Here is a 57168-nt window from a genome sequence, read left to right on the forward strand (position 1 = left end):
ACTTATTAATTCTTACTTATTAATTCTTACTTATTAATTCTTACTTATTAATTCTTACTTATTAATTCTTACTTATTAATTCTTACTTATTAAATAATAAATATTATTTAAACTTCTTGAACCTTGCAGCAGCAATCCGAAGAAAAGAGCGAAGCGCCTTGACCAATTCTTTTTCTATGATACTAAACTCTATCATGTGTCTGTTAAAATCGGCAAGAAACTGCATGTTTATCATATTGTTTGCCTTCAGGTAATTGACATACCTGGCTACCTGATTGATATTGTTACCGACCCTGCTGATCTCTGGGCCGAGCCTATCCAACACCGCGATTAACTCTTTAGGATTAGCAATAAAATCGTCAGGCTGCGCCAGCGCCTTCTTCCGCAGGTAAACAGACAATGATTCATGCCCTGCAGCCGTCATCTCAGCCTCCAGTCGCCTGTATTCGCTATCGGAAAAGGTCAGCTTTACTTGCCTGGCTCTCTTTAATTCAGGCGATAGTTTTGGACGCCCTCCCTTTGCTTTCTTAATATCTTCCATACATTCTTTGCTCAATAAAAGACACGAGTTGCGAGTGGATTTCCCCCTTGCTGATAGCTACGCTGAAAGCAAGGCAAGAGGTTTTGAGGGACTCAAAACACATCTTGCAATACAAAGCCCACCACACACCAAAAGAAAGAATTCTAGGCAAATAATACAAGGAGAAGGGGCTAGGAAGGGATAGGATTCCAAAGATGGAGCATTGGTTAAGCTGGAAAGAAGCAGGGGTGCATGGATGATAACTACTCACTACAAGAAAAAGCACCAGGTGCTAAATTCAGCGGCAAAACACTTATTAACTATTGTATGTTATTTAAAATTTAATAAGCAATAATAATTATTATTTACGGCTATTAATATTTGTCATTTTAAGGCAAGCAGCTTAATAGCCAAGTTAATGGTTTGAGACGAAAAGCAGAAAGAGTCAGAGAAGGGTAGACAGGTCAATAGGGGAGAGGTAAGGTTCCAGAAGCCTTCGGCTCTTAAAAGCCCGCACGTGGCAAATACTACTATCGCTATTACATGAACTTATCCAAACCTCTGCAAAAAAATCACCCATGTAGTATAGGCATACCTTGTACTCTCCATCAAGGCGGTTTGAAAGAAACTGCCCCTCATCCCATACCGCCTGTGCCCTGTCATTAAGTGAAAGAATACTATTGAACTCATATAGATTCATAGGAGAACAAGCTAGAAGTTGATTAAAAGAATAGAAGGCAATGTAAAGCTTAGCATCTTGTGCTTTGTGAAGCTATCATTTAGTTATCCTTCAGCAGGTACCGATTTCTTGATCGTTTCGTGAAGTAAGGCAAAGAGCTTGATCGCATCTACATCCAGTAGTACCGCCAGGTCCAGCACCTCACTTACGCGGAAGGAACGGGGATCGTCAATCTTGTTTCGCAGTCGCTGGTTGTTTACACCTAGTGCTTTGGCCACGGGAGTATATGGCACGATATCAAACAGCTCAGAAAGGGAAGTCAGCTGCTCATTCTCGAGCATACGCTTACCTAACTCAAACTTAGGGCTCTTATCTTCAATTTGCATTGTCCTATAACTAACGAATACTAGTGGTTTATTTTAAGATAAAACATCTAAGGATAGATGCCTACAAATATATACGTAACATATACAATTTGATACTAAAAGTATTTGATAAGTTTATCGTCTATTCTTCTTGTACTTGTTCCTCAAGAGCAATAAAGACAACAGTAGTAGGAGGGAGGAAGATTTGATGTTTTTGCAAGCTACAAGTGCTTTCAGAAAGTAGCTGCAGTGTCCGTCAAGTCATTGATAAGATCGGAGCATTGGGGCACAGAAAAACAAGCATATTTAGATAGAGTAAAGGTACAGATTCTCTAAGCTGCTTTATGTTCAATAAAGATGAAAGAGTGCTATGCCATGTAGCTTACATCTGACGCCATGGTAGGGTAACTGAAAAGAAAGCTTTTCAGGTCTCTTGCCTTCATCCCTGCTTTCATAGCCAAAGCAAAAATATTGATCGTCTCCTCCGCGAGCGGACCCACCAAGTGCGCACCAAGTATGCTTCCGTCACTCTTACTAACCAGCACCTTATAGGCATAGGCAGGGGCGCGGTGCCTCCTCCCGTTAAACCACTTCCTGGCGTCCAGGGAGTTTACGCTGTAATCCAGCCCCTGTTCCTCCGCCTGCTTTTCAGTAAACCCCACCGATGCCAGTGACGGAATGGTGAAGACCACCGTGGGAATCTCCGGGTAGTTTACTTTTTTGCTGTTGCCCTTGATGATGTTCGCTGCCAGAAAGTGCCCCTCGTAGACAGCCACTGGCGTTAAGGGCAAGCCTTCTGTGTCGGCCACGTCTCCAGCCGCGTACACGCGGGGATTAGAGGTGCTTTGCAAGTACTCGTTCACCTCAATGCCCTTCCTGCCGTGCACTACATTACCCTTCTCCAGGTTCAGCTGGCCCACCTCCGGCACACGGCCAATGGTGCTTACCACCAGCCCTGTTTCAAGCGTTCCCCTGCCTGCCTCGCCTTCCAAACTGACTTCATACTCGCTGCCCTGCTGCGTGATGCGCTTTGCCTGGCAGTTAAGCCTTATGTCAATGCCTGCCTCTCTGGACACACGCACCAGCTCGTCCACCATGTCCTGCTCAAAGTGCTTCAGGGGGCGGGGGCCGTGCTCTATGATGGTGACGCTGGCCCCGGCGCGTGCGGCAAGGTGGGCAAACTCAAAAGAGATGTAGCCGCCGCCCAAAAAGGTGATGTGCTTTGGCAGTTGTGTAAGGTTGAAGAAATCGTCGCTGGTGATGGCATGCGCTGCCCCCGGCATGTCCAGCTCCCTTGGGCGTGCACCGGTAACCACCACTATCTTTTCAGCGGCAATAGCCTGCTGGCCAACCTGCAGGGTAGCTTCATCCAAAAAGGAGACAGGGGCATGGTAGGTGTCTATGCCTGCTTTCTCAAAACCCTTCTCCATGTTCTCCGGCACAGGGTCTGTGAAAGTGTCCTTGAAGGCCATCAGCTCGCCCCAGTCTATTTTCACCTCTCCGGAGAGGCCTTTGCCAAGATGCAACTGCACCTGCTCCTGCAGGCTGGCACCGTCAATGAGGACTTTTTTAGGGTCACAGCCCCGCAGAGCGCAGGTTCCTCCATAAGGACGGAGGTCGGAGATGGCGGTCTTCAGCCCAGCTTTCGCGCACTTTTTGGCCACAGCGGCACCGGCCATCCCGGCACCGATCACAAACACATCGTATTTCATAGCAAGTTCGTATTGTCAAGTATTATTTAAGTATTTGCTTAAATACTTTTATGTTTGTAATTTTGTTGTATAAATATTTGAAATGAGAGAAGATAAAACATGTATCCGGGTATATGCCGATGAGCACCGGCTGAAGCTGTGCGCTGAGAAGCTGGATTCTGCAGGGACCATGATTCAGACGCTGAGCCAGGTGCTGAGTCTGGCTGGCAGCGAGACGAGGCTGAGGATCCTCTACCTGCTGGAGGAGGAGGGGGAGCTGTGCGTGTGCGACCTAAGCGACGTGCTGCAGATGACCATGCCCGCCGTGTCGCAGCAGCTGCGCAAGCTTAAGGACGGCGGCATCATCCAGAGCAAAAAAGTGGGGCAAACGATCTTTTACTCCCTGAAGCAGGAACACCTGGAAATCGTAAAGCCCCTTTTCAAGCATATTAGCAGTAAGTTAGAACAAGCATAATCCCTATCATGAGAACATCCCCGACAAGACTGTTAGGAACCGGCCTGCTGACGGCCCTTCTTGCATCGCTCTGCTGCATCGCTCCCTTACTGGCCCTGGTAGGCGGCGTCACCGGTGCCATCTCCGCCTTTGGATGGGTGGAGCCTTTCAGGCCTTACCTGGCAGGCGTTACCGTGGCCGTGCTGGCTTTGGCCTGGTACCAGCGGCTAAAGGCAGGAAAATCAGCTGCTGCCTGTGCATGTGAGGGGGAGGCGAGCCCTACTTTTTGGAAATCAAACAAATTCCTGCTGGCCGTAAGCTGCGTGGCACTGCTCCTGCTGGCCTTCCCTGAGTATGCGGGAGCCTTCTACAGGCAACAACCCGTTGCCAAAGCTGCCAGCGTGCAGACGGACTTCACGCAGTCGGTAAAGCTGCAGGTTAAGGGCATGACCTGTACGGGCTGTGAGGCGCATGTGAACCAGGAAATAGGTAAGCTGGCAGGTGTCTTCAGCGTGAGCACCTCCTACGAGAAAGGCAATGCCATTATCAAATATGACAGCACAAAGGTAAAGCCCATGCAGATCCTGCAGGCGGCGAAGAAAACAGGCTACACTGTGGCCATAGAGGATAAGAAGCCATGATGGATAAGACGAAGACAGCCTCCGTGCTTACTTGCCCGGAGTGCGGGCACAGGAAAGAGGAGCAGATGCCAACGGATGCCTGCCAGTATTTCTACGAGTGCGAGCAATGCCGCACCGTACTGAAACCCAAGTCAGGAGACTGCTGCGTGTACTGCTCTTATGGCACAGTGGCGTGCCCGCCCATCCAGCAGAACAAGAGCTGCTGCTGACCTTTGCAGCCGATAGGTTCAAATAACACACCCCGGTGAGTTGCTTTCCGGTGGAGAAGCCGTAAACCCTGGCATTCCCAAAAAAGCCATATAATTCGCTCAATTTTTAGGCCTCTGTTCTGCCCAACCAAGGCACTTTCTCTCATAACTGCTTATATGTTAAAAAAGATAACTTCTAAGAAATATTAAATGTAGCAGCTCTAGAATTAGTAGTTACCTGAACACATCATTACACTTCACCTAAAGTTAATACACCAAAAGAACCCCGCCGAAGGCGGGTCGCCATGGCAGAATTTCGACTTTCAAATCTCCCCAGTTAACCCCATCAGTATTAAAATGAAAGATCTTGCCTGATGTTACCAGACAAGATCTTTCAAAGGACTATGCTGCCATAGTTGTTGCTTCTGCCCCCAGGTTACTATCTGCCTGTAGGTTCAGGATATAGCTGGCCGCTTTAAAAGCCTTTGTGCTTGCATAGATAATCATGGTCTTGTCATCTTTGAATTTCTTCGCCCATCCCTGCAGGTAGGCCACCGAGTTCTCAAAAACCTCCGCTTTGATACCTGCAAAGGCGTTGAGGAAACTTGCTCCCATCTCGGCTATCAGCTCCTCCTTAGAGTAATTTATGTCCCCAAACCGGGCCGCCTTCGCTTCATCGGCGAAACGGTTAAGCCTGGTTTGATGGCCTGTAGAGTGAATCAGTTCGTGAAACAAAGTCGCGTGATAAGCCTGAGAGGAAACAAAGCTGCTCAGCTCCGGCATCTGTACCGTATCATTAAAAGGCGCATAGTAGGCCTGGGAGCCGCCGTGCAGAACGTTCGGGCGTGGCATAGGGTATTGATCCACCACCTCCTGACAAGCCTCTATTACCTGCAGATCGGTACGCTCATGAACAGAAGGGAGGGTAAACTCTATTCCTTCCACCTGATCAATGTTAAATACAGTCCAAATAAAAGGGACAAACCTTCTCTGATACACCTCCTCTGTCTCTCCTGCAGTGCCATTACCCTCCCTAGTATCACTTTTGGCGTAAACTTTCCAGTAGATGATCTGCGTTCCTTTCTCTCCCTTCTTTACATATCCCCCCAGCTCTTTAGCCTGTTTATAGGTAAGAAAATAGGGCGTCCTAAAGCTTTTTTTATCAGTCAGGTAGTTCAGAAAGAAAGCATTGAAGCCTTCATAATAGCGGCCAGATACATAGTTTTTAGGCAATCCGTAAGATGTCCATGGCTTTCTCCAGAATACCTGGCCTTGTTCTAATTGCTCGATGACCTCATTTGTTACCTGATCTGCCAGTTGAATGAATTTTTGATAAGCGTTCATAACTTTTAGCTTTAGAAGGTTAAACAAAACTTATATCAATATATACGTAATGTATACATTTAGTTACATTTAGTATATTTAATTTATCCGCAAAATAGAGCTTTTATTTCCCCTTATGTTAGCGCTAAATTGCTTGTGTGGTATTGTAGAACAGGCATTACTACAGAAAGAAAAAAAGAAAACCCGCCGTCAGGCGGGCCGCTACGGTTGGTTTACAGCCGAGATTTGAAGGAGTAAGGGACTTTTATAAAAGTCCCTCGTCTGCAAAAGAATAATAACCCTCATTGGTAAGGATGATGTGATCCAGAACAGCAATATCAAGTAAGTTACCGCCCTCCTTCACCTTTTTAGTAAGGCTAATATCTGCACTGCTAGGCTTTAAGTTGCCCGATGGGTGATTATGAGCTAAAACGATCCCACTGGCATTGGCTTTGAGCGCAGCAACAAAGATAAGTTTGGGATCTGCCACCGTACCGGCCACGCCACCGGTAGAAACCTCAAATATTCCCAGCACTTTGTTTGCCCTGCTTAATAACATAACCTTAAATTGCTCGCGGAACTGTATGCTGCCCTCATCCCATAGCTGTAGGAAGAAAGTGTAACTGTCTTTAGAACTCGTAATCTGCGGGCGCTCGGAGGGCTTCACCTGGGGATGGTAGCTGAGCTTTACCTCTGCAATCTGGCTGACGGTTGTTGAAGTCTGTTCCATACACACAAAATTTAAAGGGGTTAATATAAAAGATATATTGATATATACGATGCGTATATAAAAAGTTACATTATGTATGTATTATTTTTATGCTTTTATCTTATTTTTCCCGGCCCTGTATAGGAATCTTTAGACTTCATAGCTAGTTATTAAAGCACTGGTCATATTTTAGCTGTTTTTGTGAAGAAGTTGTGTAATTTTCGCAGCGCAAGTCTCTTTCTCTTCCCTTTTGTTAAATCTTTATTGTTCACGAACCCCTCCGACATTTCAATTTACTATTTATAAGGAAGTATATAGAAGTATATATATTTAGTGGCAATACTTGAACGGCTGTACGGAATAGAGCCAATGGGGTGCATTGTGGGTGTGGCAATACTTGAATGACCTATTGCTACTGAGGCAATACTTGAACAGCTTTGGAGAAGCGTGGCAATACTTGAATGGCTTGAGGCAATACTTGAGTAGGTAAAACAGCTATTGTTGAGGGGAATAGCCAATTTGTGGCGATACTTGAACGACTTGAGACAATACTTGAATGGATTGTGGCAGTACTTGAACGGCTCCGGCTACTGAGGCAATACATGAACGGCTCTGACAGAGTGAGGCAATACTTGAATAGCAAATATCCTCTTGGCTCAAGAAGGCATCCATAAGGGAAAATATCGATGCGATACATTAAACCTGCCGCTTCATATGGCTTGCAGTAACGCAACCTGTCAAGAGACCCTCAGAAAGAACGCTTGTGGCATGCTGGAGACATCCGCTAGGAGTTTCTAGCTTTATTCAAGTGCCTTCGTTAAGTTTCTGTACAGTAGAGACAAATCGTTCCTGCGCATAATGTCGATCCTCTCCACATTGCACGTTATAGAAGAATTGGCTGCTCAGCTTGTCATACACTATTTCGGTGACTCTACCTTTTTGGTCACCTAATCCTGTGAACGTACCGCTTACTTCTACATCTTCTCCAAGTTTGTATTTTGCAAAAGTCATATCTCATCCATATATTAGATTGGCTCTTTATGTCTTGTATGCGTGGCAATACTTGAATAGCGTTCTAATTATCGTCGGAGAACAGACCTCCCCGAATAAGCTTTTTCGCCATTGCCAGTGTGATATCCTTGTTGTGCACCTTAAAGTATGCTTTACAAAGCTCATTTGCCTTGTGCGTCAGGTCTGCGTCCGAATTAGTCAGCCAACGCTGAAAAGTATCTTTCTCTCCTGTGATCTGGACATGATTCCCATATGTATGGTGGAAAAGATCCCGCATACGCTCCAGCAGAGCAATGTAAAAGTTATGATCCTCCTTCGCCTCCATCACCTCGTGGTATACGGAGAAGTCCAGACTAACCCAGTAGAGCTCTTGGTACTTTTTCGTTGGATCCCCCTGAACAAAGGTATAGTCGAAAGGCAGCTTTCCCTTCTCCCGAATGTAGTCCAGCACCCTCTTCACACTTTTCTTCTTGAACCGAGGTTCCTCTGACTCAATATGGGCAACCGAGGCCAACAGATCTATAGGCAACTTTGTGATGCGTTTACCCGAACTAAGCAGCTGGTGACGCGTCTTGTAAAGGAAAATGTACAGGCTCTTACGCCCGTCGCCGCCGCGCCCTTTTCCTACATGCTTGTAGCCGTTGGTGTCAATGGTATAGTACCTGCGAAAAAACCCTTCCATCAACTCATCCGATATTCGGACATCGTAAATCTTGATGGTGTTGGTATGTCTGTCGATACTAACCTTGATATCCTTGAGAATGGCAAAGTTCTTTAGCTCTATCACCTTATCCTGATGCTTATATTCGTAGGAGCGAGAGAAGATGATGTTATTGCTCAGCATGTGGAATAGGGCATAGTCAAAGGTTGTCTCAAACCTGTGACCGAAATATTCCGGCACTTCCGCTTTGGGGTTATTTTTGAACTTGGGGTGCACCTCACATAAGGTCTGCTTGTTACGCCCAGTCTCTTTGCAGAACTCTGAAAGCGTGAACCTCGTGAACCCGAAAAGATCCTTTTTCATCTTCCTCGAAATGAAGACGATGAAATCTTTCACAATACCGGCATCCTCATCAAAAGACTTCTCAATGTCTCTGATGTTATCGGCTACGCTCCTGTCAATCCTACTCAGGAAGTAGGTTGGATCGCTTAAAAAGGTCTCAGAGGGTTTGTTCTCGTGTTGCATAGATTACATATTTAAAGGCACATGCACGGAACGGTCGGTAGCCTCCTTCACAACCGCAGCAGATCCCAAAAGCAAGGCAACCTCATGCCCATCAAAGTTAATAAGAGTGGGCCTCCCTGAGGCCAGTGCCTGCCCCAGGCTCTCCTTTGATACAGGAGTGCTTAGTCTAAAATCCTTCTCATTCAGGAAGCCTCTTAGCCATTGGTACAGCTCTCCCTCGTCTTTACAGGAAACTGGGTTAATGATAATCCTCGGGTGACTTAGCTTTATAAAGCCTACAATGTACATAATATAATAGATTTATAGTGTCAATCTTTTTCAATGCGGACACTGTACCCAATTTTCTGGAGCGTTTCCTGAGCCTTGATAAGCCTGGCCAGGAAGGTTTGCCTATAGCTTCCCTTCCCACGGCCAACGCCTTCATCCAGCTCGGCCAACTTCTCCCAGGTTAGGTTTGTCTCCTTAAACATAGCCTTCACCTCTGCGCTGATGTGGGTCTTAGGATCACACGCTGCGCATGTCTCGCCTTGGTTGTTCTCACTCATAGTTTGAACCTGATAAATTGCTTATTTGATAACTCAACAGGCTCAAGGGCCTCCTTAAACAGCGGGTAAAAAGGGGAGGGACCTTTGTTTCCTGCAGCAAAAGAAGCTTGCTCAGCCTGTTGGTACTGCTGCGCCGAAACCTTGAGCCAGTCTATTTCATACCCCGCCTGTCGGGACAAAAGGGAAAAGAAAACCTTTAGTGTTCTGGTGTTTCCCTCACGGAAGGGGTGAATGGCATTCAGCTCCTCAAAAAAATAAGATCCCTTCAATAGGAACTGCTCCCTGGCCAGTCCCTTTAAATACCCCGCTGCCTTCAGCTCCTGGAGTAAGTGGTTGGCATAGGGCTCAATCATACGTGGCGCGGCATGTACGGCATTGCCTTTGGAGATCATCACACTCCGGAGCTCCCCTGCCCAAGGGTAGACGGAGCCAAATGTTTCCTTGTGGATCAGCTGCCAAAGCGTTAAATCAAACTTTAGCTGGCTGGGCAGTTCATCAGGCAAAGCCAGCACGTTATGTCTCCAGTGGGTAAGCTCTAATTTGCTTAGCTTAGCTGCGTCCCTGATGTCAAAATGATTGATCAGCACACTGGTGCCGGGATAGCAGTACCTGTCGTTCATTACAGATACTTTAAGTTGAATACCTGAGTCATCTCCTCAGGCGTGATTTGCCCGTTGATATACAGTTCGTCCAGCACCTTGTTGAGCTCCTCCTCCTCGTAGCCCTCGCAGGCAGCTATGTGGTTTGTCTGCCCGAGTTGCTCTCTCCGTTCCTGGCGAACCATTTCCGATACCACAGGCCTGTCTCTGTACTGAGATAAAAGCTGCTGTACTTTCTGCTCCCTGACCTCCTGCTGCACTGTCTCCAGACTTCTGATCAGTCCGTTGAAGTACTCAGCTATAGTTCTGTGATTGCGTTGGTTCGTGGCTTCTATGGCTTTGATGAAGTACATATCGTCCACGTTGCTCTGGTCATAGTTTTCCAGTATGATCGTGGTCCCGTTCTGTAAAATGCCTTTTACTCTGTTCATGCTGTCTCAAGGTAATGCCTGTATTGGTATACGAAATAGGCTTAGCAAATGTAACAATATATCGTTACATTTGCTAATAAAAACTAGCTTTTCTTCTGTTTCCTCCTATATTATCACAAAACCGTTAATCACCAACATATCTAGATCCAAAGTCATCTATGGCAAGAAGCAGTTCATCAAAAGAGGCTCCATGGTTATGTAAAAAAGTTGATGTAAGCTAAAGATAGCGGTATATTATTCTGTTGTTAAATCTAACAGTGATACCATGAACTGTAATTGCATTAGGGAAATCAAAGAGCAGGTAGAGCGGGAACTTACTATGAAAGGCAAGAAAGTTGTGAGGGTGACAGTGCCAACGGAACTTCTCATATGTGAGAATCAGAGAGGGGCACAAGAAGTCAAGGCGGTGACTTTCTCAGAGTTGCACGTTCAGCTTAAGGAGTTAGAACGACATCAGAAATCAATTTTTATACATAGCTATTGTCCGTATTGTGGCACCAAAGTTCTGTGATACGGGATATGCCAGAGATAGCGCTAGACAAAAGTACCTTACCCAAAGATGGACAGCATGTCAAGTGGCTGGTATGGATAAATGACGTAGAGGCTATCTGGAAAGAAGGGGAGTATCTTGCAAAAGAGCAGCTGTTCATCAGAGGGCCATTTAATGGAAGTTACAGTTCATTATTAACTATAAGCGATGAAGACTTCGATTCCGCTTGGCACGTGCTGAGGTGGGAGGCTGTGAACAGCAGCATCACAGTGCAAGGGAAGTAAGAAATATTTCCAAGGGAGGTTTATGATCGTTAGTGTGTCCCTTAATTCAAAGCAATAAAATCTACCACTGCATAATAGCGCCCTTGCGTTTTTGCCAGGATACTATAGGGAGACACTTTTTTTCTCAAGGAACTATAAAATCACATACCCAAAGAGTTGATCAATGTTCTGTGGGTCCGCCAGACTAACTTTAAAATAGCGTTTATTGAGTTCATACTAATAAAATTGCTTGATACAGTCATTAAAAGGCTGTCAGACTTGATAGCTAAGCCTTTTTGTCAAACCGCACAGCTTCCAGAAATAAGGCGAAGAAAGTCTTTCTCATAACAGGAGGAAATCATTGCACCAATAAATCTTAATGTATTATTATGCCAATGGCATTATACATTATAGTCAAGTATCTGAATAACAGAAATAAACAATACTTATAATATAAGAGTTAACATTTAATAGCTAATACATAATAATTATTATTCATTACGTATTAAATGTTAATTATGTGGTTAGTCTCTAATCTGGATGATAGTCACTGAACATAAGTAATTATATTATATGAGCCTTATCTAAACGAAAGAGTTCGCTAAGCTTCTATCGATGAAGCATGCTTCTCCTTATCCAGTGTTTTGATCAACTCATGCAAAAGTGAATAAGCGGTGTTAGTTTGAAGCAGGTCCACCTCCTGCACACTGTTCACCATCAACTTGCGGTTACAGATATTGATGCGGTTAAGCATCGGAACAATGCTGTTGAGGTAGCGGTTATAGAAGCCAGCAATATCTTCCACGCCGTCAGGAAGCTTATAGCCTGACTTACCTTGGATACTTGCGATTAGCACCCCGTTGTCGCGCAGGTGTTGGACACAAACCCGCAGCTGCTGCTCCGAAAAGGCCGGAAATCTCTTTTTCATCTTTTCGATGATTTCCCGTTTCTCGATGAGGCGGTCAGGAGCGGTGCGGAACATCAGGTACAGGTACTGCAACACGGCAAGCGCCTCCTCCGAAAGGCTGTTTCTGCCAGAGAGTGCCTCTTGTGCGGACTCCGAGGCTATTCTTCGTATAAGGTGGTTCTTCTGCCGGTCTTCGGGTGTAGGGGAGAGGAGATAGTCTGTTCTTTCAAAAGGGAAAAAATCAATGAACGTACGGTCGTGCAGCAGATCGAACAGGGCGGATGCCTTTTCGTGGCTGTGACTGGTGCAGTAAATCTTGCCCAGGCAGCCAGAAAGAAAATCTGCCAGCTGCACCAGGGGCTCCTCTGCCTTATCCTCCACCAGGCGGTAAGAGCGCTCCGGCGTAAACAGATCCCGCTGGATAACCTTAGTTTCAATGTAATGGTGCAGGCTGCGCCGAAACTCTGGCCAGCCAAGCTGATCGGCATGAATCGAGAAAGCAGTGAAGTTTTTGGGAAACTGCTTGAGAAAGATTCTGTTGAAGTATTTATAGAACACATCATTATGATCAAAACCTGCTCCCTCCAGCTTGCTCTTGTTGATGACCATCCCCAGCACCACGAAGTCCAACTGGCGCAGCTCCCTTAATACCTCCAATCTTTTCCGGAAGCCCTTCTCATCATTGGGGATACGGCTGGACTTGATGGGTTGGCCTTGGAAGAAGCGTTGGCTGATCGTATCCCTTAGCAACTGGGCCTGCTCCAGCTTTTTCTCATCCAGGAGAACAGCTGTCAGAACAAAATGGGAGAAGGTACCGGCTTTATCCAGGTTTAGGCTGGCGTTTCCGAATTCATCCAGAAAAATATGTACATGTTGCATAGGAGGAGTATAGAGTGATAACTCTTATGCCACATAAGATACAAAAGATGAAGCACTTTCAATATAAATATAGTAAGCCTAAACTACGCTGGTGAGGGCATCCGTTTGAAGCTGCCCTTGTCGGATGTGAAGCCGCTGAACGGTGATGGCAAAGAATTTCTTCCCCCTGCGGGTGGTGAAGCCATGGCTGTTAAGCCGGTCAGCAATTTGCTGATAGGTCATATCCTTTTCCCGATACATCTGGATCAGTTCCGTGGCCTGTCGGTTGGCTTTGTGCGATGCTGCGTTCTCCTGCCGTATCTGAAGTCCTTTTGTCCTGGCTCCCTGGGTCAGGTTCTCAGGCGTACCCAAGGCAAAACCCTGTAGTTTCTTTTGCTGGAGCGCGGCTCTGGTCCTGGAGCTGATTAACTCCCGCTCATGCTGGGCCAATACGGCGAAGATTCCGATGGTCAGGGTATTGGCATCGGGCATGTCCACGGCAAGAAAGTCCACGTGGCTGTCACGCAGCTTAAAGATAAACCCGGCGTTACGACTGAGACGATCCAGTTTGGCAATCAGCAATTGGGCCTGCTCCCGCTTGGCCAGGGCGATGGCCGCCTCCAGTTCCGGACGGTCGTTGCGCTTGCCGCTCTCCACCTCAATGTGCTCGGCAAGTAGTGTGTCGCCGGGCTTGAGGAAACCCTTCACCATCTCGCGCTGTGACTCCAGACCCAGCCCACTCTGGCCTTGCTTCTTTGTGGAGACCCGGTAGTAAGCCACGTACTTCATCTTCGCTACTCCTTATTATATAGGTGAAACTCGGGTCAAAGTTAGTTATAACATTTTACAAACGGACGTTTATAAAATGTTATAGATACACAAATATGTAAAATGTCTTTGCTTTGCTATAAATTTTAGAGAACCAACAGGTCAAAAGGGGATGTGTAATCTAAGGACCGTCCATCCATTAAAGACAGGGGAAGAGGTGCTTGCCTGTCGGGGCAGCAGTAAGATAGGGGAAAGTTTGAGAAAGGTGCCGTAGCATTTTGGATACCACAGTTTACCCTTGTGTACTTATACGAGGTCTTCTTGGTACACATTGACTTTATATGTACCAGAAATTAACATTCTTGGTACACACCTTCCGCTATATGTCCCTAAAATCAGCATTCCTGGTACATATTAAGAATCTTGCGTGCCTATAACAGGCGTGGTGGAGGTGTACTGCTCTTTGGCATTCACAAAGACCTCGATCAGGGGGAGGTTCAGGTAATAATTGCTCGTGCCTACCTTTTCTTTTTGTAGCAGTCCTAAATCAGCAAGTGCATTTAAATATCTGGCAGCGGCTTTTCGCTCCAGCATGAGGTCCTTCATCACAAACTCAATCTTGGTGTAGGGGTGCTTGAACAGGTTGTTGAGCAGATCCTGACTGTATATTTTTGGCAGGTCCGTACGAATTCTTTTTTTGTACTGCTGCATGAGGAGGTTTATGCTTTTCACCATCTCGATGGTCTGCTTGGCAGTTTCTTCCACTCCCTTCAACATGAACAGGAGCCATGCCTCCCAGTCACCTGAGTCGCGTACCTGCTGCAGTAGGCGGTAATAGTCTGCCTTATTTTCCACCACATAGCGACTGAGGTATAGCACAGGTAGTTGCAGCAGGTCTTTGCACACCAGGTACAGGATGTTGATGATACGTCCTGTGCGGCCATTCCCGTCATAGAAAGGATGTATACTCTCAAATTGGTGGTGGATGATGGCCATCTTGATCAGCGGGTCGACATCCGATACCTCGTCATCATTAATATATTGGACGAGGTTATGCATGAGGTGTTCTATCTGGTCAGGGTGCTGCGGCGGTGTGTAAACCGTTTCACCCGTTTTGGCATTTTTCAATGCCGTGCCTGGCAGCTTACGCAGGCCAGCGTTGTTCTGCTCAAGTTCCTGTTGAATCCTAAGAATATGGCTTAAGCTCAGAATCTTATTCTTACGCACCGCTTCAAATCCTTCTCGTAAGGCAGTGGCATAGTTCTGCACCTCCTTAGTGGCAGTGCTTAGGGCGTAACCTGCCTGCAGTTCGGCTTTGAACAACTCATCCTGGGTGGTGATGATGTTCTCAATGGCCGAACTGTCCCGCGCTTCCTGCAGCGTAAGCGTGCTGATCAATATCTGTTCATTGGGAATAGTTGCGGCCACTCCTTTCAGCTCGGCCAGATAGCGGTGGGCTGTCGTCGCCTGTTTTAAAACGGCTTTTGTCTCTACTTCAACAGGAACAGGTAAATCAGTTGGCTGCCACATGGCTAAAATTGTATTAGATTAGTGAAAAGCTATTGGGGGTTCCCCAACAGCAAATGGTGTATAACTATGTAAGTTGTCTTTCTAAGATAACAGCAGTCGATGAGAAGGCCAGCTCTTGGTTGAGCTATAATTACAGCTGCCCTATCAGCTCCTTAGCCTTATTCAGGTTGTAAGCTCCCTCTATAGCTTTACTCTCAAAAACCATAAAATAGTTATAGCCAGAACCAGCCAGTTGTGCCCACTGATTGCCTAAACGGCATTTTGCTTCGCTGTCTGAATTATCCCGATCATCTCCCTTCGTTTCCAAAAGTATTACCCTTCCAGACTTCGTGTAAAGTATGAAATCAGGGTAATGGTTAGACTTGAACCCGTTTATGGCAAAGCCCTTGCCACGGCCCAGGTTACGATGCCAGAACAGTACATTTGGCAGGCCTGAAAGCTCCATAATGCTGCTCTGTTCAAAATTGTTCATACTTCCCTCGCGCTCATAAAGTGAGCTGGCAACCGGCGCACCCAGTGCACCGGGCACCAAAGTCACAGGAAACTTCCAGTTTGCAGCTGCTGTAATTTTTCCAATCTTCAGCTGCTCATTAAAGCGCTGTTCTGCATAGGCGTCAGCCAGTGATCGGATCTTCTTCTTTATCTTATCGGTGTAGCTATACTTGCGCGACAGGAAATCCCGAAGCTGTTCGGTTGTTAGCTTGGAAAGAATCCGCTCCACGTAGATTTTTACCTCCTGTTCAGCGATAGGGTACATGTTGCCGATAAGCTGCATGATCTGGTGACCAATGTCTTTTACCTGGCTCTCCTTAGGCTTTGCCAGAATGTACTCGGCAATGGGATCCTTTACCTGTTGCTGCTCAATCTTCGCGAAAGACGGTGTGAAGTCATCCTTCTTGGCCTCATGCAGATCCACCTTGTACATATCCGATGAGATGCTGTCAAACGCTACTTTAGTATCCTCATCGGAAAGCCGGAAACCTTTTAACAGCACCTCCTGATTAAGTAGGGCAGCACCTGTTTCCATATCGAAAATAGAGCTGGTGGGTACTTCCAGGAAAAACTGCGGCAAGACTATCTGCTGTGCCGTTTCTGCAAAGGCATCCCGCATCTGGTAACGCTGTACTTTTTCACCCATTTCAGAAAAGATGTTGTCAGTATTCGATTTCTCTTGTTCCTTTATCCGCTGCTCTGTTTCAGCAACCTGCTGCACAGCCATTTGCTCGATCTGTGAAATGACGGAAGAGGAGGCAGTAGGAGGTAAAGGAGTATCAAGGCTATAGCTAATGCGACCGGTGTCGATCTCGTCCTCATTGGGTGTCTCCGGGTACTCCTCTGGGAAGAATGCCTTGTTCAGCGATTGCTGAGGCGTTTCCTCTGGCTTTGGTGCCTCCGGCAGTGCATCCTTATGGCGGTAGTCTTTGCTGCTGAAACCGGATGCCTGCAGCCCTTTTACAATATTCTGCAGCGTTTCATTAAACTTGGCTGAGGCTGTGAGCACGTAGGACACGTTCAGCAAGGGGTGGCTGTGTTTCATCACATAGGGCTGGCGCAGCACCCGACCCAGTATCTGCTCCACATCCACGGCCGAGGACTTGTCGGCCAGGGATGCCAGTATGTAGGCAAAGGGGCAGTCCCAGCCTTCTTTCAGGGCGTTTATCGTAATGATGAAGCGGACCGGGCATTTCTCCGACATTAGATCCACGCCCTTCAGCTCGTCTTTGTTTGCTGTTTTTATCTTGATCTGCTCCTCCGGAATGCCCAGTTTAAGCAGTTGCTGCTTCAGCTTGTCGAAGGTGGTATTGTCTTCGCCGGTGCGTGGCTGCGCCTGAAACAGCACGATCGGGCGTATATAGCGGCCTCCGTTTTTGTGTTGGGCCTTGGCCAGCTGCTCCAGGTTCTGTTGCAGGTGCAGAGCGCTGTTCACCACCTCCGTTTTGTCGTGGTGGTTATACACGATTACAGGCAGCTTTACCATGTGCTCTTTCTTCAGCTCAATGGCAGGCACCAGGCTGATGATATTGCTGTTCTCCTTTGGCGTGGCGGTAAGGTCCAGCAGGAAAGACGGATTCAGGGCCTGCAGCATGTCCACACTCAGGTCGCTTTCGGCATTGTGGCTTTCATCTACCACTACCACAGGGTTCAGGCTACGGATCACGTTGATCAGCGCCGTCTCGTCTGTATTGTCCAGCAGGTGAGAGGTGTCTTTATAGTGTTGTGCGAACTGCGCCAGTTGCCCGTTTTCCTGGTATACTTTGCGGTCTTCCTTGCGGCGGGCACGCAGGCTGGCAAAGCTCATGACGATGATGGTGAGCTGCTCCTGCACCACCGTTGGGTTGAAGTTAGCCCCCTGCAGCAGATCGTCTTTCCGGTATACTTCTACGCGGTGGTTGAAGAGGGCATCCAGCTTCTGGCGGTAAGGGTGATTTGGGTCGCTCAGGTTCTTTACCGTCTGGTCCAGCAGGTTACTCCACGGCACCAGCCATACCACGGCCTTGGGCTTTTCTACCGGGAAGGCCCTGAAAATGGTGCTCAGGGCATTGCAGGCAATAAAGGTTTTGCCACCAGCGGTGGGTACTTTAATGCAGATGCTGGCTGCCCCCGGCACATTGTTTTTGTAGGGGCGCATGCCCTCGCCCGTTAGCGGGTTGTAAGGGCCTATTTTGTCCTCCCAATACTTACTGAAAGCCTCCCCAACCAGCTTGTGCTGCTGGGTATACTCCAGAAATGTTTCGAGGTCCTGTATTACCTGCTGCTGATATGTTTTTAACTCCATTTAGGCTCCCGTTCGTCTGTTGGTTTTTTTAGAACTGGCGTTTAGCTTTTCTACTTCTTTATCGGAATCGGCTTAACTGGCGACTTCCTCTTACTGAATTGTTCAAATTTTTCTAATAGTTGCCGGTTTATCCAGAAAGTATACACCCTCTTTTATCTGATGATCGGGGGTAGTATAGAAGAAGATAGTTGATTCCGGCGGGTTTTGCTGTGCTGGCATATCTTAAAACCTTGAAATATCTCTCGGTATCTTTTTGAAAACGATGTTATACTTCTGCAACAGCTCTTTGGGAAGCAGGCAGTTGTCGGCATACATCACATACTGCTCTGCCTTGTGCGTGACGGTGGCCAGGAAATCGTAGTCAAGGTTTGTGATTTGGTCTGGCTCGTACACAAAATAGTAGGCGGTGTGGTGCAGGCTGCCCAAAAAGTAAGCATCGGAGCCAGCGACAGGGGCAGGGTAGGGGCTGCGGGTTTCGGAATACCAGATGTATTGCCGCATACGCTCCAGGCCCACTGCCTCGTTCAGGTTGTGCTCCTCATCAAACAGGCACGGGCCTAATGTATAATAGGTAAAGTCGCCGCCTGTGCCTGCTACTGCTTTACTGCCTTCGCCATAACCCTGCATCACACGCTTCACACGCTCGGCGGTTATACTTTCGGCATAGTCTTCCATCTCTACCAGTATAAACCTGCGGTTCCCGCCATCCTCTTTGTTCAGGTTCAGCACGGCATGGGCGGTGGTGCCGGAGCCCGCGAAGCTATCTAGGATAATAGAGTCTTTCTCGGTAGCAAGTCTAAGAACTCGTTCTACTAACAGGCTAGGCTTAGGAGTGTCAAACGAAGCTGACTCAGGAAATAGAAGATTGATTTCATTCTTTGAGGTTCTGTTGCTTCCTACCTCGTCTTTCTTCCATAAAGTACGCGGCACAAGATCCGACACCTCAGAAAGATAACGCTTTATGCTTGGTCTAGCACTTCCGTTTGGCCCCCACCATATCCTACCATCTTTATCTAAATCACGCAACTTCTCTTCCGAGATACGCCAGAACCTTCCTTGCGGAGGAGAAAAAGACCTACCAGTCGGTCCCTCAATGGTATACAAGCCCTTTGAGTAAGGCTTGTTAGCATATGGATCACCTGGCAACCAAGGCCCCCTTGGATCTTTGTCTGGATTAGAATAAATAGAATTGGATACCTCATTCCTTGGGAGTTTGTTCGGTACCCAATCAGTACTTTTAGAATAAACCATGATATAGTCATGGTCAGTAGAGAACTGTCGAGCCGAATTGCGGGGAGAGTCTGCTTTCTCCCATATGATGTTAGTAACGAAATTACCTACGCCAAATACTTCGTCCACTAGAGGTCTTAGAAATCCTTGTGCATTATCATCTATTGAGATGAAAATGGCACCATCACTTGACAGCAACTTGTGCAGCAACTTCAGGCGCGGGTACATCATGCAGAGCCATTTGTCGTGGCGGGTCAGGTCCTCGCCCTCTTTGCCCACCACTTGCTGCAGCCACCGCTGTATTTTAGGGTCGTTTACATTGTCGTTGTACACCCAGCTCTCGTTGCCGGTATTGTAAGGCGGGTCGATGTAAATGCATTTCACCTTGCCCTCATACTCCGGCAGCAGCGCCTTTAGCGCCTCCAGGTTATCACCGTGTATGATCTTGTTTGCGGCTGCGGCGGGTGCAGTATGCTGTTCGGTGGTGAAAGTATAGGCAGGCTCCAGCACCCTGAAGGGCACGTCGCGGTGGTGGTTCACTACTTTTTCTTTTCCAATCCAGTGGAGCGTAGGCATCAGGTAAGGGTGGTTTCTGGGTTTGCTACAAAAAGGTAAAGATAGCAAGGTTTCGGGAGATAAGCGCACGATAAAAATAGTACTATGGCGCAAGTGCCTATCACCGCTTTTGCAGGAGCTCACCCATTTTTTTGCATAAAATATATAAAAGCAGTTCAGTAATATATAAAACCGTAATCTGAAATGACTTGTAAAACAGGAACAGCAAAGGTGCAACTGGTGCTGTGCACTCCTTGCAAGGAACTGTTGTGGCGGTACAGCTTATTAGCTCCTTTGCAATTAACTACATGTAAGATAGCACTACCAGCATGGATAACAGTCAACATAACACACATAACAACGGCAAGCATCAGGGTGGCGGGGATGCGCGGCGTAACCCGGCCCATGGCCGAAAGGCAGCTGCGCGAACATAACAAGTAAATGCACGAAGGCGGAGGTGGTGACGGTAAAGGCAAGGACCATGACATGGAAATGAACCCCGAGATGCGCCAAAAGATGCTGCACATGCACCACATGCAAACGCTGTGGGTTTACTGGATGATCATCATCCTGGGGGTATGGGTGCTGCTGTCTCCGCTGACCTTCGACTATGGGAGGGCGGTGACCGAGCCCAGCGGCGGAAGCGAAGTGTGGCTGAGTATGGAAGAGCGGGTCGCTTTTATGAAATGGAGCGACATCATCAGCGGGGCACTGCTTGGTTTGGAAGTGGCTGCCCTGGCTGTACCCTTAGGGCCTAAAACAGAAGTTTATGCCGAGTGGGGACGAGTACATCAAGTAAGGCACTACCGACTGACGCGGTAAAAGTGCAGGTGCGGGAGGAACATAAAAAAGAGAAGTTGAGGAGGCCCTGAAGCCTGCACAGCATCAGCACGTACCCTAACTGACCGTTATAAATAGTTTTACAGCAAATGGAAAACTCAAACTGATATGGAAATAATAAAGTTTAAGACAAACGTCGTGGATGAGGAAGCCTTGTCCAAAGTGGCACCACTTTTAGATAAAGAAGAAAGGATAAGCAAGTGGAGCCTCGACACGGAAAGCGCAGAAAAGGTGCTGAGCGTGTCAGGCACGGGGCTGGACCCTCAGGTAGTTGAGAGCGCAGTAGAAGAGGCCGGGTATAAGGCTGAAATTATACGTGTAATGGGCATTAGTGGCGGAGATTTGTGAGCCTAACATAAAAAATAAAGTGTGGGCGTGGGAATAAAATAAATTGAAAACAGCCTTGATAGCAGCAGGCGCAGCATAAAAGCAACTGCACTTGATTACCGTTTATAAATGAAGACCAATCAATATCTAAAACTATGAAAAAGCTGTACTTGTTTGTCTTAACACTTCCACTATTGCTGAATTACGCTTGTACTTCAACACCCTCTTCTGACGTCGCAGATGCAACGGCTTCACAAGAAGCACAACCTGTGGACTCGGTAAGCCTCCAAATGATTGCCGCTGATCTGGTCTCCCCGGTGTTCCTGACGCAACCACCTAACGACGAGCGGCTTTTTGTGGTAGACCAGGTAGGTGTGATTAGAGTGGTGAAAGACGGCCAGCTACAACCGGAGCCATTTCTGGATCTGCAGAGCAAGATTATCAAGCTTAAAAGTAAACATGAAGAAAGGGGGCTGCTGGGCTTAGCCTTCCATCCGGAGTTTAAAAGCAACGGAAGGCTCTTTGTATACTATAGCGCCCCGCTAAGACCGGATGCCCCTAGTGGCTTTGATCATACCAGCGTGGTGGCAGAATACATGGCGACAGGAAACAACCGCGAAAAAGCCGACCCCAACTCAGAGAAAGTGCTGATTAATGTGAACCAGCCGCAGGATAACCATAATGCCGGCACGCTCATGTTCGGCCCCGATGGATATCTATACATCAGTTTAGGCGACGGTGGCAACAAAAATGACATCGGGGAAGGGCACGTCACGGATTGGTATAACAAAAATGACGGTGGCAACGGCCAGGACGTGAAACAGAACCTATTGGGCAGTATTTTGCGCATCGACGTCAACAGCGGTTCCCCTTATGGTATTCCTTCGGATAACCCCTTCGCTGGCAATCAGGACGGCATGAAGGAAATCTATGCCCATGGTCTGCGTAACCCCTACCGCTTTTCCATCGACAACAAAACGGGTATGATCATCGCTGCTGACGCGGGGCAGGTGCTGCGCGAGGAGATCAATGTTATCCGGAAAGGAGCGAACTACGGCTGGAACGTGAAAGAAGGCACGCTGTGCTTTAATGCTGCCGACAACAAAAACCCGCTGCCTGACTGCCCTGACCAGGACAGCCTGGGGAACAAGTTTGTGAACCCTGTCATAGAATTCAAAAACAGCATGACCTACCCGGACGAAGGATTGGGTATAGTGAGTGTTGGTGGCTACGTGTACAGAGGAAACAAACGTGCAGCCCTGAATGGGGACTACCTTTTTGGAGTCTGGACCCAGCACCACGGCAAACCGGACGGGGCCGTTTTTGCAGCAAAGATGGCTGGCGAGCAGGGGCCCTGGAGCTACAGGAAGCTTTACTTTCGTGACAAGCCGGGCAGTGCATTTGGGCACTACGTGCTAGGCTTTGGACAGGACAACAGCGGGGAGGTGTACATTCTGGGGAGCGACGAGGAAGGCCCAACCGGCAAGACAGGGAAAGTATATAGGATTAATTAGTTGTAAGAATGGTAACCATTATAAAAACATAAATGATAAGCTATTACATACGGCTGTGCCAAGTTGTTTAATATGTGCAGTTTTGAATCTAAAGGCGATTATTTAATATCTATGATAGAAGATAAACACTTGGAGACAAATCCACAGGAGGTTGTTTTAGACCGCTCGCCCTCTGCCAGAAATATCCACGCAATAGTTTTTGAGGAGGCTGAATCCGAACTGAAGCGGTCTTCACCAGCTTTATTATGGTCTGGTTTGGCGGCTGGGCTTTCGATGGGTTTTTCCATGATCTCGGAGGGATTGCTGAAGGCTTATCTACCGGATGCAGAATGGAGTATTTTAGTATCTACCTTTGGGTATAGCATGGGCTTTCTGATCGTGGTTCTGGGCAAGCAGCAACTATTCACCGAGAACACGCTCACACCAATACTGCCGCTGCTGCACCGTAAAAACATGGCTACGTTCTTGAATGTCGGGCGTCTTTGGGGGATAGTGCTTTTCGCCAACCTGCTGAGCGCTTTAATTATCGCTAGGGCAATCGCCTATACCTCTATCTTCGAGCCGCATGTGATGAAGGCTTTTGAGGCGATAGGGAAGAAGGCAATGGAGCCGGGTTTTGGCACTACCCTGTTGCGGGCGGTGTTTGCTGGCTGGCTTATCGCCCTGATGGTATGGCTCTTACCTTATGCTGATGCCGCCCGGGTTTGGGTAATTATAATTATTACATACATAGTAGGAATTGGCCATTTTAGCCATGTTGTGGCAGGTGCTGTCGAAACCTTTACGCTTGCTGCCACACAACAGGTTTCCTGGTTCGATGTGCTGGGGAATTATATCCTGCCCACGCTTATCGGCAACATACTCGGTGGCGTGATCTTAGTAGCAGCCATCAACTATGCCCAGATTAAAGCAGGCAGGTTTAAAAAGGGTAATACTTAGCTTTTTATACATGCCTGCTTCAGCATCTCGGTCATTTGTATGCAACACTCTTTTGTGCGTTGAGTTAGCAGGACCAACTGATTACTGCCTTCTTTCGGTGTGCCGCTTGCGGGTAAGCGGCGGAATAAAATAAAATTCCCTTCAGGTTGTAAGAGTTAAAGAAATCCAACTCTGCTTAAATATTCACGTTTCTATATACTTTACTTCAACAACTATAAAACCATAAAATGGAACACGCTAACCAAAATAGTAATATGAAAGGAAGCTACACAAAGTTTGTATTGATGCTGGCCTTCTCTTTTGTTGCGATGTACATCACCATGTACATGAACACGTATCAGTTTGACCATGTGTATTTTAGCATGACACGCTTTTACATGTCCTGCCTGGGTATTTCGGCAATGGCCGTGATCATGTTTTTGTTCATGAGAAAAATGTACAAGAACAGAACAAAGAACATGGCAATTATTGCAGGAAGTATTCTCTTGTTTATAAGTGCTTTATCTCTTGTTCGCGCACAAGAACCAATCGGCGATGTGCTTTGGATGAAAGCCATGATCCCGCACCATTCTATTGCCATATTAGCCAGCGAGCGTGCTGACATTAAAGATCCTGAGGTAAAGAAACTGTCGGAAGAAATAATTAAAGCGCAGAGAAAAGAGATTAGTGAGATGAAAGCAATGTTAGAGCGCCTGGATAAAGAATAGCACCTGCTCTAAACATGCAATTATTGAAGATTGGTCGGATTAAACAGTCTTGAGGCGCTACACACATGAGGTGTAAATTGGGTTTAGCGCCAGAGGGTAAGTATCTCTAATCTCGATTAACTACACCAAAAAGTAACAGCCCTGCCTCTCTAAGAAAGGCAGGGCTGTTGCTTTTTACCTTATACTCAATTGTGTGTTGTCATTTCTACCAAAGGGAGAAATCTGTAATGCTTTGTGCAATAATTCAGATTTTCCAAAGCTATACTCGCTCTCTTAGACTCTCGCGTTAAGAGTGTTCGAAATGACAGAAAGTTGCTAAAATACTACAGCCAGCTATCAGCCATTAGTTTTATGTACCACATCCCAGGTCCAGCCGTCCATTTCCAGTAATGCCGTAAGCAGTTTTCTGTGTTCCTGTACCTCATGGCTAAAAAGTGGCTTATGCTGGAGTGGTATCCCTTTCTCCTCCAGCTCCGAAAGATCAGGAACTGGGGCGCCCTCTTTAGGGGAGGCACTTGTCAAGAAGCTGCCTTTTACCATATTTAGGTACGAGTCCAGCGCTTTCTGCAGCATACTCATTTTCAGCTGATCTACTCCCGCCTGTGGTGATACCGTTTGCGCCAGCATCAGGTGCGTTTCAGCCAGCAGCACAACAGCAGGTGTGATAGCCTGTTCAGGCTTACTGTCATGAAAATAGTGAATGACAGGGTAAGACTGATGGTTAACGGTGTGCTGCAGCAGCATTTGACACAGATCCGAAGTAGTATCGAAGAAAGAAGAGAGTTCTTGCCCGTTCCAGCTGTTGGTTAGTACCTGCTGCGGCGTTTTACCCATACTGCTGATGTAAAGGCTGAGCTTGCTTTGCACGCCCACGGCAGACAGCACCGGGATGAAATACGTGATGGAAGTAGTGATGAAAGCCAGGCCGGAGAAAGCCGCGACACTGGTTACAATCCGCCAGAAGTCATTGGTTACCACATAGTCGCCCACACCCAGCGTGGAGAGGGTAAAACCGGCATAATACAGCTTCTCCCAGGCATCGGCAGGAGCCAGCGTACTGCTCTTCTGAACAGCGTCGGGATCTGACAGCAGCAGCAGGAACAGCCCCAGCCAAAGCCCGACTACCCACACCAGCAGGATAGAGACCAGTACAGATGGGCCGGCATACTGTAGCAGTTTTGATTTTCCTTTTCTGCCTGCAGCAAGAAAGAACACTTTCCAGACGGACCTGGACACAAGATTGGTGATTTTTCCTCCTCCGTTGGACGAAAGCGTGGTTTTAATGATATCAAGTACGGTGATGGCAAAAAGGAAGGCTCCAAGGCAGAGGTATAGGATATTCATAAAATAGCATGGTTTGCACTAAATATGCTTCTTAACGAATATATAGAAGAATGGATTTGCAGCACTTTTTGTAATTCGCTAGCCGGTGCAGTTAAACAACATGCCTACAAATTGTTTTAACCTTTACCTCTTGCCGATTGATAATTCAAGGCGGTTTTTTTCTAAGTATATATAAAAATTGACTCAAAATATGTAAAACGGTGCTGCTACACGGAGAGTATAACAGAAATGTGTTGAACTAATTTGTATAACTATGAACAAAGACTTAATAAAAGCCTTAGCAGCATGTGAGGTATCTTGCAACCATTGTGCTATTTCTTGCCTCCAGGAAGACGATATAAAAAAAATGGTGCCCTGCATCCGGCTGGATCTGGACTGCGCTGCTATTTGTAGAGCTACATTAGACTATGTATCGCGTGACTCCCGCTACGCGAAAGATCTTGTACAGGAGTGTATCAAAATTACCAAAGCCTGCCAAGAAGAATGCAAGAAACACGATATGCAGCATTGCCAGGAATGTGCTGACTCTTGCGCCAAGTTAGTGCAGGCCTGTGAGCAGTACATGAGTGCTTCATAAATCAGGCTTAAGTATGGTAGCTGGTTTACTGAAAGCCAAATTGTTTGCCACACTAGTATAAAATGATGTGGCAAGTACAAAGAGCAACTACTAAGTAGCCAGTGAAACCGGTGATAATACCGTACAACTAAACTGATGTATAGTTACTTGAGCCATAAAAAAGTACAATAGAAATATCCCCCTGCTGTCGGAGATTTTTGCAGTCGCTCCGGTGGTGGGGGTTTACTATTTAAAGCTAAAGCAGAATTACCGCCAGCTTCAAGCTTACAGAATTAACTGAAAGGCTGTGTCAGTTGAGTGGATAGGAAGCCGGAGCAGAGTTTCTCTTTGGCTGTAGGGCAAATCAGCCAGTCAAAGTATATTAAATTTCCCATACTTATGCAAAGTATCCTGAATAGTAGAAATTATGCAGCGTTAGTGATTTTCATGATAATACACCTTGCGCTTACCCAAAAAGAGGCCGCTGCCCAAACCGACACTATTGTTTACAACCTGACCATTGACCAGCAGCAGGTGAAGATAGCCGGCAAAAAAAGTATGGGCATGACCATCAACGGCTCCATCCCCGGCCCGACCCTGCGGTTTAAGATCGGCGACTATGCGGTGATCCGTGTGACCAACAAGATGCCTAAGGAAACTTCTATCCATTGGCACGGCATCCTACTGCCCAACTTCTTTGACGGGGTTCCTTACCTTACCACACCGCCCGTTGAGCCGGGCACTACCTTTACCTATGAATTTGAGCTTAAGCATACCGGCACCTACTGGTATCACTCCCACACCGGTTTGCAGGAGCAGATGGGGGTGTATGGCTCCATTGTGGTTGAGGACCGGGAACAGAAGCTGGACTATGACTCGGACCTGGTGGTGGTGCTGTCGGACTGGACCTACGAAAAACCTACAAACGTACTGAAGACGCTGAAGCGAGGCTTGGAAATCTATGACATCCAGAAGGGCACTTCCATACCGCTAAGTATGGTAATAGCCAGGGGAGCATTGGGGGCGCAGCTAAATTTTTGGAAACAGCGCATGGAGGGAGCCGACATCGCCGACATATACTACCCCGCCTTCCTGACAAACGGGCAGCCTGTGCGGGAGTACCCAGAGTATAAGCCGGGGCAAAAGGTAAGGCTGCGGGTGATCAACGCAGCCGCATCCAGCCAGTTCTGGCTCACCTTTGGCGGAGACACGCCCCTGTTGGTTGCCGCCGATGGCCCCGATGTGGTACCCGTTAAGCGTGACAAAACCTTTATCGCGGTAGCCGAGACCTACGATTTTATTGTGACCATTCCGCAGAACGGGAAGCTGGAGATGAAGGCCACCGTGCAGGACGGCTCCGGCCACACCTCTGCCTTGCTTGGCCAGGGGCCTGTTATACCCGCACCCGATGTGCCCCGACCGGATAAGATTGCGATGATGCAGCAGATGGCAGCCATGAGCATGAAAATGGGAGCTCCGGCCACCAAGTTCAACCCCAGCGAGGAGGAGCCTTACGAGATGATGAAGGAGTGGGGCATGCAGATGGATGATGAGATGCAGATGGGGGAAGGCATGCACATGGAGCACGGCAAAAGTATGGACCAGATGGACATGAAACAGCCGGAAAAGAAGCAGAAGCCCATGCAGCACAACATGGAGATGAAGCAGGACACAACAGGCGCTAAAAAGATAGACCACTCCAAAATGGAGCACCAGAGAATGCCAAAAGACACCACCGCTGCAAAGGGTATGGATCACACCAAAATGAACCATACCATGCACAGCAGGGAAATGCGGCAAGACTCCGCCGTTGCCATGGAAATGGACCACGCGAAGATGAACCACCGTATGCACGAGCAAGATGTTGACACAGCCAAAGCCAACTCCATTAAAGAGCGCAAAAGCATCGGAATGCAGCACGAGGGAATGCCCGGTATGGAGATGTTTGCTGAATACAACTACGACTACCTGAAGGCGCCCGAGTCAACCGACTTTGCAGAAGACAAACCTGTGCGGGAGATACTCCTCAACCTGACCGGCAACATGGTGCGCTATATTTGGAGTATGAACGGCGTGCCACTAAAAGAAGCTGACAAAATAAAAATTAACCAGGGCGAAGTTACCCGCATCACGCTCAACAACCTGACCATGATGCACCACCCTATGCACCTGCATGGGCATTTCTTTCGGGTGATAAACGAGCACGGGGAGTACTCGCCGCTCAAGCACACCGTAAACGTGGCACCGATGCAGAAAGTGGTGATTGAGTTTGATGCCAACGAGTACGGCGACTGGTTTTTCCATTGCCACATCCTCTACCACCTCGATGCCGGTATGGCCCGCATCTTCAGTTATGACACTCCCCGCGACCCGCGCCTGAAAGGCTACCCGCTCAACATCCTGACAAACAAAAGCAACCACTTCTTCTTCTGGGGTGCCGTGGATGCCGCCTCCCACATGAGCGAGACAAGGATGGTGCTATCGAATCTGCGCAACCAGTTTACCTTAACAGCAGAGTACGGATGGAACAAGAACCTGGAGGCAGAGCTTACCTACGGCAGGTTCCTGTACGATTACCTGAACGTGTTTGTGGGGGTGAATGTGGAAAACGAGCAAGAGGATAGTATGGATGAGGTTGAGACCACCGCCATTACCGGCATTAGGTGGCTGACACCTTATATGTTCAATCTGGACCTGCGCATGGATAACAAACTGCGCCCTCAGATCAGCCTGGGCCGGGAAGTTCTCATTTTTCCGCGTACGTTTCTGTTTGGCGAGTATGAGTACCAGGCGGACTTTGGTTGGGTTAACGACTTTGAGCCGGAGGAAGGCACGGGTAAAGTGGATAGTTACCGAAGCGAGACCACCTGGAATGTGGGGCTGGAGTACCTGATGTCGAAGAGTTTTTCGCTGATGGGCAGCTACGACAACCGCTTCGGAGCGGGCGGTGGCCTAACGGTGCGCTTCTGATGTAGTTTCTGCGTTCCCTGGAGTAGGTAATTTTAGACTTTAGCGCCCAGTTTTGAACCGGTTGTGGATTTGGTGTTATATTAGCCTGATGAAGTTAAAAAGTAAGCAATATTATATCCGCAAATCTCACCGCTATCTTGGCCTTGTGTTAGGCGTTCAATTCTTCTTCTGGACACTTGGTGGGTTATACTTCAGCTGGAATAATATTGATAAGGTACACGGGGACCACCTCAGGAGCGGGAAGAAATATTTCCCGGCGTCTATGCAAATGGTATCGCCACAGGTAGTGCTGGAGCAGCTAAAAGTAAATAAGGCGATAGACTCTGTGCAGTCGGTGCAGCTGATCGAAATTGCGGGTGTGCCTACTTACCAGGTGCGCTACTTTTCGGGTGCCATGGATCACGCACAGCATGAAGCTGAGGGGCACATGCCGAGCCATACTTCCAATGTAAAAGTGCAGCTGGCCAATGCCGAAACCGGTGCGTTTGTCTCACCGCTTTCTGAAGATATGGCCGTGGTAGTTGCCAAACGGCAAATGGCGGATCCGATAAAAGTGGATAAAGTGGAGTACCTGACAGAAGTTAGTTCGCACCACGAGTACCGCGAAAAACCGTTGCCAGCATGGGCCGTAACCTTTAGCAAGCCGGACAAATGTACGGTGTACGTTTCAGCAGAGTTAGGTACATTCCAGGCTATACGCCACGACCAATGGCGCGTATTCGATTTCCTCTGGATGCTGCACACCATGGACTACGCCGGCAGAGACAATTTCGGAAACGTGTTGTTAAAAGCGTTCTCTATCTTTGGCTTGCTTACTATACTTTCCGGCTTTGTGCTGTATTATATGTCGTCACCGTCGGTAAGAAAAGTAAAGAAGCGGGTGCAGAAAGTATAGCGCATCATCTTAATAAACCCTTATCTAAAGTATAAATTCAACGTGAAAAAGAAGACATTCCTTTTAGGAGCTGCGACCGTAGCGGCAGCAATCACAACAAGTTGCACCAGTACCACAGAGGAGAGCCAGCAGGAGCAGGTTTCCTCTGTAGAAATAGCAGAAACCCCAGAGCCACAGGAGTCACAGCCAGACACGATTAAAGGCAGCATCCCATCCGAAGCCACAGGAAGTATAGGCAACGCAGACATTAAAATAAACTACCATGCACCGGGCGTAAAAGGGCGAATTATTTGGGGAGGTTTGGTGCCGTACAACCAGGTATGGGTAACAGGAGCACACATGGCCACCTCTTTTGAAACTGATAAAGCCTTGATAATTGATGGCAAGGAATTACCTGCCGGTAAGTATGCTTTATTTACCATACCGGGAAAAAATGAGTGGACGGTGATCTTCAATAGGGACTGGCAGCAGCACCTGGCCGACAAGTACGATCAGAAAAAGGATGTGCTGCGAGTGCAGGTGAAGCCAGAGGAACTGAAACAACACCAGGAAAGATTGAAGTATGAGATACTTGGGAAAAATAGCTCAGAAGGCGACATTCTTATTGCCTGGGATAAAGTTGGACTAACGGTGCCAGTTAGATCTAACTCGTAATCAAAGCATAAGGAGGTGGCAAACGCGCTCTGACACCTCCTTATAGATTTAACGATAGAAGGCAATATAACTTTGGGAACAGACGCAAATATTCATCTGCACCAACTGGTAGCGCTGGCTCCCACACCCAGCACCACACGAGGCGTAACTTGCCTTCCGACTCTGATCTCGGCAAGATCTATAACCTCCACCTGCTACTTTAGCTGCCTACGCAGCAGCTGCGCGTTAATAGCCACAATCACGGTGCTCAGGCTCATGAGCGCCGCCCCAACAGCAGGAGACACCATGATACCCTGCTGATACAGCACACCGGCAGCCAGCGGTAGCGCCACCACGTTATAGCCCGTTGCCCAGATCAGGTTCTGGATCATTTTCCGGTAAGTTGCCTTACCAAATAGTATGAGCGAGGCAATGTCCTGCGGATTGCTGTTGACCAGGATGATGTCGGCAGTCTCGGCGGCCACATCGGTGCCCGAGCCCACGGCAATGCCCACGTCGGCCTGCGCCAGGGCAGGGGCGTCGTTCACGCCGTCGCCCGTCATGGCCACAAACTCACCATTTTGCTGTAGCTCTTTTACTTTCTCCTGCTTCTGGTGCGGCAGCACATTGGCCAGGTAGCCATCCATGCCCAGTTTGTCGCTTACGCTCTTGGCTACACGCTCATTGTCACCGGTTAGCAATAAGTTCTTAATGCCGTTCTCTTTCAGTATCTTTATGGCTTCCTCTGACTCAGGTCGTATTTGGTCTTTCAACGTGATAAAGCCTGCCACCTGTTGGTCTATCATAATATAGACCACGGTTTCTACACCATCTTCGGCATCGTTTTCGGGTACTTGTATGTTGAACTCTTTAATGTAGTTTGGCCCTACTACCTTCACATCCTTTCCTTCCACGGTTCCCTCCAAGCCCTTGCCGGGCAGGTAGTGAAAGTCAGAGGAAGCGGGTATGGTAATGCCTTCTGTCTCAACCTTGCGCAACACGCCCTGCGATATGTAGTGCTCTGAGTTTTGCTCGACTCCGGCTGCCAACCTTAGCAATTCCTGCTCTGTGTAGGCCGGGTTCAGCGATACAACCCGTGCCACCTCATGCGAGCCTTGGGTTAGGGTACCTGTTTTGTCGAAGATGATGGTGGTGATGTTGCGTGAGTTCTCAAAAGCAGTACGGTTACGGATCAGGAGCCCATTGTTTGCAGATACAGCTGTAGAAATAGCCACTACCAACGGTATAGCCAAACCCAGCGCATGCGGACAAGAAATAACCATAACGGTAACCATCCGCTCCAAGGCAAAGCCAAACTCAGCACCGGCAATTAGCCACGCGACTAAGGTTAAAGTACCGGCAGTAAGGGCAATGTAGGTGAGCCATTTGGCAGCCTTGTCGGCAAGCCGTTGCGTATCTGATTTTGTTTTCTGAGCCTCCTGTACCAAGGTAATTACCTTGTTCAGGTAACTGTCTTTTCCGGTGCTTTGCACACGCACCTGTAGCGAGCCGTTGCCGTTTATGGAGCCACCAATTACCTTATCGCCTGGTTTTTTCTGCACCGGTTTGCTCTCACCAGTCAGCATGCTTTCGTTCAGGTAGCTATCTCCCTGTACCACTTCGCCATCGGCAGGCACTTTCTCACCGGGCTTTATTAGAATAAGATCATCTGCTTTTAGCTCCTCTACCTTCACTTTTATGGTTTGTCCATCTTTGATAAGCGCAGCCTCGGCTGGCATCATGCTCACCAGTAACTCAAGGGCTTTGGAGGCACCTAACACAGATCGCATCTCAATCCAGTGGCCCAGCAGCATTACCACAATCAGGGTGGCAAGTTCCCAGAAAAAGTCCATGCCTTTTATCCCGAAGGCCACTGCCGTGCTGTATACATAGGCCACGGTAATGGCTACGCCAATCAGCGTCATCATGCCCGGGGCCTTTTTCTTAACCTCCTCGGCAAGGCCTGTTAGAAATGGCCAACCCCCATAAAAGTAGATGATGCTGGAAAGCACAAAGGAAATCATCATGTTGTAGGGGATATTCAAAGAGTAGCCCAGAATATCCTGGATCATAGGGCTGATGATGATAACCGGAACCGATAATGCAAGTGAAACCCAGAAGCGTTTCTTAAAGTCCTCGATCATCATGCGGTGGTGGTCGTGGTGGCCCTCATGCTCCCCGTGTTCCGCGTGGCCTATGTGCTCTTCGTGCGGTGGGGGCGTGCCTTCTCCATGCGGCATGGCCTTGTGGTGGGCGTGCAGTGTCTTTTCCTCCAGCCGCTCTGTTACCTGGTTTTTCTGATCCTTTGCCTGCTGGCGCTGACTTTTCCCCTGGTGGTGTTGATGGTCATGATTCATGATAGTAGCTTCTAAGATTGATAATCAACTCTTAATTTTTGGGCCATTTCAGGCGTAACAGAATCGGCATACGTTCCATAAGCATCTATCAGTACACCTTTTACGCCCTGATCGGAGGAGATCGCGTACACAACCGAGTTATCGTCAGGGTTGCTAGCTCCTTCAAACCGATGTACCTCATTGATGTCAAACTCCCCCGCCCCTAACTCCAGTTGTAAACGGGGGCACTCCAGACAGTACGGGCGTAAGTTAAAGTCCTCCACATAGCCCCGCTTCTTTAAGTCATGGAGCGCCTCGACTATGGTTTCGTAGTGGTACTTGTTCATCCTTGTCAGCTTTAAGTTTCATACATTTAGAATCTACGCGCACAGCTAAAAAGCAAAGGCGCAGCTATGGGGCTGCGCCTTTAAATTAATGATGGTGCCCTGTGTCCAGGTACTTGCCTTGGGGGCCGACTCCCTCTATGTGTACGAGCTGCGCACCATAATGTCCTGCCATGGCCACGCTGTAAGCGGCACCGGTAAGAACAAAGGCTACGACCAGCACGCTCCAGCGCTGGCCCTTAAACAGGAACTGACTCAGCAGCTGTGCCGTTAGGCCTATTCCCGCTAAGTAAATGGTCCAGTCGGCGTAGTAGTCGTGCTGGGCGAGTACAAGCTTTGCATGTTCTGTGAGTCCGCTGGTATGCGGATGCGCGATTTTAGTAACATAGTAGGCCATGCCAAAGCTTATTAGGGTGGCTATGGTGGTGATCCAGTCCAGCTCTCTGCGCAGAAAAAGGATGTTGCAGAGCTGCACGGCGGCGGCTACCAACAGCAGCACGATGGGGAAATGCACAAGCAGAGGGTGCATGTTAGGGAAGTCATCCGGTCTGGCGTGGGCACTCTCCGGTTCTTGCTGGTGGGCGGCATGCGCTTCGGGAGCTACTGCGGGTTGCACTACGGCAGCGGTATCTACTATCTGCGGCTTCTCTTGCTTTGCGGCAGCCTTCCCGTGTTTCTCGCCTCCGTGTGCGTAAAGTGTTTGGGTACTAATTACAGATAAAAACAACATTAGGAGTAGTAAAAAACAGGTGTTTTTCATTCTTATAAAGCGTTAGTTAAGTGGGCGTATTATGATTTACACTAAACCTCCACAATACCTAACTACTCACAATAATATTAAAATTAGCAGCCACTGATTGCACACAAAAGTGCTAAGCAGGTGCGTTGCCTTTGAACACACTTAGAGTACTCGAGCGAGACGAAGGCAGTTTTATAAATTTATGGAGCAGCGTTATATATCTGTGGAGAAACCTTAGTATCAATACAGGTTATCGATAGTATGACGGTCTGAGCCACCCTGCCGCTTGTATTGATTGAGGGTGGTGCCAGTAACTTCCTTAAACTGCCTGGAAAGGTGCTGCAGGCTTTTATAGCCGAGCTTGGTTGCAATAGCAGTAAGAGGAAGCTCGTCGTAAGTGAGCAGCTCTTTGCTGCGCTCTATTTTTTGTAGCACAATGTACCTATTCAGGGCTATACCCTCAGATGCTTTGAAAGCCGTGCTGATGGTGGAGTAGTCTTTGTTTAGCTTCTCGGCCAGATAAGTAGACAGGTTCGTGGCAAGGGATGAAATCTCATCACTATAAACTAAATTAATGACGGCTACTTTGATACTCTCTACAAGCTCTTCTCGCTTATCGTGGAGCAGCTCAAACCCTTTCTGAGCCATGGCCGCTTCTATGGCCGTTTCATCCACCGCTTCGTTTTCACCGATAACGGCTGTACCCAGCTCTACCTCCAGAACAGGCAGGCCCAGCTTTTCCAGTTCTTCCCGCACAACCATAATACAGCGGGGGCACACCATATTTTTAATGCGAAGCACCCTTTGGTGCTGATTCTCTTCACTCATTTAAACCAATAGTATGTTAGCGGCTAGCTTGCTTTAAAAGCGAACTACCGCTTCATTTGATGTTACAAACACATTCAGCGCGTTACATGCCTTACTGCAAGCCAGGAAGAGCGGCGCAGGTGAAAGGCACAGAAGGTCACGCACATCAGAGACGGAAAAGCATAGCTCTTCCATGATGCGGTCAGGAGCAGCTTGTGCATCAAATGACTAAAGAGTGCAGGAATATTATGATGTCAGGTATTTTAGGAACAGGGGGATCAGGGGGAGCGTGCGACACCGCTGTAACACAGTTCTTATAAAAAGCGCGTAATACAGCCTGATAAAGGCTATCCATGAAGGTATACGATGCCTTTACAAGCGACGGCAGCTCCACGGGAGGAGCGCTCTTTAAAAAAGGGGCGTAAGCTAAATCAGAGCAACAGCTACTATCCTCCGTTGACGACGCAGGATGCTTCTCCTCATGGTGTGCGTGCTCCTTACCGTGATGTTCCGAAGAGGTTTCATGTTTATGGCTATGCCCACCATGCTCTGCGCTGTGGTGTTGTGCTGGAGTGGAAGCTACAGGTTGGAGCCGCTCAGCCAGGTGCGGCAGGTTGCAAACCAGCTGAACAAGGTACAGGCTCACGAAGACTGCCAATAGAAGCAGCCCCGTAAAGTTTAAGTTCTTGTTATGTCTGGTTCTTCTCATGAAGTAAGGCCTTTGTGCGGCAGCCCCTTAACCTTCGCACAGTGTAAATATATAGAAAAAACAATAAAATACAGGGTTGCACTGTACTTAAGCAAGATACGCCTCCACTAATACTGAATATTCGGGGAAAAAGCTTCTCAGCCAGTCGCTCCAAGGTTCAGTAACACCTGTGGTGGGAATACAGCTATAGATGCATGCGTGAGTCCCTGGCAGACTCACGCATGGTTAGTTTTAGTTCAGCACTTCCTCCGTGCCGCCGCACTTGAGCATCTGCTCGCCGAAGTATGGGTTGCGGATTTCCTGGTTAGCGCTCAGCCAGTAGGCGCCTTGGTTGTTGTTTGCCATCGGGCAATGCTGGTAGTAGAGCTTCTGGTCCGTCGCGCCGAATGCCTTGGTAAGCGAGAACGTAGCCTCTGAGAGTAGCTCCAGGCTTTCACGCTGTGCGCTCACCTCACCTGCCTCAGCAATTTTGGTGGCACTTTGCTTTACTTCCTCCACCTTCTCTTCGGCAAAGGCTTTCTGCTCGCCCTCCAGCTTAGCTAGGTCTATTTTTTCGGCGGCGGCAAGTACAGATTCAGCCGCTGCCTTCGCTGTTTGCGCGTTGGAAGCAACGAGCGCGTCCTTCAACTTTAGGTAATTGTCTACCAAAGCTGCCACTTGTGCCTTTACAGGCCCGCCAACCGAAGTATAGTCAGGAGTCTCTATCACCTCCTGCGTTGTCATTTGTCCGTGGTCCATAGTGCTATGGTCCATACCTTCGTGTTGATCCTGAGCTGCCTCCGTTGTTTCCTGCTGCTTTTCGGCACAGGCAGTAAAGGTAAAGGCACCCATTACGGCCCCGGCAAATGCGATTCTTTGAATTGGTCTTAGATTCATTTTTTAATTTATTTAGTGTTAGTGATTAATTTGATTTACTAGTACAAAGGCGACTAAAGCGCTTACGATAAGGTTAACGGCCCACATCTCAGCCATTTCTTACTGTTTGGTTCTTTCGGTTCGTCGGGCGCTATCCTGCAGCAGTCTTTCATTGGTTTTAATGGTTATGGCCTGCCATCGGGTCGCCGCCCTTCTTCAGCACAAACTCGCTGTAAAGCAGGTAGGCCCCTGAGGTCACGACTTTATCATTCTCTTTTATTCCCGAGAGTATGGCTACATTGTTAAAGCTTTCCTCACCGAGCGTCACCATGCGTGCCTGAAAGGTTCCTTTTCCTGTCTGCACCCACACATGGCTGCCACGCTCATCCCGGATAACCGCATCAGTTGGTACAGTCAGGCTCTCGCCGCTCTTGCCGGGGAGCGTCACGTTGGCCTGCATACCCGGCAAGTACTGCCCCTCATTGTTTTTTAACTCAGCACGCATGACAGCTACCTGGCTCCCGGCCCTATACTCCGGGTTCAGGAAGGTAACCTTGGCTGGAACAGCCCCTTCGGTAAAGCCTTGTACTGACACCTGAACCGGATCCCCCACCTGCACTTGGGCCACCTCCTGCGGGTAGAGCTCGGCCTCCACCCAGATGCTGCCCAGCTTGCCCAGCCTGTAGAGCACGCCGCCTTCGGCTACGTACTGCCCTTCGGCGGCGGCAACTTCTGTTATTACGCCTGCGCTTGGAGCTACAAAAGTGACTCTGGCATTCAGTTGATCCGTACTGGCCAGTCTTCTGATCTGTGCCTCCGTCAGGCCATAGAGCAGGAGTTTCTTTTTGGCAGCTTCCAGAAAAGAAGCAAAGCGCGGGTTCTCCTGTCCCAGTTCCTGGTTCTGCCTGAGGGCCAGCAGGTACTCGCGTTGCTGGGTCAGGAGCTCCTCCGAGTACAATTCGTAGAGCGGCTGCCCTTTCTGAACACGCTGTCCGGTTTCTTTGATGTAGAGCCTCTCAATGCGCCCTGCGGCACGGCTGCTAACCACATCGGTTTGTGTCTCGTCCAGCACGAGTTGCCCGGTCAGGATGGTACTGCTGCCCACGTCGCCATACTTTACCCGTTTCACAGCGATGTTCCCCAGCGCGATCTGGCTGTCGCTCAGCATCAGCTCCCCCTCATTTTGGCCTGCCTGCGACACCGGCACCAGGTCCATGAAGCAGATAGGGCAGGTGCCGGGCTCGTTCTGCACGATCTGCGGGTGCATCGGGCAAGTATAGGTGGTTGCGTCGCCCTCTGTATGGGCTGCCTCCTCATGGCTGCAGGCCCCCAGGGTAATTACCATCAGGAAGGCCAGCAGGTATAGGGTGTAATTTCTTGCTCTTCTCATCATGCGCTTACTTATTTACTTTGATAAAGCTCTCGCTGTCCACCAGGAACTGCGCATTAGCGGCCACCACATCGTTCTGCTGTAGCCCTTCCACGACCTGTATCTGATTTCCTTCCGTTATGCCCGCCGTAACAGGCACTGGCTCAAACACACCGTTTACTTTCTTAAAGGCCACAGACCTGGTGCCCATGTCCAACACGGCAGCTTTAGGCACCCAGAGGGCAGGATCCGTGGTATAGCTGGCGCGGGCAGTTACCAGTTGCCCCACCATCGCCAGCTTTTGCTGCCCCGGCAGGTACACCCGCACCTTGGCAAAGCTCTCCCCTTCCTCATAAAAAGGCTGGAGAAAGTCTACACTCGCCTCCAGGCGCTCGCCGGGTAGCTGCGGAAAGGTGACCTGCACCGGAGCTCCTTTGGCCAGTGCGCTCACCTGTGCGGTAGGCACATTAAACTCCGCCCACAACTGGTTGGGGTTTACTACCCGCAAGAGCGGCTGTCCGGTGCTCACATACATGCCCTCCCTTAGCTGGATAGCTTCAGCCGCAGCGGTAGGAGTAGGCGAAGCGCTAGCTCCTGCGCCCGCGCCATTGCCGCCTCCCATGGCACCCATGCCACCGCCTGCACTTACTGCAGCGCCCGCCGCCGTACTTGGTGTAGCGGATGGGGCTGCGGTGTTCAGGCCAATTACATAGCCATCATAAGGACTGTAGAGGGCAAAAGTATAGCTCTCTTCCCCGGTTCGTAGGAGGCGGGTTATTTGTGCATCGGTGGCACCCAGCAGGCGCAGCTTCTGCTTTGCCGCCTCAATCAGTTGTTTGTCCTCGGGAGCCGACTGTGCCAGGTAGACCAGCTCTTTCTGCGCCGTAATCAGCTCCGGGCTGTAAACCTCCATCAGCTTCTGCCCTTTGCGGATGGACTGGAAGTTATACTTTACATACAGCTTCTCAATTCTTCCTCCCACGCGGGCAGGCACAGTATAAATCCGACGAGGATCGTAGGTGATGATGCCTTCCATTTGCACCGTAGCCTGCACCGTTTTTTCCTGGGGCTTTGTAGTGGCAACCGAGGAAACGACGGTACTGTTTGTAGGCCTCAACAAGAACGCTAGATCCTCTGTGATTTCGATCTCTGTGCCATGCCCAGACTTGGGCACCAGGTCCATGCCGCAGATCGGGCAGGTGCCCGGCTCGTTCTGCACGATTTGCGGGTGCATGGGGCAGGTATATTCTGTATCACCTCCCGCATGCTCCGTTTCGTCATGGCTACAGGCTCCCAGGGTAATCACCACCAGAAGGGCCAGCAAATAAAGAATGCTATTTTTCAATTTCCTTCTCATAATTCACAACCATTAAGTACAGCTCCTGCAGCCTGTTCAGATATTCCATCTGCGCCATGTTCAGCGCCTCCCACGCATCAATCGCCTCGGGCAGCTGCGCGGTGTTCTGCTCGTAGGCCAGCATTGTCACATCGTAGTTTTTCTTTAGGGCGGGAATGATCTTTTTTTGATAATTCTCCGTCTGTGCCCACAGGGTGTTCAGTTCCAAAGCCATGTTCCGTATCATGCCCTGGGCCTCGTTTACAATAGATTCCCTTTCCTGCTGCATGGCCTCTATCTCCAGGTTCATGGCCTTGGTGTTGGCTTTGTACATTTTGGAAGACCACGGGGCGATCGGGATAGAGACCATGCCCATAGCCGTGAACTGTTGCGGCATCATGCTGTTACGCGGGTACATGTGATCAAAGCGGATACGGAAGTCGGGCTTACGCTCCAGCTGCTCCAACTCCACGTTCAGCCGCATGGACTGAACCGTTTTGTCCAGCTGGCGCAAATCGCTTCGGACGTTGATAAGGCTGCTGGTATCCACGGCAAGGAGTGCTGGCTCCGGCATCATTACTGCGGTGTCGATGCGGTACCGCTGCTCTTTAGGCAGGTTCATCAGTATATTCAGCTGCACGTTTTGCTGCTCCATCTGGCTGGCCGTCATCAGCTGCATGTTCTGCACTTCATGCAGGCGCCCTTCTGCTTTGTACACGCTTCCCAAGCTTCCCTGGCTGTAAGGGTAGCGGATTTTAGCCAATTTTAGCATGTACTCCATAATGTGCTCGCTATCTTGCAGCACATCCATCTTTTTTTCGAGCACCACCCAGCTGTAGTAGGCGGCTTTCGCCTGTGCCCGCAGCTGATTGAAGGTAACATCCCTGCCTGCGGTCTCGATAGCCGCTCTGGACTTTAAATACTTCTCCTTGGCGCGCAGCTTGGCAGGGTTTGGGATAGCCTGCTCCGCTGAGAGCATGTAAGACCCTTCCCGCTCATCACGCTCTACGCTTTGGCGGGAGTAGGGCATCATAAACACGCCGCCACCCACCATGGGTGCCATCCAGCTTCTTGCCCCTTCTGCATAGGCATCCATGGCCCTGGCCCGGTAGTCATATTCCTGAAGCATCGGGTTACTGCTGCTGATGCGCTGCAGTACGCTGTCCAGGTTCATGATCTGTTGCTGGGCCAGCGCCGGAGCGCTGGCCAGCAGCATCACAAACAACCAAACAAAACACTTGTATTTCTTAATGCTTAACATCGTAAATTTCCAATTTGCCGTGTTTCTTTAACTCATACTCTTTTGTCATCTCAAACACCACCGGCGTTACCAGCAGGATGTGAACCGAAGAGGTAAATACCCCCCCGATCAGCGGAAGCACAATCGGTAGCATGATGTCCGATCCTACTCCGGTGGCCCACAATACAGGAACTAAGCCAAACAGGGACACTGACACCGTCATGATCTTTGGGCGAAGGCGCTTGGCCGCACCTTTAAAGACATAGTCGCGGATATCCTGCTTCGTGATCGTGTCACGGGAGTTGCCTTTCGTGGCCACCAGCTCTTTCATCGCCTCATTCAGGTACACGATCATCAGCATACTTGTCTCCATGGCCAGGCCAAACAAGGCAATAAAGCCCACGGCCACGGCCACCGACAAGTTAACGCCATAGAAGTACACAATGTACACACCCCCGATCAAGGCGAAGGGAATAGTACCCAGGTTGATGAGTGCTTCTTTCAGGGACTTAAAGGAGAAGTACAGGATGAAGAGGATAATCACCAGCACCAGCGGGATGATGATTTTGAGTGTGTTATTGGCGCGTACCTGGTTTTCCCACTGCCCGCTCCACTCCAGATAATAGCCCTCCGGTATGCCTGTCACTTCCATGTTGATCTTTTCGATGGCCTCCTGCACGGTGCTGCCCAAGTCACGGTCCCGAACATTAAACAGCACCGCCCCGCGCAGCTGCGCGTTCTCCGAGTTGATCATGGGCGGTCCGTCAGTAAATCGGACGGTGGCCACGGAGGATAAAGGCACCGTGCCAGCCGAGGAAGTCTGGATCGGGATGCGCCGGATGCGCTCTACGCTGTTACGGTACTCCTGTGCCAGCCGCACGTTAATGGAAAAGCGCTCGCGCCCCTCAACGGTGTTTCCGATAGGCGTGCCGCCCAAGGCCGACTCCACGATCATGTTCACATCGTCCACCGTCAGGCCATAGCGCCCCAAGGCTTCCCGGTTGATGTCAATCTCCAGGTACTTGCCACCTGTAATGGGCTCCACGTACAAGTCCTTCACACCCGGTACTCCGTTCAGCGCCGTTCTTACCTTTTCAGACACAGCCGCTATGGAATCCAGGTTCTGGCCGTATACCTTCACGCCCACGTCGGTGCGGATACCGGTGGCCAGCATGTTGATACGGTTGATAATGGGCTGGGTCCAGCCGTTGACCACCCCTGGTATCTGCAGCTTGGCATCCAGTTCCTGGATAATGTCCTGCTTGGTAACTCCCTCGCGCCACGCTGACTCCGGTTTCAGCATGATGATTGTCTCAATCATGCTGATAGGGGAGTTGTCGGTGGCGGTGCTGGCACGGCCGGCCTTGCCCAACACGCTCTCCACCTCGGGCACCGACTTAATGATTTTGTCCTGTACCTGCAGGATGCGCTTGGCCTCTGCGTTAGAAATGTCGGGCAGCGTGACGGGCATGAAAAGGATGGACCTTTCATCCAGCGGCGGCATGAACTCTGTGCCCAGGCTAAAGAGCATGGGAATAGAGATCACCAGCGCCAGGATGTTTATGCCTAGTGTGGTTTTGCGCCACTTCAGGCACCACCTCAGCACAGGCCCATACACTTTCTCCAGCGCTCTGTTGATTGGGTTGGCGCTCTCCTCCTTGAACTTTCCTTTTAGGAGGAAAGAGATCAGCACAGGCGTGAGGGTTATGGCTATAACAGCATCCACTATCAGGATGAATGTCTTTGTCCAGGCGAGTGGGCCGAAGAGCTTGCCTTCCTGCCCGGTGAGCAGAAACACAGGCAAAAAGGAGGCGATGATAATCACGGTACTCCAGAATACGCTGGGACCCACCTGCTTGCTGGCCCTTTCAATTATTCTGAATCTATCTTCTTTCGATAATTTCATGTTCTCTGTCTTTTGAAAGATTTCGGTTAGTCCTCCCAAGGTTTACCCTTGGTCGCGTCGGCCAGGTGCCGGTAAGCATTCTCTACCATCACGATGGCATCATCCACGATCACGCCGATGGAAAGGGCTATGCCTGTGAGGGACATGATATTGGAGGAGATGCCAAAGGCATTGAGCAGGATAAAACCGATAGCGACCGAAAGGGGTAGCTGGATCATGATCACCAGGGCACTACGCCAATGGAAGAGAAAGAGGAGCACTACCAACGAGGCCACAATCATTTCCTCGATCAGGGTGCCTTTGATTGAGTCTATGCTTTCGTTGATGAGGCCGCTACGGTCGTAGACGATGTTGAACTTCATGCCTTCGGGCAGACCTTTGGCGACTTCCTTCATCTTCACCTTCACGTTTGCGATCACCTCTTCCGCATTCTCCCCGTAGCGCATCACGACGATGCCGCCCACGGCCTCGCCTTCGCCGTTCAAGTCGAAGATGCCCAGGCGGCTCTCACCTGTCATCTGCACCGAGGCCACATCCCTTACCCGTACCGGGATGGTGTTGCTGGTAGTGATGGGTATATTCTCAATCTCTTCGGCAGACTCTAAATAACCGGTTGTTTTGATGATGTAGCCAATATCCGAAAGCTCAAACTTGCGACCTCCCGCCTCATTGTTGTTGGCCCGCACCGCCTGAATCACCTGCGGAACGGAGAGGTTATAATAAGTAAGCTTGTTGGGGTCAAGGGTGAGCTGGTACTGCTTCTGAAAGCCCCCGAAGGATGCCACCTCGCTCACACCCTCCACGTTCTGCAGCGCAAACTTCACATACCAGTCCTGTACGGCGCGCTGCTCACCCAGATCCATGCCAGGGGCATCCAGGGTATACCACAGGATGTGGCCGACACCGGTACCGTCAGGGCCCAGGGTAGGGGTTGCGTCTTCAGGCAACATGTTGCCAACAGAGTTCAGACGCTCCAGCACGCGGGTGCGGGCCCAGTACACGTCCGTCTCATCCTCAAAGATGATATAGATAAAGCTCATGCCGAACATGGACGTTCCCCGCACATATTTCACTTCGGGTAGGCCCTGCAGGTTCGTCACGAGCGGATAGGTAATCTGGTCTTCCACGAGCTGCGGGCTGCGGCCCATCCATTCGGTAAAGACGATGACTTGGTTTTCAGACAAATCCGGAATGGCATCTACCTTGTTTGTCTGCACGGAATAGACGCCCCAGCCAAACAGCGATGCAGCGATGAGCAGCACCATTACACGGTTGCGGAGCGAAAAGGAAATTAGCTTTTCGATCATGGGAATAAATGAATAACCTTAACAGGAAATGACTGGCAGCCACAGGAAATGACAGAGACGGACATAGTGCCAACGGACAGCCAATAGTGTGGCTAGGCTACACCAGCACACTCGTCCAGAGAGGCACATGTAAGACTGTAAGGTTAAATAAGAAAGGACTGCACCAGAACAGGTATGTCCCGGGCAATGGGAGGGGAGGTGTAAAGCGCGTAAGCAGGTTTAAGTTCCTCCTGAGGGGCAAAAAGCTGCAGTATCACCACTTTTACAGCGGCAATGAACTTAAGATCCAGCGTTTTAGTGGGCGTAAGCGCCTTCGCATCCGTGGTTATATCCAGGCGCTCTATGGTCAACCGGTGATCTTCGCAGCAGCTTCTCTCCTTAGGCTCTTCCTCAGGGGCGTGGCAAGGAGGCAGCTTTTCTTTCATCTGCTCCATGGGACATTCATCTGCCTGCCCGTACAAATTCAGGTCGCGTATCTCTCCGGCACATAAATGCATGCCTACCGATATGCCTGTCGAGGAGACAAGCACTAGCAGTGCAAGCGTTAGCAGTATGATCCGGTGAAGCACTCTCATAAGATGATTTTGCCACAAAGTTACAATAGAAGCAGCTGGCACTGTTACATAATTAGCATTTTATTTTACATATTTATTGGACTCTCTTGACTAGGTCATGCAGCTATATAGGCTATAAAGCACAGAGAGTAGCTTTACGCCCCACTTTAAGGGTCTAACAAACGACTTTCAGCTCCCTTTTGTTCAGCCTTAAGTTACGTATGCTCCCGTAAATAAAATAGGCACTGTGGCTGTGGGTGACAGTTAGCCAAAACCGGTCTGTTGTATTTCAACGGCTCCTACTGTCTACAGCATGCTATCAGAGTAAATCTGTAACTCTTTGCTAGAATTTTGTAATAGCAAGCGCTGGGTCAGGATGTACCTTTGTGTTATCAAGAACGACTAAATGAGTGGCAAAATGGAGAATAAAGTACTAACCCCTGATAAGGCTGTAGGTCAGCCCACTGCACAGGAGCAGAGAGTGTCTTTACCGGTTACAGGTATGAGCTGCGCCTCCTGCGCCCTCAGCGTGGAATCCATGGTAGGAGCCCAGCCTGGAGTGTCGCAGGCAGCGGTGAACTTTGCCTCCCAGACACTCCAGGTGTCTTATAGCCCTGATAAAATCACCCTTGCCGAGATACAGCGAAATGTGCAGGAGATAGGTTTTGACTTGATCGTTGATGAGGAAAACGCCCAGGAGAAGCAGGAAGAAGAGCAGCATAACCGTTACCAGACGCTGAAGAAGAGGACTATCGCAGCAGCCATTCTTACCCTGCCGGTGTTTATCATCGGGATGTTTTTTATGGATATGCCTTACGGGAACTGGATCATGATGGTGCTGAGCGCCCCGGTGCTGTTTTACTTTGGCCGAAGCTTCTTTATCAATGCCTTTAAGCAAGCCAGAAACGGAAAGGCAAATATGGACACGCTGGTGTCATTGAGTACAGGCATCGCCTTTGGCTTCAGTGTGTTTAACACCTTCTTTCCGGAGTTTTGGCTCACACGCGGGCTGCACCCGCACGTGTACTTCGAGGCCGCGGCCGTCGTGATCGTGTTCATCATGCTGGGTAAGCTGCTGGAGGAAAGGGCTAAATCGAATACCTCCACAGCCATTAAGAAGCTGATCGGCCTGCAGCCTAAAACCGTTTGGCTGGTAGAGGGGGACCACGAGCGGGAGGTGCCAATTTCACAGGTGCAGAAAGGCGACCTGCTGCTGGTGCGTGCCGGCGAAAAGATACCTGTGGACGGAGAGGTGGCGCAGGGCACTTCCTATGTAGACGAGTCGATGATTTCGGGGGAACCCGTACCGGTGGCCAAGCAGAAAGGAGACAAAGTGTATGCAGGCACCATCAACCAGAAAGGCAGCTTCCGATTTGTGGCCGAGAAGGTAGGCAGTGAGACCATGTTGGCCCAAATTATTAAAATGGTGCAGGAAGCGCAGGGCTCCAAGGCACCGGTACAGAAACTCGTGGACAAGATCGCGGGTATTTTCGTGCCAGTCGTGCTATTGATCGCGCTAGTAAGCTTTACGACTTGGTTGATGCTTGGCGGTGACAATGCACTGACGCAAGGGCTGCTAGCCTTGGTCACCGTACTTGTGATTGCCTGCCCATGTGCCCTTGGCCTGGCAACCCCAACCGCTATCATGGTGGGTGTGGGCAAAGGTGCTGAGAACGGCATCTTGATTAAAGACGCCGAAAGTCTGGAGCAGGCCCATAAAGTGAATGCTGTTATTCTTGATAAGACGGGCACCATAACGGAGGGCAAACCTGTATTAACGGATATAATTTGGGCTGGTGGAGCGGAAGCCCGAAAACAAACCCTGCAAACCATACTGCTGTCATTGGAACTGCAGTCAGAGCACCCGTTGGCTGAAGCAGTGGTCCGCTACCTGAAAGACCAGGAGGTAAGGTCACTTGAGCTGGACACGTTTGATAGTGTAACCGGGCGCGGGGTGAAAGCTTCCTTGCACGGAAACCGGTATTTAGCAGGTAATCATAGATTATTAGAAGAGGAAGGCGTACATGTTGATCCGAAGCTGACACAGCTAGCCAGCTCTTTAAGAGATGAGACCAAAACTGTTATCTTCTTTACAGAGAATAGTAGTGCTGTAGCTTTAGTAGCCATTGCAGACCAAATCAAGCAAAGTTCGGCGGCAGCCATCCGAACATTGCAAGAGCAGGATATTGAGGTGTACATGCTTACTGGCGATAATCAACAAACCGCTGCCAGTGTGGCAGCACAGGTAGGCATAAGGAATCATAAAGCAGAGGTTTTGCCTTCGGATAAAGCCGCTTTTGTAAAAGAGTTGCAAGCTCAAGGCAAGGTAGTAGCCATGGTGGGGGATGGCATCAACGATTCGCACGCCCTGGCACAGGCTGATGTCAGTGTAGCCATGGGCAAGGGCTCTGACATAGCCATTGATGTCGCCAAAATGACCCTCATTTCCTCGGATCTGCAGCAGGTTCCTAAGGCACTGAAGCTATCGAAGCAAACGGTGCGGGCCATTAAGCAAAACCTGTTCTGGGCCTTTATCTATAACCTGATAGGTATTCCTATTGCTGCAGGTGTGCTTTACCCGCTGTACGGCTTCCTGCTGGATCCCATGATTGCAGGTGCGGCCATGGCTCTGAGCTCTGTGTCTGTAGTTACGAACAGTTTAAGGCTGAAGGCGCAGAAACTGTAACCGTGGTGAATAATTATATAATAAATAATAAATATTGTGTAATAAGAAAGGTCTTGATGGGATCTATCTTTGTAAAATCCAAACTAAGTATAACTTCTAAAAGCATAAAAACATGAAAGACTTAAAGTTTAAAACCAACATAAACTGCGGCGGCTGTGTTTCTAAAGTAACCCCAGTACTCAACGCCGCCGAAGGTGTTTGCGAATGGACTGTGGATACAGCCAACAAAGACAAAGTGCTTACCGTGAAAACAGACTCTCTCTCTGCCAGTGAGGTCATCGCCACTGTAGAGAAGGCTGGCTTTAAGGCACAACCTATTTAAATCAGTAATAGCCGGAATGGTTCGTTATAAACAAGGGAAGGCTCCTCATTCCGAAGAGCCTTTTCTTTTATCGTAATATCCCTTCTTATGTACTAAAGGTTAATCTTTTGCGCTTTGATACGTGCGGAGATTATTTCTAAAATAGTAATCACCTCTTCCGGGTCAGGCAGCGTACCATACACGAGGGAGCGGAATTCCTGCTGGTAGGCCGTCTCTAAAGAATTCCAGACTCCTCTCACGTCGGCGAACAGCAGGCAGGCATCCAGCGGCTGCATGGCCCAGTCGCCCTGAAACTCGCTGTTGCGGGCATCATCAGCCTGCACGGCCTGAATCATCTCAAAGAAGTCCTCGCTGTGCAGAAATGCGGTCACTGCAGGTGCTTTCAGCATGGCGTGCAGGTCATATATGTGGCGGATCTTGCTACCTAATTCATCTACCGGGTTTTCGGCATAAGAAGCCCGCACCAGGGCGAGCACTTTCTCTGTGAAGGTGCGCTCCAGACTTACCACATTTACCTCAAAAGGCTCTAGTGCGTACTGGCGGATCATGTCCAGCAACCCACGTTGAGCCATAAACTGGCTGATGTAGGTCTTGATTGGCATCAGCTGGTGCGGGTTGGGGCTGGCAAAGGAGTTGATTTCCACCAGAATCTTGTCGGTTGCCTGGCCATAGTCCCCCTGCACGGAGGCTCCATAGTCGTGCAGCGTTTTGCGGAAGCGGGAACCCTTGCTGGTCCGGAGCGGATCATCTACCTCCACCATGTCCTTTGTGATCTCTTTTGAGATTTTGCGGATCAGCTGCATGACCTGGTTGTTAGTCATGCCCTCGTCAGCGTTGATGGCCAGGTCGATGTCCTCTGAAAAGCGCTCGATCAGGTTGTAGGCTTTGGACAGGGAGGTGCCGCCTTTGAAAATGGCCTGCTCCACGTAGGGGGAGTGGGCCAGGCGGTAAAGCACCAGTGTCACCCAGTAGTCCTTCTCCACGTACACATCCCTGATCTGCAGGGCCTCTGCCGTAGCCGTAATGGCATCCCGAAACACCTCCGGGTTTTGGTGCAGGTTCATATAATATTCCAGTCCTTTCTGTTAGGCAGTATGCTCTCGCTAATGCCCAGTTTGTATTTTGTCAGCGGGTTCAATGACTGCCTTAGTCTGTCTGCCTCCTCTGTAAAGCCCAGACGCTCCAGCAGGGCTCCCAGCAGGGCGCGGGTAGCGGGGTTATAGTCCAGCGCCAGCTCCATGAGCCGATCCTTGTCGCGTTCAGCTAGCTCTTTGATATACTTAAGCAGAATAAGGATCGTCTTTTCGCTGTTGCGGTCCGGAATCTTCTTGTAACCGCGCAGAGCGTCCAGGATCTGAAGCTTGTCAATGTCAGACTCCTTGAAGTTGGTGGGGCTTTGAACATAACGGACTTTGGTTTTCCCTACATTCGCTACCCGGCGCTGCTTGCGTGTCATTAGCGTCACCTCCTGGGGAACCTGCGTGGTCAGACCTAGCTGGTTGTAAAGCCCCAAACCGCTCTCGTACCCTTTGACTTCGCCTTTGGAGGTGCTCAGGCTCTTGATGATCTCTTTTTCGGATGGTTTTACTTTTCCGAAAACAGTTTCCTTTTGCTTATAGTAGCGGCCTTTTGCCAGCCGGTTAATTACCCCTTGCTTGGCCAGGCGGCTGAGCGCCGCCGCCAGGGCCTCCAGCTGGCTGTCGTTTACCTGAAAATCAGCGTAAGTTAGTAGCTGACCGGGCTGGGCCTGATCAATTCTTTCCCGGACTTGCTGCATGATGCTCATTGTTTCCTTTCTAAGTTGTGCACTAGTTTAGCCTAATGGTTCTATAAAGGTAGTAGCTTGCCTATCATTTGTCAAGTTTTTTTGTTATTAAACTTGACAAATGACAAAAAAAACTTTAAAAGGAGCTTCTTAAATCCTCCAAGCGTTTTTCTCCTTTTATGCTGCATCATACTTGGCAATGTTTTGGACTACAGCCTCAGGCATTATATAACGTGTAGCAGATTCGCCTATCAGGACCAAGCTTGATTCTACTTTATAGGTTATTACGGCTTACTTGATTGTATTAAAACAAGAAGGTGTATTAATTAGTAAACAAAATACTCTATATAGAGATATTTTTTTGAAAAATGCACCGTATACAAAAATTAAAAACATACATTTGTATACGAAAGGTCGGAAAAATGGAAAACATAGTTGCAATCAATCTTACACGAGCCAGGCAATTCAGAGGTTTAACGATGGATCAATTAGCTGGCAAGATTAATTGTTCGAAGCAAGCTATAAGTCATTATGAGAATGGTGTGAGGTATCCTGATAGCAAAACCTTACTAGCTATAGGTGATGCTTTAGATTTAGAGTTAGATTATTTTTATAGTGATAGTAGTGTAAAATTTAGCTTACATAACATTAGTTACAGACAAGGCTTCGGCCTTGATTCTAAACAAAAGCAGGATGTAGAAGACGAAACAAGCTCATTATTAAGTGACTATTTAGAACTAGAAGCCATTGCAAAAGAACTCGTTGTTTTTCAGAACCCCCTTGAAGATCTTGTGATTAGCAGTACTTCAGATGCTGAGAAAGCTGCAAAGCAACTTAGAAAGAGGTGGAAATTAGGAGAGGGTCCTATATCTAATATTACTGGTCTTCTGGAGAGAAAGGGTGTGAGAATCATTAAGTGTGACTTTGACTTTTTTTACACTCACGAAGGCTTGTCCGGTTGGGCTGAAGATAAGAAAGTTCCAGTAATTGTCCTTAATTCTAGACAGCAAGACTTGTCCCGAATGAGGTTTACAATTCTTCATGAGCTGGGTCATCTCTTATTGGTAATGGCTGAGAATGTGGACGAGATCGCTATTGAAAGAATTTGTGACGCTTTTGCAGGGGCTGTGCTGCTTCCAGTTGAAATATTAATCCAAGAGTTCGGGAAGAACAGAACAGCTATTACGATGCCTGAACTCAAGAGGATTAAAGAGCTATACGGAATATCTGTTGCTGCAATCATGGTCCGAGCTTCTGTAACCAAGCTGATATCATGGGATGCCTATAACAAGTGGAAGCAATCTGACTTCTCTGATTTTGACTATGGGCAGTTTAGTGGTACAGAGGAGCCACAAAGGTTTGAACAGATGCTGTACCGTTGTTTAAGTGAACGAAAAATTGGTTTTGACAAAGCTGCAAGATTGGCCAGAAGAGATGAGGCCGAGCTAAGAAAAATTTATAGCCAGCAACAATTAGAGTTTTGAGATGGGCCCGATAGTTATAACAGAGATCAACACAGCAGCAACGCTGTACAGGTTGGGCCTGTTGAAATACTTTAACAGCAACAACCTGAGCATACATATAACAGACATCTGTTATAACCATAAAGGTAGCCATGATGTGTTAACTTTATACAATAACAAAATGCTTGCTAAACGGATGGAAGAACAAGGCTTTCTAAAAGTTGTAGAACTAACTGAGATCCAGATGAAGCAAGTAGCAAAACTGTACAGTGAATATAAGCCCAAGTTTGTTGTTAAGACTATATCAGCACTTGTTTATGCGCACGAGGGAAACATGAAGGTGATCAGCGAAGATGAGCTATTAGGAGATGTTGCTAGAGGCGAATTGAACCTGAAGGTCTACAATCAAGAATGGTTTGTTGACAGCCTGCTACAGGAACTTGTAGCAATGGGAGTTAAAATTGATTCTTCACAATTAAAAGAGATGATTCAGTATTTCTAGAGAAATATATTATAGAAGAATAATAAAGAAAAAAGCCAGGCATTGATACCTGGCTTGTAGATTCCGGTTAAGGAAGACAAAAGCCTGCTAAGCTTTTGGGGTTCTATTGATTTCGCACTTCAAAGTTACCTCCTTTAACTGAAATCCGCAAGCTTACTGGTGATTATAAACTACCTATGACAAAACATAGGTGGGCCTGCATGTTCAATTTTAAGATTTTATAAAAGCACGTGCTTGTAATCGCATACTGGGTAGAGCCCCAGCTGCTGCAGAAATGATATGTGGCAAACAGTATTATTTGTTGAATATCAAAGTTAAAGAAATGACTTTAGCCAACGGGGCGCCGCAAACGCAAAAAAACAAAAAGGCTCTGAAATTTATGATCGAAGGGGAGCCTTTTGAAACATTAGATCAGTATAAAACGGGAGCCGAGTTAAAACAACTCAGAGGTATTCCCCAAGGAGTAGAGCTTTTTCTGTCAATTAAAGAGCCTTACGAAGACGAGTTGATAGGTAATGACACCAAGGTTAACTTGGCAAGGCCTGAAATAGAGCGCTTCTTTGTAAAACAAAAGCTGAAGCTCACCATAAATAAAGAGCCTTTTGTGTGGTTTAGCCAGTTTATCTCTGGCAAACAGATCAGAGAGTTGGGTAATATTCCAGCTGAACATGAGATTTATCTTGACATCAAGGAGCCCTATGTGAATACCCTTATTCAGGATGATACCGTGATTGATCTAGCCAGACCTGGTAAAGAACACTTCTTCTCTAAGGAGCAATCTGTTAAGGTTATTATCATCAATGGCAGACCAAAGGATTGGGCCGATAAAACAGTCACCTTTGAACAAGTCGTTATATTGGCCTTCGGATCTTTTGATAATAGCCCGAATAAGGTGTACACCGTTACCTTTAGTGAAGGGCCAGTATCAAAGCCTGAAGGTACTATGGTGAAGGGCTCAGTTGTTGAAGTTAAAAACAAAATGGTTTTCAATGTCTCAGCAACTGATAAATCATAGTCCTGACCTAAAGCGTCTTAGAGACGAAGGCTATGAAGTAGAAGTACTTGGTGGATATTTACTTATCCACCAAGTACCCTATCTTAATGATATTGGTGAGGTTAAGCGCGGGACATTGGTGAGCGACCTAGTATTGATAAACAATACTACAGTTGACAAACCCAAAGATCATGTGATTCACTTCATAGGTGAAAACCCCTGCAACGTTGGTGGAACGGTTATTTCAGCGATACAATATGTAAGTACTACTAGAGCACTTAGGGAAGGCATTACTGTTAATTATTCGTTTTCCAACAAGCCTCAAGGCGGTTACCCGAACTACTACGAGAAATTTAAGAGGTATGCTGAGGTGATCTCTGCTCCTGCGAAGTACTTGCATCCTGATCTTACGGAGAAAACTTTCAAGGTAATACCCTCCAGGAATGAGGAGTCAGTGTTTAAATACATTGACACAAACTCTAGTAGGGCAAACATTGACATAATTAACTCAAAGTTTAAGGGGCAAAAGGTTGCCATCATAGGTATTGGAGGTACTGGAGCTTATGTTTTAGACTTGGTTGCTAAAACGCCAGTGCAGGAAGTACATATATTCGATGGAGATCACTTCTTACAACATAATTCATTTCGCTCACCTGGTGCAGCATCCGTTGAAGATTTAGATGAAAAGTGGATGAAAGCTAAATATTTTGCAGATATCTACTCTAAAATGCACAATGGTATAACTCCTCATCCCTACTATGTGGATGGCTCCAATTATCACGAACTTGATCAAATGGACTATGTTTTCCTATGCGTTGATAAAAATAGAGTTAGGAAAGGCATTATGGATTATTTACTGCACAAAGGCATCCCTTTTATAGATGTGGGCTTGGGCGTTAATGTCGTTGATGACAAGTTGATCGGGACCACTAGGGTAACTGCGGGTACACCTTCCAAGAATGATCATCTCAAGGACAGAGTTTCTGAGGTGGATGATGAGAATAATGAGTACTCGACAAATATTCAGATTGCTGACCTAAATTCGCTTAATGCGTCTTTGGCGGTCATCAAATGGAAGAAGATGTGCGGCTTTTATCAAGACTTGATCGAGGAGCACCACAGTGCATATTCAATTAACGTCTCTAAAATTTTCAATGAAGACCGTACAGCATAATTTTGTTGAGTTCATACCTGATCATTTAGACGAGGGGGTGCTGTACATTTCCTTAAATTATTGCACAGCCATACACAAATGTGTGTGTGGCTGTGGCAATGAGGTTGTTACGCCATTCTCCCCAACGGATTGGTCACTAACATTCAATGGGAAAAGTGTCACCTTGAGGCCTTCCATAGGTAATTGGAACTTTGAGTGCAGATCCCACTACTTTATTACTCAAAACAAAATAGAGCGGTGTAGGGATTGGACCAACAAAGAGATTGCTGTTGGGAGAAACGTTGATAGGGAGAATAAAGCTGATTTCTATTCAGAGGATAAGTTAGAAGCTGATGTAGACATATTTGAAAACAGGATTGATCAGAGTGAAGGAGCTTCGAAGAGGTGGAGCCTAAAGTCTATATTTACAAAAATAAAACTGAGTTGGACTCGGCGGCAATAGTGCTGCCGAGGATTATAATTAAAAATATGACTATTGCACAACTGTTCAAATACCGCTGTAGGCATATAAGAGCAGGCATTGTTAAGCGGGCAAGGAAGACTTTTAAGGATGAGAACGAACTGCTGCCCTCATCTTTGAGATTACTTTGGCTACCTAAATCACACCTGTTTAACATAAGGTAAATTATAAGACTATGTATATATAACTATCATCTATTATAAAACAATCCTTAATTATGGCAATATATTGGTTGACAATCCTATACAATAGGAACACTTGAAGATTGAGAAATAATAAGGCGTTATAAATACTAAATATTTTAGCTTTCATATTTTATAAAGTTAAAATATTTCTCTAAAGTTGCGTAATAGCTAATATTTTTAGCACACATGCAACATGAATACAAAGATATTATTACCCTCAGAAACAGTAAGCTTTATTCTGCTAGGTCGTGACACAGAAACAAAGCACCCGCTCTTCGCGGCACGTGTCCCTGCTGGCTTTCCCAGTCCGGCAGAAGAGCACATTGAGGACAGAATTAGTCTATCATCTTATTTAAATGGACATCCCGACGCTACTTTTTACGTGCAGCTAGAGGGGGATTCTATGATAGACTACAACCTGCTGGAGGGCGACCTGCTCGTCGTAGACCGTTCACTGCACGTGCGCAGCGGCGACATCGTGCTGGCCAATGTCAACAGCGAATATACAGTAAAGAAGCTGGAGATAACAGAAACTGGAGTCCGGCTTCTCCCCGGCAATAAAAAGTACAACCCTGTAGAGATCACGGAGGATTTGGAGTTTTTGGTCTGGGGCGTAGTGCGGGGTGTAGCCAGGAGGATACGCCAATGACTAATTTGTTTGCCCTTGTAGACTGCAATAACTTTTACTGCTCTGTGATGCGCGTCTTTCACCCCGAGCTAAACAATGTGCCTGTGGTAGTGCTTTCTAACAACGACGGCTCGATCATCGCTAGAAGCAATGAGGCCAAAGCACTGGGCCTGCAGATGGGGCAGCCCTTTTTCGAAGCCAAGTCAACTATAGACAAATATAATGTAGTCTACTTTAGCTCTAACTATACGCTTATAGGTGATATGTCTGCCAGGGTGCACAGTACCTTGGCCCGCTTCACTCCCAATATGGAGATTTACTCCATTGACGAGGCTTTTTTGGACCTAGGTGGCTTTAAAGGAATAGATATACCGGATTATGCACGCACCATCCGAAACACCGTCAAAAAGTGGATAGGCATACCCGTCAGTATAGGTGTCGCGCCCACGAAAACCCTGGCGAAGCTTGCGAACCGGATTGCCAAAAAGTCTGAGAAGGCCAACGGTGTGCTGGTGCTGACGGAAGCTAAGCATTTGGAGGTAGCACTAAAAAGAACCGACGTCGGTGACGTATGGGGCATTGGCTCCCGCTATGCCACAAAACTCCACAGCTTCGGCATAAACAATGCCTGGCAGCTAGCCAATGTCACGGATGCTTTTGCTAAAAAACATTTAACGGTGGTGGGGCTGCGGCTGGTGAAAGAGTTGCGTGGGGAGCCATGCACTGACTTAGAGATCGAGCCTCCGGCAAAAAAAGGGATCTGCTCCTCTCGCTCATTCGGGCAACCAGTAACCTCGCTCAACGACCTAAAGGAAGCAGTGGCTATCTACGCCTCCCGATGCGCCTACAAGCTACGGCAGCAAAAAAGCGCTTGCCGCGTGGTAACCGTGTTCATTCATACCAATCCATTCCGGGAACAGGAGCCGCAATACTACAACACCAAAACCATCTACCTGCCCGTTTCTTCCTCCTCCACTATAGAATTAGTTCAGTACGCTACCATGGCACTGGAACACATCTACCGGGACGGGTTTGTCTACAAGAAAGCCGGCGTGTACATCACGGAGATTGGACCGGCAGACGGCGCACAGATGAATATCTTTGACAGGGTGGATCGGAGTAAGCATGCAAGCCTCATGCTCACGTTGGATCAACTTAACAGGTCTATGGGAAAGGGCACGGTAAAGGTAGCTGCTGAGGGGGTGAGCCATATTTGGGAGCCTAAAGCTGAATTCTCTCCTCCATGCTACACCACAAGAATAGAAGATGTCCTGAAAGTGCGATAACGCTCCAGCAAAGGATAGCTATCTTGTATATCAAATTAGATGTGCTAAATTCGATAATGGTTAAACTTAAAATGTACATGAAATTTAAAGAGGCAATAAAATTTATAGAATGGAATAAAGACAAAGCAGCAGTCGCAGTGAATAAAGAACAGATGGAAATTTTCATTCTTGATGTCTTTGTAGATGATCTTGAGTCTGATACTAGTGTTGAGGATATACCTGTGTCTGTTTCTTATGAGCAAGATTTAGGGCCTGGTGCTGGTTCAGAAGACTTCTATGAAATCTCAGAATGCCTGGAGGAGCATCCTCATGTAGAAGCCTTAAAATTCTTTATCGTTGACAAAGAGCTTGCCGATAGTATCCGAGGGCATGAGTTTTGGTATCAGCTTGAGGCGCTGGGGCTTCAATAGAAACTTGAAATGGGTGGATTTAATTAACAAAGGAAGGAAACCAAATGATAAAGATAAAACATCCCGTAGAGGAGTGTAATGCAAGTCAGGAAAAATTTATGGCCACCTGTCCTAGCGAGGAGCGCCGCTTTCACGAGCTGACATTTACGGTAGGTAATATTTCTTATCGTTACCACCACGAAGCTAAGGACTATTCTCCTAATATGATTGATTATCAGGAATGGCTTGAGGGTCTGCCCGATAATGTGCGCAAAGGAATGGAAGAACAAGGTTTCGAGAATTGTAAAAGCATACTATCATTCACACGCTATGTAATGGAAAAAAATGATGTGGGAATGGAGGAGTATATTCGCCTTAATATGGACCCGCAGGACTACGAAGAGTACCTAAAAATAGCGAAAGGCTAGGTGTAATAAGTTAAATACTTTCCTTATTTGATGTTGGCGCTGAAGTTCGCTTCATGCTTAACATCTTTTATCTGCTAGAGTATTAAAGGGATACCTAAAATCTTACCTTAGTCATTGGCCTTATAATTCAGGTATTCATTTTTCTCTCCTGAAGCCTCATTGTAATTAAAAGTCTTCTCATCAATCTGCTTACCGTTCTTGTAAATAACAAAGCGCATCTGCATGGAAGCAGGACCATCCTCTACGGCACTAAACTCATTGGCAGCATGAATGGTAAGTTCCCTTACATTATCCGCTTCAAAAGAATAGGACGTCTCCGAAAGGTTGCCGTCAAATAACACGGGCGGCATAGCTTCGCCAGTACCCCTCACTTTGAAATCGCCACCTCCAATAGTAATAATCTTAATGAATTTCTCATAATCCCCAGACTGGCTGTAATCGACCCGATAGGTAGCAGTATCAGGCAGGACCGGGCCCTCGCCTTGGTCATCACAACCAGCAAAAAATAGAACCATGCATAACAGAAGGGAGAAGATAGATAGCTTTTTCATAGCCTAAAAATTAAATGGTTTATAGTTAGGTGAAAAATGTTTTCTACAGAGACGTAATTAACCGCAACAGCCAGGCGAGACACAGAAACTGCATTTCATCTCCTAAAGTCTGACTCCTATACTAGATTCCAGATCATAACTTCACTTTCATAGGGATACGATTTTCCTGGTCGTTTTTGGGATGTATGATGTCGTTATAGTCTTTATGGCCAAGGGGCTTATGCACCTGAAGTCCGGAACGAATACCGGAGTTCTTCTCAAAGGCAAAAAGGCTCAGCTTGTCTACAGGAATATCAAATTTCTTTTCATCCAAGCTGAAGGTAATACTGTCGGCATTCTTTGTAAAGGTGTAGGGCTTACCTGCTATCGCCGTGGCCAGATAGATATCA

Annotated in this window: 54 protein-coding genes (1 of these 54 only partly in view); 24 read left to right on the forward strand and 30 right to left on the reverse strand. The window is 48.1% G+C overall.

Annotation, left to right across the window (positions count from 1 at the left end; genetic code table 11):
* Window positions 1-103: 103 nt before the first annotated feature.
* The 3 genes from FJM65_RS18980 to FJM65_RS18990 all read right to left on the reverse strand — a co-directional run bounded on the left by FJM65_RS18980 (window position 104) and on the right by FJM65_RS18990 (window position 3276).
* Window positions 104-541, reverse strand: coding sequence for a plasmid mobilization protein (locus FJM65_RS18980; RefSeq protein ID WP_025603960.1), 438 nt, complete (start codon window positions 539-541; stop codon window positions 104-106).
* 762 nt (window positions 542-1303) lie between these two features.
* The gene (locus tag FJM65_RS18985; protein ID WP_140455303.1) at window positions 1304-1540 is read right to left on the reverse strand and encodes a hypothetical protein; all 237 of its coding nucleotides are present in this window, start codon (window positions 1538-1540) and stop codon (window positions 1304-1306) included.
* Window positions 1541-1932: 392 nt separating this feature from the next.
* Window positions 1933-3276 (reverse strand): dihydrolipoyl dehydrogenase family protein, encoded by a 1344-nt coding sequence (locus tag FJM65_RS18990; protein WP_140455304.1) that lies wholly within the window; start codon window positions 3274-3276, stop codon window positions 1933-1935.
* 82 nt (window positions 3277-3358) lie between these two features.
* Here FJM65_RS18990 and FJM65_RS18995 point away from each other — a divergent pair, with 82 nt between their 5' ends.
* Genes FJM65_RS18995 through FJM65_RS19005 form a run of 3 tightly spaced genes read left to right on the forward strand, consistent with a single transcriptional unit; the run spans window position 3359 to window position 4559 of the window.
* The gene (locus FJM65_RS18995; protein WP_140455305.1) at window positions 3359-3730 is read left to right on the forward strand and encodes an ArsR/SmtB family transcription factor; all 372 of its coding nucleotides are present in this window, start codon (window positions 3359-3361) and stop codon (window positions 3728-3730) included.
* 8 nt (window positions 3731-3738) lie between these two features.
* Window positions 3739-4350 carry a mercuric transport protein MerTP gene (gene merTP / locus FJM65_RS19000; protein ID WP_140455306.1) on the forward strand — a complete coding sequence of 204 codons (612 nt, stop codon included), beginning with the start codon at window positions 3739-3741 and terminating at the stop codon, window positions 4348-4350.
* Window positions 4350-4559 (forward strand): GDCCVxC domain-containing (seleno)protein, encoded by a 210-nt coding sequence (locus FJM65_RS19005; RefSeq protein ID WP_036774895.1) that lies wholly within the window; start codon window positions 4350-4352, stop codon window positions 4557-4559. Before merTP ends, FJM65_RS19005 begins: the two co-directional genes overlap by 1 nt.
* 381 nt (window positions 4560-4940) lie before the next feature.
* Here FJM65_RS19005 and FJM65_RS19010 read toward each other — a convergent pair whose 3' ends face one another.
* From FJM65_RS19010 to FJM65_RS19035, 6 genes are all read right to left on the reverse strand, one after another.
* The gene (locus FJM65_RS19010; protein ID WP_140455307.1) at window positions 4941-5882 is read right to left on the reverse strand and encodes an ArdC family protein; all 942 of its coding nucleotides are present in this window, start codon (window positions 5880-5882) and stop codon (window positions 4941-4943) included.
* Window positions 5883-6126: 244 nt separating this feature from the next.
* Entirely contained in the window at window positions 6127-6591 is a 465-nt protein-coding gene (locus FJM65_RS19015) for a JAB domain-containing protein (RefSeq protein WP_025603952.1), read from the reverse strand.
* A gap of 1054 nt (window positions 6592-7645) precedes the next feature.
* Complete coding sequence (locus FJM65_RS19020) at window positions 7646-8767, reverse strand: hypothetical protein (protein ID WP_140455308.1); 1122 nt, start codon at window positions 8765-8767, stop codon at window positions 7646-7648.
* 308 nt (window positions 8768-9075) lie between these two features.
* The gene (locus tag FJM65_RS19025; RefSeq protein ID WP_140455309.1) at window positions 9076-9312 is read right to left on the reverse strand and encodes a hypothetical protein; all 237 of its coding nucleotides are present in this window, start codon (window positions 9310-9312) and stop codon (window positions 9076-9078) included.
* Window positions 9309-9932 carry a Fic/DOC family protein gene (locus FJM65_RS19030; RefSeq protein ID WP_140455310.1) on the reverse strand — a complete coding sequence of 208 codons (624 nt, stop codon included), beginning with the start codon at window positions 9930-9932 and terminating at the stop codon, window positions 9309-9311. Before FJM65_RS19030 ends, FJM65_RS19025 begins: the two co-directional genes overlap by 4 nt.
* Window positions 9932-10342, reverse strand: a complete 411-nt coding sequence (locus tag FJM65_RS19035; RefSeq protein ID WP_140455311.1) for a hypothetical protein — start codon at window positions 10340-10342, stop codon at window positions 9932-9934. Before FJM65_RS19035 ends, FJM65_RS19030 begins: the two co-directional genes overlap by 1 nt.
* A 519-nt stretch (window positions 10343-10861) precedes the next feature.
* Between FJM65_RS19035 and FJM65_RS19040 the strand changes: the two genes are divergently transcribed.
* Window positions 10862-11116, forward strand: coding sequence for a hypothetical protein (locus tag FJM65_RS19040; protein WP_137761677.1), 255 nt, complete (start codon window positions 10862-10864; stop codon window positions 11114-11116).
* A gap of 580 nt (window positions 11117-11696) precedes the next feature.
* Here FJM65_RS19040 and FJM65_RS19045 read toward each other — a convergent pair.
* The 5 genes from FJM65_RS19045 to FJM65_RS19065 form a co-directional block, all read right to left on the reverse strand.
* Window positions 11697-12881: a DUF3800 domain-containing protein gene (locus FJM65_RS19045; RefSeq protein WP_140455312.1), complete on the reverse strand. Its 1185-nt coding sequence runs from the start codon at window positions 12879-12881 to the stop codon at window positions 11697-11699.
* 78 nt (window positions 12882-12959) lie between these two features.
* Window positions 12960-13649 carry a recombinase family protein gene (locus FJM65_RS19050; protein ID WP_112306905.1) on the reverse strand — a complete coding sequence of 230 codons (690 nt, stop codon included), beginning with the start codon at window positions 13647-13649 and terminating at the stop codon, window positions 12960-12962.
* 393 nt (window positions 13650-14042) lie between these two features.
* On the reverse strand, window positions 14043-15158 hold the full coding sequence (locus FJM65_RS19055) for a Fic family protein (protein WP_025603943.1): 1116 nt from the start codon (window positions 15156-15158) through the stop codon (window positions 14043-14045).
* A gap of 130 nt (window positions 15159-15288) precedes the next feature.
* Window positions 15289-17934, reverse strand: coding sequence for a DEAD/DEAH box helicase (locus FJM65_RS19060; protein ID WP_140455313.1), 2646 nt, complete (start codon window positions 17932-17934; stop codon window positions 15289-15291).
* Window positions 17935-18156: 222 nt separating this feature from the next.
* Entirely contained in the window at window positions 18157-19740 is a 1584-nt protein-coding gene (locus tag FJM65_RS19065; RefSeq protein WP_140455314.1) for a site-specific DNA-methyltransferase, read from the reverse strand.
* 420 nt (window positions 19741-20160) lie between these two features.
* On the opposite strand from FJM65_RS19065, the gene FJM65_RS19070 reads away from it, so the two are divergent.
* The 5 genes from FJM65_RS19070 (at window position 20161) to FJM65_RS19090 (ending at window position 24046) form a co-directional block, all read left to right on the forward strand.
* Window positions 20161-20541: a hypothetical protein gene (locus FJM65_RS19070; protein ID WP_140623698.1), complete on the forward strand. Its 381-nt coding sequence runs from the start codon at window positions 20161-20163 to the stop codon at window positions 20539-20541.
* Window positions 20542-20667: 126 nt separating this feature from the next.
* Window positions 20668-20907: a copper chaperone gene (locus FJM65_RS19075; protein WP_140455316.1), complete on the forward strand. Its 240-nt coding sequence runs from the start codon at window positions 20668-20670 to the stop codon at window positions 20905-20907.
* A gap of 269 nt (window positions 20908-21176) precedes the next feature.
* Window positions 21177-22400: a PQQ-dependent sugar dehydrogenase gene (locus tag FJM65_RS19080; protein ID WP_181163795.1), complete on the forward strand. Its 1224-nt coding sequence runs from the start codon at window positions 21177-21179 to the stop codon at window positions 22398-22400.
* A 111-nt stretch (window positions 22401-22511) separates the two neighbouring features.
* Entirely contained in the window at window positions 22512-23339 is an 828-nt protein-coding gene (locus FJM65_RS19085; RefSeq protein ID WP_140455372.1) for a formate/nitrite transporter family protein, read from the forward strand.
* Between the two features lie 227 nt (window positions 23340-23566).
* Entirely contained in the window at window positions 23567-24046 is a 480-nt protein-coding gene (locus FJM65_RS19090) for a DUF305 domain-containing protein (protein WP_140455318.1), read from the forward strand.
* A gap of 336 nt (window positions 24047-24382) precedes the next feature.
* Here FJM65_RS19090 and FJM65_RS19095 read toward each other — a convergent pair whose 3' ends face one another.
* Entirely contained in the window at window positions 24383-25390 is a 1008-nt protein-coding gene (locus FJM65_RS19095) for a potassium channel family protein (RefSeq protein ID WP_140455319.1), read from the reverse strand.
* A gap of 253 nt (window positions 25391-25643) precedes the next feature.
* Between FJM65_RS19095 and FJM65_RS19100 the strand changes: the two genes are divergently transcribed.
* From FJM65_RS19100 to FJM65_RS19115, 4 genes are all read left to right on the forward strand, one after another.
* Window positions 25644-25967, forward strand: coding sequence for a four-helix bundle copper-binding protein (locus FJM65_RS19100; protein ID WP_140455320.1), 324 nt, complete (start codon window positions 25644-25646; stop codon window positions 25965-25967).
* Window positions 25968-26393: 426 nt separating this feature from the next.
* Entirely contained in the window at window positions 26394-28916 is a 2523-nt protein-coding gene (locus FJM65_RS19105) for a multicopper oxidase domain-containing protein (protein WP_140455373.1), read from the forward strand.
* Window positions 28917-29178: 262 nt separating this feature from the next.
* Window positions 29179-29811 carry a hypothetical protein gene (locus tag FJM65_RS19110; protein ID WP_394348148.1) on the forward strand — a complete coding sequence of 211 codons (633 nt, stop codon included), beginning with the start codon at window positions 29179-29181 and terminating at the stop codon, window positions 29809-29811.
* Window positions 29812-29853: 42 nt separating this feature from the next.
* On the forward strand, window positions 29854-30465 hold the full coding sequence (locus FJM65_RS19115; protein WP_140455322.1) for a DUF2911 domain-containing protein: 612 nt from the start codon (window positions 29854-29856) through the stop codon (window positions 30463-30465).
* Window positions 30466-30659: 194 nt separating this feature from the next.
* Here FJM65_RS19115 and FJM65_RS19120 read toward each other — a convergent pair whose 3' ends face one another.
* From FJM65_RS19120 to FJM65_RS19175, 11 genes are all read right to left on the reverse strand, one after another.
* Window positions 30660-32801 (reverse strand): copper-translocating P-type ATPase, encoded by a 2142-nt coding sequence (locus FJM65_RS19120; protein ID WP_210240318.1) that lies wholly within the window; start codon window positions 32799-32801, stop codon window positions 30660-30662.
* 11 nt (window positions 32802-32812) lie between these two features.
* The gene (locus tag FJM65_RS19125; RefSeq protein ID WP_140455323.1) at window positions 32813-33127 is read right to left on the reverse strand and encodes a phosphoribosylpyrophosphate synthetase; all 315 of its coding nucleotides are present in this window, start codon (window positions 33125-33127) and stop codon (window positions 32813-32815) included.
* Window positions 33128-33212: 85 nt separating this feature from the next.
* A complete protein-coding gene (locus tag FJM65_RS19130) occupies window positions 33213-33854 on the reverse strand; it encodes a hypothetical protein (protein ID WP_140455375.1) in 642 nt (213 codons plus the stop codon).
* A gap of 249 nt (window positions 33855-34103) precedes the next feature.
* Window positions 34104-34691, reverse strand: coding sequence for a helix-turn-helix domain-containing protein (locus tag FJM65_RS19135; protein WP_140455324.1), 588 nt, complete (start codon window positions 34689-34691; stop codon window positions 34104-34106).
* Window positions 34692-35610: 919 nt separating this feature from the next.
* A complete protein-coding gene (locus tag FJM65_RS19145) occupies window positions 35611-36255 on the reverse strand; it encodes a DUF3347 domain-containing protein (RefSeq protein ID WP_140455325.1) in 645 nt (214 codons plus the stop codon).
* A gap of 157 nt (window positions 36256-36412) precedes the next feature.
* Window positions 36413-37627 carry an efflux RND transporter periplasmic adaptor subunit gene (locus FJM65_RS19150; RefSeq protein WP_140455326.1) on the reverse strand — a complete coding sequence of 405 codons (1215 nt, stop codon included), beginning with the start codon at window positions 37625-37627 and terminating at the stop codon, window positions 36413-36415.
* A 4-nt stretch (window positions 37628-37631) separates the two neighbouring features.
* Window positions 37632-38927: an efflux RND transporter periplasmic adaptor subunit gene (locus FJM65_RS19155; protein ID WP_181163796.1), complete on the reverse strand. Its 1296-nt coding sequence runs from the start codon at window positions 38925-38927 to the stop codon at window positions 37632-37634.
* A 10-nt stretch (window positions 38928-38937) separates the two neighbouring features.
* Entirely contained in the window at window positions 38938-40200 is a 1263-nt protein-coding gene (locus tag FJM65_RS19160) for a TolC family protein (protein WP_140455328.1), read from the reverse strand.
* Entirely contained in the window at window positions 40187-42085 is a 1899-nt protein-coding gene (locus FJM65_RS19165) for an efflux RND transporter permease subunit (protein WP_140455329.1), read from the reverse strand. The genes FJM65_RS19160 and FJM65_RS19165 overlap by 14 nt, the downstream gene beginning before the upstream one ends.
* A gap of 26 nt (window positions 42086-42111) precedes the next feature.
* A complete protein-coding gene (locus tag FJM65_RS19170) occupies window positions 42112-43392 on the reverse strand; it encodes an efflux RND transporter permease subunit (RefSeq protein WP_140455330.1) in 1281 nt (426 codons plus the stop codon).
* Between the two features lie 143 nt (window positions 43393-43535).
* Entirely contained in the window at window positions 43536-43967 is a 432-nt protein-coding gene (locus tag FJM65_RS19175; RefSeq protein ID WP_140623702.1) for an HYC_CC_PP family protein, read from the reverse strand.
* A gap of 397 nt (window positions 43968-44364) precedes the next feature.
* Here FJM65_RS19175 and FJM65_RS19180 point away from each other — a divergent pair, with 397 nt between their 5' ends.
* Together FJM65_RS19180 and FJM65_RS19185 are read left to right on the forward strand one after the other, a co-directional pair.
* Entirely contained in the window at window positions 44365-46632 is a 2268-nt protein-coding gene (locus FJM65_RS19180) for a heavy metal translocating P-type ATPase (protein WP_394348149.1), read from the forward strand.
* Between the two features lie 112 nt (window positions 46633-46744).
* Window positions 46745-46954 carry a heavy-metal-associated domain-containing protein gene (locus tag FJM65_RS19185; protein ID WP_025603864.1) on the forward strand — a complete coding sequence of 70 codons (210 nt, stop codon included), beginning with the start codon at window positions 46745-46747 and terminating at the stop codon, window positions 46952-46954.
* A 92-nt stretch (window positions 46955-47046) separates the two neighbouring features.
* Here FJM65_RS19185 and FJM65_RS19190 read toward each other — a convergent pair whose 3' ends face one another.
* The gene (locus tag FJM65_RS19190) at window positions 47047-48018 is read right to left on the reverse strand and encodes a nucleotidyl transferase AbiEii/AbiGii toxin family protein (RefSeq protein ID WP_140455332.1); all 972 of its coding nucleotides are present in this window, start codon (window positions 48016-48018) and stop codon (window positions 47047-47049) included.
* On the reverse strand, window positions 48015-48731 hold the full coding sequence (locus FJM65_RS19195; RefSeq protein WP_181163797.1) for a type IV toxin-antitoxin system AbiEi family antitoxin domain-containing protein: 717 nt from the start codon (window positions 48729-48731) through the stop codon (window positions 48015-48017). Before FJM65_RS19195 ends, FJM65_RS19190 begins: the two co-directional genes overlap by 4 nt.
* Before the next feature lie 410 nt (window positions 48732-49141).
* Between FJM65_RS19195 and FJM65_RS19200 the strand changes: the two genes are divergently transcribed.
* The 9 genes from FJM65_RS19200 to FJM65_RS19240 all read left to right on the forward strand — a co-directional run bounded on the left by FJM65_RS19200 (window position 49142) and on the right by FJM65_RS19240 (window position 56228).
* Window positions 49142-50203, forward strand: coding sequence for a helix-turn-helix domain-containing protein (locus FJM65_RS19200; protein WP_181163798.1), 1062 nt, complete (start codon window positions 49142-49144; stop codon window positions 50201-50203).
* A 175-nt stretch (window positions 50204-50378) separates the two neighbouring features.
* Window positions 50379-50684 carry a hypothetical protein gene (locus tag FJM65_RS21405; RefSeq protein ID WP_181163799.1) on the forward strand — a complete coding sequence of 102 codons (306 nt, stop codon included), beginning with the start codon at window positions 50379-50381 and terminating at the stop codon, window positions 50682-50684.
* 301 nt (window positions 50685-50985) lie between these two features.
* On the forward strand, window positions 50986-51699 hold the full coding sequence (locus FJM65_RS19210) for a multiubiquitin domain-containing protein (RefSeq protein ID WP_210240322.1): 714 nt from the start codon (window positions 50986-50988) through the stop codon (window positions 51697-51699).
* The gene (locus FJM65_RS19215; RefSeq protein ID WP_140455336.1) at window positions 51674-52852 is read left to right on the forward strand and encodes a ThiF family adenylyltransferase; all 1179 of its coding nucleotides are present in this window, start codon (window positions 51674-51676) and stop codon (window positions 52850-52852) included. The genes FJM65_RS19210 and FJM65_RS19215 overlap by 26 nt, the downstream gene beginning before the upstream one ends.
* A complete protein-coding gene (locus tag FJM65_RS19220; RefSeq protein ID WP_140455337.1) occupies window positions 52833-53294 on the forward strand; it encodes a DUF6527 family protein in 462 nt (153 codons plus the stop codon). Before FJM65_RS19215 ends, FJM65_RS19220 begins: the two co-directional genes overlap by 20 nt.
* Window positions 53295-53690: 396 nt before the next feature.
* Complete coding sequence (locus tag FJM65_RS19225; protein WP_140455338.1) at window positions 53691-54146, forward strand: LexA family protein; 456 nt, start codon at window positions 53691-53693, stop codon at window positions 54144-54146.
* On the forward strand, window positions 54143-55411 hold the full coding sequence (locus FJM65_RS19230; RefSeq protein WP_140455339.1) for a Y-family DNA polymerase: 1269 nt from the start codon (window positions 54143-54145) through the stop codon (window positions 55409-55411). The genes FJM65_RS19225 and FJM65_RS19230 overlap by 4 nt, the downstream gene beginning before the upstream one ends.
* A gap of 77 nt (window positions 55412-55488) precedes the next feature.
* Window positions 55489-55821, forward strand: a complete 333-nt coding sequence (locus FJM65_RS19235) for a hypothetical protein (protein WP_140623704.1) — start codon at window positions 55489-55491, stop codon at window positions 55819-55821.
* A gap of 44 nt (window positions 55822-55865) precedes the next feature.
* On the forward strand, window positions 55866-56228 hold the full coding sequence (locus FJM65_RS19240; RefSeq protein ID WP_140455341.1) for a hypothetical protein: 363 nt from the start codon (window positions 55866-55868) through the stop codon (window positions 56226-56228).
* Window positions 56229-56335: 107 nt separating this feature from the next.
* Here FJM65_RS19240 and FJM65_RS19245 read toward each other — a convergent pair whose 3' ends face one another.
* Window positions 56336-56779 (reverse strand): beta-barrel fold lipoprotein, encoded by a 444-nt coding sequence (locus tag FJM65_RS19245; protein WP_140455342.1) that lies wholly within the window; start codon window positions 56777-56779, stop codon window positions 56336-56338.
* 133 nt (window positions 56780-56912) lie between these two features.
* Window positions 56913-57168, reverse strand: the final stretch of a protein-coding gene (locus FJM65_RS19250; protein ID WP_140455343.1) for a DUF3991 domain-containing protein. The gene runs 839 nt beyond the window's last position; 256 of the gene's 1095 nt are visible here — the last part of the coding sequence; its start codon lies beyond the right edge, outside the window; its stop codon occupies window positions 56913-56915.

The sequence above is a fragment of the Pontibacter mangrovi genome (assembly GCF_006385705.1).
Classification (GTDB): domain Bacteria; phylum Bacteroidota; class Bacteroidia; order Cytophagales; family Hymenobacteraceae; genus Pontibacter; species Pontibacter mangrovi.

Excerpts from the sequence above, each read along its gene's own strand:
- FJM65_RS19240 (WP_140455341.1), top strand. The coding sequence starts at position 55,866 with ATGATAAAGATAAAACATCCCGTAGAGGAGTGTAATGCAAGTCAGGAA.
- FJM65_RS19080 (WP_181163795.1), top strand. The coding sequence starts at position 21,177 with ATGATTGCCGCTGATCTGGTCTCCCCGGTGTTCCTGACGCAACCACCT.
- FJM65_RS18990 (WP_140455304.1), bottom strand. The coding sequence starts at position 3,276 with ATGAAATACGATGTGTTTGTGATCGGTGCCGGGATGGCCGGTGCCGCT.
- FJM65_RS19035 (WP_140455311.1), bottom strand. The coding sequence starts at position 10,342 with ATGAACAGAGTAAAAGGCATTTTACAGAACGGGACCACGATCATACTG.
- FJM65_RS19190 (WP_140455332.1), bottom strand. The coding sequence starts at position 48,018 with ATGAACCTGCACCAAAACCCGGAGGTGTTTCGGGATGCCATTACGGCT.
- FJM65_RS19180 (WP_394348149.1), top strand. The coding sequence starts at position 44,365 with ATGGAGAATAAAGTACTAACCCCTGATAAGGCTGTAGGTCAGCCCACT.
- FJM65_RS19090 (WP_140455318.1), top strand. The coding sequence starts at position 23,567 with ATGGAACACGCTAACCAAAATAGTAATATGAAAGGAAGCTACACAAAG.
- FJM65_RS19235 (WP_140623704.1), top strand. The coding sequence starts at position 55,489 with ATGAAATTTAAAGAGGCAATAAAATTTATAGAATGGAATAAAGACAAA.
- FJM65_RS19075 (WP_140455316.1), top strand. The coding sequence starts at position 20,668 with ATGGAAATAATAAAGTTTAAGACAAACGTCGTGGATGAGGAAGCCTTG.
- FJM65_RS19065 (WP_140455314.1), bottom strand. The coding sequence starts at position 19,740 with ATGCCTACGCTCCACTGGATTGGAAAAGAAAAAGTAGTGAACCACCAC.
- FJM65_RS19040 (WP_137761677.1), top strand. The coding sequence starts at position 10,862 with ATGCCAGAGATAGCGCTAGACAAAAGTACCTTACCCAAAGATGGACAG.
- FJM65_RS18995 (WP_140455305.1), top strand. The coding sequence starts at position 3,359 with ATGAGAGAAGATAAAACATGTATCCGGGTATATGCCGATGAGCACCGG.
- FJM65_RS18985 (WP_140455303.1), bottom strand. The coding sequence starts at position 1,540 with ATGCTCGAGAATGAGCAGCTGACTTCCCTTTCTGAGCTGTTTGATATC.
- FJM65_RS19070 (WP_140623698.1), top strand. The coding sequence starts at position 20,161 with ATGCACGAAGGCGGAGGTGGTGACGGTAAAGGCAAGGACCATGACATG.
- FJM65_RS19100 (WP_140455320.1), top strand. The coding sequence starts at position 25,644 with ATGAACAAAGACTTAATAAAAGCCTTAGCAGCATGTGAGGTATCTTGC.
- FJM65_RS19220 (WP_140455337.1), top strand. The coding sequence starts at position 52,833 with ATGAAGACCGTACAGCATAATTTTGTTGAGTTCATACCTGATCATTTA.
- FJM65_RS19120 (WP_210240318.1), bottom strand. The coding sequence starts at position 32,801 with ATGAATCATGACCATCAACACCACCAGGGGAAAAGTCAGCGCCAGCAG.
- FJM65_RS19150 (WP_140455326.1), bottom strand. The coding sequence starts at position 37,627 with ATGATGAGAAGAGCAAGAAATTACACCCTATACCTGCTGGCCTTCCTG.
- FJM65_RS19200 (WP_181163798.1), top strand. The coding sequence starts at position 49,142 with ATGGAAAACATAGTTGCAATCAATCTTACACGAGCCAGGCAATTCAGA.
- FJM65_RS18980 (WP_025603960.1), bottom strand. The coding sequence starts at position 541 with ATGGAAGATATTAAGAAAGCAAAGGGAGGGCGTCCAAAACTATCGCCT.
- FJM65_RS19170 (WP_140455330.1), bottom strand. The coding sequence starts at position 43,392 with ATGATCGAAAAGCTAATTTCCTTTTCGCTCCGCAACCGTGTAATGGTG.
- FJM65_RS19185 (WP_025603864.1), top strand. The coding sequence starts at position 46,745 with ATGAAAGACTTAAAGTTTAAAACCAACATAAACTGCGGCGGCTGTGTT.
- FJM65_RS19060 (WP_140455313.1), bottom strand. The coding sequence starts at position 17,934 with ATGGAGTTAAAAACATATCAGCAGCAGGTAATACAGGACCTCGAAACA.
- FJM65_RS19105 (WP_140455373.1), top strand. The coding sequence starts at position 26,394 with ATGATAATACACCTTGCGCTTACCCAAAAAGAGGCCGCTGCCCAAACC.
- FJM65_RS19020 (WP_140455308.1), bottom strand. The coding sequence starts at position 8,767 with ATGCAACACGAGAACAAACCCTCTGAGACCTTTTTAAGCGATCCAACC.
- FJM65_RS19045 (WP_140455312.1), bottom strand. The coding sequence starts at position 12,881 with ATGCAACATGTACATATTTTTCTGGATGAATTCGGAAACGCCAGCCTA.
- FJM65_RS19195 (WP_181163797.1), bottom strand. The coding sequence starts at position 48,731 with ATGCAGCAAGTCCGGGAAAGAATTGATCAGGCCCAGCCCGGTCAGCTA.
- FJM65_RS19245 (WP_140455342.1), bottom strand. The coding sequence starts at position 56,779 with ATGAAAAAGCTATCTATCTTCTCCCTTCTGTTATGCATGGTTCTATTT.
- FJM65_RS19145 (WP_140455325.1), bottom strand. The coding sequence starts at position 36,255 with ATGAATCTAAGACCAATTCAAAGAATCGCATTTGCCGGGGCCGTAATG.
- FJM65_RS19025 (WP_140455309.1), bottom strand. The coding sequence starts at position 9,312 with ATGAGTGAGAACAACCAAGGCGAGACATGCGCAGCGTGTGATCCTAAG.
- FJM65_RS19010 (WP_140455307.1), bottom strand. The coding sequence starts at position 5,882 with ATGAACGCTTATCAAAAATTCATTCAACTGGCAGATCAGGTAACAAAT.
- FJM65_RS19230 (WP_140455339.1), top strand. The coding sequence starts at position 54,143 with ATGACTAATTTGTTTGCCCTTGTAGACTGCAATAACTTTTACTGCTCT.
- FJM65_RS19030 (WP_140455310.1), bottom strand. The coding sequence starts at position 9,932 with ATGAACGACAGGTACTGCTATCCCGGCACCAGTGTGCTGATCAATCAT.
- FJM65_RS21405 (WP_181163799.1), top strand. The coding sequence starts at position 50,379 with ATGGAAGAACAAGGCTTTCTAAAAGTTGTAGAACTAACTGAGATCCAG.
- FJM65_RS19160 (WP_140455328.1), bottom strand. The coding sequence starts at position 40,200 with ATGTTAAGCATTAAGAAATACAAGTGTTTTGTTTGGTTGTTTGTGATG.
- FJM65_RS19095 (WP_140455319.1), bottom strand. The coding sequence starts at position 25,390 with ATGAATATCCTATACCTCTGCCTTGGAGCCTTCCTTTTTGCCATCACC.
- FJM65_RS19015 (WP_025603952.1), bottom strand. The coding sequence starts at position 6,591 with ATGGAACAGACTTCAACAACCGTCAGCCAGATTGCAGAGGTAAAGCTC.
- FJM65_RS19130 (WP_140455375.1), bottom strand. The coding sequence starts at position 33,854 with ATGTTGTTTTTATCTGTAATTAGTACCCAAACACTTTACGCACACGGA.
- FJM65_RS19085 (WP_140455372.1), top strand. The coding sequence starts at position 22,512 with ATGATAGAAGATAAACACTTGGAGACAAATCCACAGGAGGTTGTTTTA.
- FJM65_RS19165 (WP_140455329.1), bottom strand. The coding sequence starts at position 42,085 with ATGAAATTATCGAAAGAAGATAGATTCAGAATAATTGAAAGGGCCAGC.
- FJM65_RS19125 (WP_140455323.1), bottom strand. The coding sequence starts at position 33,127 with ATGAACAAGTACCACTACGAAACCATAGTCGAGGCGCTCCATGACTTA.
- FJM65_RS19050 (WP_112306905.1), bottom strand. The coding sequence starts at position 13,649 with ATGAAGTACGTGGCTTACTACCGGGTCTCCACAAAGAAGCAAGGCCAG.
- FJM65_RS19225 (WP_140455338.1), top strand. The coding sequence starts at position 53,691 with ATGAATACAAAGATATTATTACCCTCAGAAACAGTAAGCTTTATTCTG.
- FJM65_RS19175 (WP_140623702.1), bottom strand. The coding sequence starts at position 43,967 with ATGAGAGTGCTTCACCGGATCATACTGCTAACGCTTGCACTGCTAGTG.
- FJM65_RS19215 (WP_140455336.1), top strand. The coding sequence starts at position 51,674 with ATGTCTCAGCAACTGATAAATCATAGTCCTGACCTAAAGCGTCTTAGA.
- FJM65_RS19055 (WP_025603943.1), bottom strand. The coding sequence starts at position 15,158 with ATGTGGCAGCCAACTGATTTACCTGTTCCTGTTGAAGTAGAGACAAAA.
- FJM65_RS19005 (WP_036774895.1), top strand. The coding sequence starts at position 4,350 with ATGGATAAGACGAAGACAGCCTCCGTGCTTACTTGCCCGGAGTGCGGG.
- FJM65_RS19135 (WP_140455324.1), bottom strand. The coding sequence starts at position 34,691 with ATGAGTGAAGAGAATCAGCACCAAAGGGTGCTTCGCATTAAAAATATG.
- FJM65_RS19110 (WP_394348148.1), top strand. The coding sequence starts at position 29,179 with ATGCAAATGGTATCGCCACAGGTAGTGCTGGAGCAGCTAAAAGTAAAT.
- merTP (WP_140455306.1), top strand. The coding sequence starts at position 3,739 with ATGAGAACATCCCCGACAAGACTGTTAGGAACCGGCCTGCTGACGGCC.